44 protein-coding genes and 1 other annotated feature (2 of these 45 only partly in view) are annotated in these 57,671 nt (G+C 51.4%); of the genes, 16 read left to right on the top strand and 28 right to left on the bottom strand.

The window, feature by feature from the left end:
- Together thrB and thrA are read right to left on the bottom strand one after the other, a co-directional pair.
- Positions 1-876, bottom strand: partial view of a homoserine kinase gene (thrB, locus tag JIG40_RS17095; RefSeq protein ID WP_199465739.1) — the 5' portion only. 81 nt of this gene lie to the left of the window's left edge; only the first 876 of its 957 coding nucleotides appear in the window; the start codon lies at positions 874-876; its stop codon lies off the left edge, out of view.
- Positions 877-894: 18 nt separating this feature from the next.
- Positions 895-3,354 (bottom strand): bifunctional aspartate kinase/homoserine dehydrogenase I, encoded by a 2,460-nt coding sequence (gene thrA, locus JIG40_RS17100; protein WP_199465708.1) that lies wholly within the window; start codon positions 3,352-3,354, stop codon positions 895-897.
- A 30-nt stretch (positions 3,355-3,384) separates the two neighbouring features.
- Positions 3,385-3,504: a sequence feature (Thr leader region), on the bottom strand.
- A gap of 299 nt (positions 3,505-3,803) precedes the next feature.
- Here thrA and JIG40_RS17105 point away from each other — a divergent pair.
- Complete coding sequence (locus tag JIG40_RS17105) at positions 3,804-4,265, top strand: hypothetical protein (protein ID WP_199465709.1); 462 nt, start codon at positions 3,804-3,806, stop codon at positions 4,263-4,265.
- On the opposite strand, the gene JIG40_RS17110 is transcribed toward JIG40_RS17105, so the two are convergent.
- Positions 4,262-4,747, bottom strand: a complete 486-nt coding sequence (locus JIG40_RS17110; RefSeq protein WP_024373854.1) for a putative 4-hydroxy-4-methyl-2-oxoglutarate aldolase — start codon at positions 4,745-4,747, stop codon at positions 4,262-4,264. The genes JIG40_RS17105 and JIG40_RS17110 overlap by 4 nt on opposite strands.
- A gap of 28 nt (positions 4,748-4,775) precedes the next feature.
- On the bottom strand, positions 4,776-5,165 hold the full coding sequence (locus JIG40_RS17115; protein ID WP_024373855.1) for a DUF3293 domain-containing protein: 390 nt from the start codon (positions 5,163-5,165) through the stop codon (positions 4,776-4,778).
- Positions 5,166-5,484: 319 nt separating this feature from the next.
- On the opposite strand from JIG40_RS17115, the gene arcA reads away from it, so the two are divergent.
- Entirely contained in the window at positions 5,485-6,201 is a 717-nt protein-coding gene (gene arcA, locus JIG40_RS17120) for a two-component system response regulator ArcA (RefSeq protein WP_004724146.1), read from the top strand.
- A gap of 66 nt (positions 6,202-6,267) precedes the next feature.
- Here arcA and JIG40_RS17125 read toward each other — a convergent pair whose 3' ends face one another.
- The 4 genes from JIG40_RS17125 to JIG40_RS17140 all read right to left on the bottom strand — a co-directional run bounded on the left by JIG40_RS17125 (position 6,268) and on the right by JIG40_RS17140 (position 11,923).
- On the bottom strand, positions 6,268-6,714 hold the full coding sequence (locus JIG40_RS17125; RefSeq protein WP_024373856.1) for a hypothetical protein: 447 nt from the start codon (positions 6,712-6,714) through the stop codon (positions 6,268-6,270).
- Between the two features lies 1 nt (position 6,715).
- Complete coding sequence (gene arcB, locus JIG40_RS17130; RefSeq protein WP_199465710.1) at positions 6,716-9,061, bottom strand: aerobic respiration two-component sensor histidine kinase ArcB; 2,346 nt, start codon at positions 9,059-9,061, stop codon at positions 6,716-6,718.
- A gap of 102 nt (positions 9,062-9,163) precedes the next feature.
- Positions 9,164-10,915, bottom strand: coding sequence for a GGDEF domain-containing protein (locus JIG40_RS17135; protein ID WP_199465711.1), 1,752 nt, complete (start codon positions 10,913-10,915; stop codon positions 9,164-9,166).
- Positions 10,916-10,990: 75 nt separating this feature from the next.
- The gene (locus tag JIG40_RS17140; protein ID WP_199465712.1) at positions 10,991-11,923 is read right to left on the bottom strand and encodes a TIGR01212 family radical SAM protein; all 933 of its coding nucleotides are present in this window, start codon (positions 11,921-11,923) and stop codon (positions 10,991-10,993) included.
- Positions 11,924-12,457: 534 nt separating this feature from the next.
- Here JIG40_RS17140 and gltB (JIG40_RS17145) point away from each other — a divergent pair.
- The 13 genes from gltB (JIG40_RS17145) to JIG40_RS17205 all read left to right on the top strand — a co-directional run bounded on the left by gltB (JIG40_RS17145) (position 12,458) and on the right by JIG40_RS17205 (position 31,052).
- A complete protein-coding gene (gene gltB / locus JIG40_RS17145) occupies positions 12,458-16,993 on the top strand; it encodes a glutamate synthase large subunit (RefSeq protein WP_199465713.1) in 4,536 nt (1,511 codons plus the stop codon).
- Positions 16,993-18,462: a glutamate synthase subunit beta gene (locus JIG40_RS17150; protein WP_020330512.1), complete on the top strand. Its 1,470-nt coding sequence runs from the start codon at positions 16,993-16,995 to the stop codon at positions 18,460-18,462. Before gltB (JIG40_RS17145) ends, JIG40_RS17150 begins: the two co-directional genes overlap by 1 nt.
- Positions 18,463-18,877: 415 nt before the next feature.
- Positions 18,878-23,341, top strand: coding sequence for a glutamate synthase large subunit (gene gltB / locus JIG40_RS17155; protein WP_199465714.1), 4,464 nt, complete (start codon positions 18,878-18,880; stop codon positions 23,339-23,341).
- An 18-nt stretch (positions 23,342-23,359) separates the two neighbouring features.
- Positions 23,360-24,772: an FAD-dependent oxidoreductase gene (locus JIG40_RS17160; protein ID WP_020330510.1), complete on the top strand. Its 1,413-nt coding sequence runs from the start codon at positions 23,360-23,362 to the stop codon at positions 24,770-24,772.
- A 235-nt stretch (positions 24,773-25,007) separates the two neighbouring features.
- Positions 25,008-25,373 carry a DUF1499 domain-containing protein gene (locus tag JIG40_RS17165; RefSeq protein WP_024373862.1) on the top strand — a complete coding sequence of 122 codons (366 nt, stop codon included), beginning with the start codon at positions 25,008-25,010 and terminating at the stop codon, positions 25,371-25,373.
- 81 nt (positions 25,374-25,454) lie between these two features.
- Positions 25,455-26,150 (top strand): 5'-methylthioadenosine/S-adenosylhomocysteine nucleosidase, encoded by a 696-nt coding sequence (gene mtnN, locus JIG40_RS17170; protein WP_032082297.1) that lies wholly within the window; start codon positions 25,455-25,457, stop codon positions 26,148-26,150.
- Positions 26,151-26,163: 13 nt separating this feature from the next.
- Positions 26,164-27,117, top strand: coding sequence for a cobalamin biosynthesis family protein (locus JIG40_RS17175; RefSeq protein WP_199465715.1), 954 nt, complete (start codon positions 26,164-26,166; stop codon positions 27,115-27,117).
- On the top strand, positions 27,118-27,933 hold the full coding sequence (gene btuF, locus JIG40_RS17180) for a vitamin B12 ABC transporter substrate-binding protein BtuF (protein ID WP_199465716.1): 816 nt from the start codon (positions 27,118-27,120) through the stop codon (positions 27,931-27,933). It abuts the gene before it with no gap.
- 77 nt (positions 27,934-28,010) lie between these two features.
- Complete coding sequence (locus JIG40_RS17185) at positions 28,011-28,631, top strand: TRIC cation channel family protein (RefSeq protein ID WP_020330505.1); 621 nt, start codon at positions 28,011-28,013, stop codon at positions 28,629-28,631.
- Between the two features lie 264 nt (positions 28,632-28,895).
- On the top strand, positions 28,896-29,309 hold the full coding sequence (locus JIG40_RS17190) for a VOC family protein (protein WP_044362099.1): 414 nt from the start codon (positions 28,896-28,898) through the stop codon (positions 29,307-29,309).
- Between the two features lie 25 nt (positions 29,310-29,334).
- Positions 29,335-29,892 (top strand): flavodoxin family protein, encoded by a 558-nt coding sequence (locus JIG40_RS17195; protein ID WP_199465717.1) that lies wholly within the window; start codon positions 29,335-29,337, stop codon positions 29,890-29,892.
- Between the two features lie 8 nt (positions 29,893-29,900).
- A complete protein-coding gene (locus JIG40_RS17200) occupies positions 29,901-30,149 on the top strand; it encodes a hypothetical protein (protein WP_020330501.1) in 249 nt (82 codons plus the stop codon).
- Positions 30,150-30,206: 57 nt separating this feature from the next.
- On the top strand, positions 30,207-31,052 hold the full coding sequence (locus tag JIG40_RS17205) for a LysR family transcriptional regulator (RefSeq protein WP_199465740.1): 846 nt from the start codon (positions 30,207-30,209) through the stop codon (positions 31,050-31,052).
- Here the strand turns inward: JIG40_RS17205 and JIG40_RS17210 are convergent.
- From JIG40_RS17210 to secA, 6 genes are all read right to left on the bottom strand, one after another.
- A complete protein-coding gene (locus JIG40_RS17210; protein ID WP_020330498.1) occupies positions 31,003-31,782 on the bottom strand; it encodes a TSUP family transporter in 780 nt (259 codons plus the stop codon). The two genes, JIG40_RS17205 and JIG40_RS17210, sit on opposite strands and share 50 nt — an antisense overlap.
- A 204-nt stretch (positions 31,783-31,986) precedes the next feature.
- Entirely contained in the window at positions 31,987-35,217 is a 3,231-nt protein-coding gene (gene carB, locus JIG40_RS17215) for a carbamoyl-phosphate synthase large subunit (RefSeq protein ID WP_020330496.1), read from the bottom strand.
- 16 nt (positions 35,218-35,233) lie between these two features.
- Positions 35,234-36,373: a glutamine-hydrolyzing carbamoyl-phosphate synthase small subunit gene (carA, locus tag JIG40_RS17220; RefSeq protein ID WP_024373867.1), complete on the bottom strand. Its 1,140-nt coding sequence runs from the start codon at positions 36,371-36,373 to the stop codon at positions 35,234-35,236.
- 481 nt (positions 36,374-36,854) lie between these two features.
- Positions 36,855-37,664 (bottom strand): 4-hydroxy-tetrahydrodipicolinate reductase, encoded by an 810-nt coding sequence (gene dapB, locus JIG40_RS17225; protein ID WP_020330494.1) that lies wholly within the window; start codon positions 37,662-37,664, stop codon positions 36,855-36,857.
- A 94-nt stretch (positions 37,665-37,758) separates the two neighbouring features.
- Positions 37,759-38,157 (bottom strand): 8-oxo-dGTP diphosphatase MutT, encoded by a 399-nt coding sequence (mutT, locus tag JIG40_RS17230; protein ID WP_199465718.1) that lies wholly within the window; start codon positions 38,155-38,157, stop codon positions 37,759-37,761.
- A 114-nt stretch (positions 38,158-38,271) separates the two neighbouring features.
- Entirely contained in the window at positions 38,272-40,983 is a 2,712-nt protein-coding gene (gene secA, locus JIG40_RS17235; protein ID WP_020330491.1) for a preprotein translocase subunit SecA, read from the bottom strand.
- Positions 40,984-41,346: 363 nt separating this feature from the next.
- Here secA and JIG40_RS17240 point away from each other — a divergent pair, with 363 nt between their 5' ends.
- Positions 41,347-41,805 carry a DciA family protein gene (locus JIG40_RS17240; protein WP_047461274.1) on the top strand — a complete coding sequence of 153 codons (459 nt, stop codon included), beginning with the start codon at positions 41,347-41,349 and terminating at the stop codon, positions 41,803-41,805.
- A gap of 48 nt (positions 41,806-41,853) precedes the next feature.
- Here JIG40_RS17240 and lpxC read toward each other — a convergent pair whose 3' ends face one another.
- The 14 genes from lpxC to rsmH all read right to left on the bottom strand — a co-directional run.
- Positions 41,854-42,771: a UDP-3-O-acyl-N-acetylglucosamine deacetylase gene (gene lpxC / locus JIG40_RS17245; protein ID WP_024373934.1), complete on the bottom strand. Its 918-nt coding sequence runs from the start codon at positions 42,769-42,771 to the stop codon at positions 41,854-41,856.
- 97 nt (positions 42,772-42,868) lie between these two features.
- Entirely contained in the window at positions 42,869-44,089 is a 1,221-nt protein-coding gene (ftsZ, locus tag JIG40_RS17250; RefSeq protein WP_020330488.1) for a cell division protein FtsZ, read from the bottom strand.
- 30 nt (positions 44,090-44,119) lie between these two features.
- On the bottom strand, positions 44,120-45,382 hold the full coding sequence (gene ftsA, locus JIG40_RS17255) for a cell division protein FtsA (protein ID WP_020330487.1): 1,263 nt from the start codon (positions 45,380-45,382) through the stop codon (positions 44,120-44,122).
- Entirely contained in the window at positions 45,375-46,157 is a 783-nt protein-coding gene (locus JIG40_RS17260; protein ID WP_024373935.1) for a cell division protein FtsQ/DivIB, read from the bottom strand. Before JIG40_RS17260 ends, ftsA begins: the two co-directional genes overlap by 8 nt.
- Positions 46,158-46,339: 182 nt before the next feature.
- Positions 46,340-47,800, bottom strand: a complete 1,461-nt coding sequence (gene murC / locus JIG40_RS17265; protein ID WP_061056865.1) for a UDP-N-acetylmuramate--L-alanine ligase — start codon at positions 47,798-47,800, stop codon at positions 46,340-46,342.
- Between the two features lie 13 nt (positions 47,801-47,813).
- Positions 47,814-48,890 (bottom strand): undecaprenyldiphospho-muramoylpentapeptide beta-N-acetylglucosaminyltransferase, encoded by a 1,077-nt coding sequence (gene murG, locus JIG40_RS17270; protein WP_158151485.1) that lies wholly within the window; start codon positions 48,888-48,890, stop codon positions 47,814-47,816.
- Positions 48,877-50,070: a cell division protein FtsW gene (ftsW, locus tag JIG40_RS17275; protein ID WP_158151486.1), complete on the bottom strand. Its 1,194-nt coding sequence runs from the start codon at positions 50,068-50,070 to the stop codon at positions 48,877-48,879. Before ftsW ends, murG begins: the two co-directional genes overlap by 14 nt.
- Positions 50,071-50,087: 17 nt before the next feature.
- Complete coding sequence (murD, locus tag JIG40_RS17280) at positions 50,088-51,407, bottom strand: UDP-N-acetylmuramoyl-L-alanine--D-glutamate ligase (RefSeq protein ID WP_047461253.1); 1,320 nt, start codon at positions 51,405-51,407, stop codon at positions 50,088-50,090.
- 23 nt (positions 51,408-51,430) lie between these two features.
- Positions 51,431-52,513, bottom strand: a complete 1,083-nt coding sequence (gene mraY, locus JIG40_RS17285; protein ID WP_020330479.1) for a phospho-N-acetylmuramoyl-pentapeptide-transferase — start codon at positions 52,511-52,513, stop codon at positions 51,431-51,433.
- Positions 52,510-53,871 (bottom strand): UDP-N-acetylmuramoyl-tripeptide--D-alanyl-D-alanine ligase, encoded by a 1,362-nt coding sequence (gene murF, locus JIG40_RS17290; RefSeq protein WP_199465719.1) that lies wholly within the window; start codon positions 53,869-53,871, stop codon positions 52,510-52,512. Before murF ends, mraY begins: the two co-directional genes overlap by 4 nt.
- Entirely contained in the window at positions 53,868-55,355 is a 1,488-nt protein-coding gene (gene murE / locus JIG40_RS17295) for a UDP-N-acetylmuramoyl-L-alanyl-D-glutamate--2,6-diaminopimelate ligase (RefSeq protein WP_199465720.1), read from the bottom strand. Before murE ends, murF begins: the two co-directional genes overlap by 4 nt.
- 51 nt (positions 55,356-55,406) lie before the next feature.
- The gene (locus JIG40_RS17300; RefSeq protein WP_143683000.1) at positions 55,407-57,161 is read right to left on the bottom strand and encodes a penicillin-binding transpeptidase domain-containing protein; all 1,755 of its coding nucleotides are present in this window, start codon (positions 57,159-57,161) and stop codon (positions 55,407-55,409) included.
- Positions 57,158-57,475: a cell division protein FtsL gene (gene ftsL / locus JIG40_RS17305; RefSeq protein WP_024373943.1), complete on the bottom strand. Its 318-nt coding sequence runs from the start codon at positions 57,473-57,475 to the stop codon at positions 57,158-57,160. The genes JIG40_RS17300 and ftsL overlap by 4 nt, the downstream gene beginning before the upstream one ends.
- Before the next feature lie 24 nt (positions 57,476-57,499).
- Positions 57,500-57,671, bottom strand: the 3' portion of a protein-coding gene (rsmH, locus tag JIG40_RS17310; protein WP_199465721.1) for a 16S rRNA (cytosine(1402)-N(4))-methyltransferase RsmH. Its footprint extends 779 nt past the window's final position; 172 of the gene's 951 nt are visible here — the last part of the coding sequence; its start codon lies off the right edge, out of view; its stop codon occupies positions 57,500-57,502.

Consider the following 57,671-nt stretch of genomic DNA (forward strand, 5'->3'; position numbering starts at 1 on the left):
GTTTTGTTCAAGCCAACGAGCGACACGCTCTGCGACATCTTTATCTTTGCATACGCTAAACAGCGTTGGACCACTGCCTGATATCCCGGTCGCCAGTGCTCCTGCAGAGGCCGCGTATTTACGCGCATCGGCAAAGCCAGGCAGCAGTTTCTCACGATACGGCTCCGCGATCACGTCTTTGATCATCTTCGCCGCCAGCTCTGGCAGGTTGGTATGGCAAGCGTGAATAAAGCCCGCCAGATAGCGTCCGTGAGCGATGATATCCTGACGACGATATTGAGAAGGCAGAATCGCACGCGCTTCCGCGGTGGATACTTTGATCCCCGGATACGCCATCACCCAGTACCAGTCATCAAAACACGGCACTTCCTGACTGATGATGCCGAGTTCTTCCAGCATGAGTTGTACGCCGCCCAGATAGCAAGGTGCCACGTTGTCGTAATGCACACCACCGGAGATCTTGCCTTCCATTTCCCCCATCAGTGCCAGCAGCTCAGTTTCATTCAGTGGTTGGCCATGGAAGCGGTTAAGGGCATCGAGTGCCGCCACGATCGAACAGGCACTGGAACCCAGTCCCGAGCCGATCGGCATGTTTTTCTCCAACGTCATTTCCAGCGGTTTGAGCGCAATTTGCTTTTTATCCAGCTCGCGCGCAAACACGGTCCAACAATCGTACACGATGTTTTCTTTCGGATCCGTTGGCAGCTTAGAGACAAAACTGCCCGCGGTTTTCAGTGTGAATGGTTCGCTGCCTGCTTTGACCTGCACGCGGTCACCAAGCAGAGTGCCGTCGATCGGGGACACGGCGGCCCCCAGCACGTCGAACCCGACACTGACGTTACCGATCGATGCCGGTGCATAAACGACGACACTCATATCACTTGAACTCATTGATTAAACCCCTAATTTCCAGCCTAAAGTACGCATCACATCAGAGAATACGCCTGCGGCAGTCACTTCTGTCCCTGCGCCGTAACCGCGCAGAACAAGAGGAATTGGTTGGTAGTAGCGGCTGTAGAACGCCAACGCGTTCTCGCCATCTTTAATTTTGAACATTGGGTCATTTTCATCGACCATGGCAATGCGCACGCGGCACTGACCATCGGCAATCTCGCCCACATAACGTAACACTTTGCCTTCTTGTGCAGCTTTATCGCACAACGACTTAAAGTATTCATCCGCTTGCGGCAGACGCGCCATAAACTCGTCAACACTGCCCGAGGCATCAAAACCCGGTGGCAGAGCTTGCTCGACGATCACGTCATCCAGCTCTAACACCATGCCGGATTCACGCGCCAGGATCAGCAGTTTGCGCGCCACATCCATACCCGACAGATCGTCACGCGGATCCGGCTCAGTAAAGCCTTTGTCTTTCGCGACCGTGGTTGCCTGACTGAACGACAATCCTTCATCCAGTTTGCCGAAGATAAACGACAACGAGCCCGACAAAATGCCGTTGAATTTTTCCAGTTCATCACCTGCCGCAATCAGGTTTTGCAGGTTTTCGATCACCGGCAGGCCAGCACCAACGGTTGTTTCGTACATCAACTTACGACGCGAATGACGCGCAACTTCGCGTAGCTGGTAGTAGTAAGCCATGCTGGCGGTGTTGGCTTTTTTGTTTGGTGTCACGACGTGGAAACCCGCGGCCAGGAAATCTGCATACTGGCTGGCAATTTCATCGCTCGACGTACAGTCAACCAGCACCGGGTTAATGATGTGGTTACGTTGAACAAGGGCAATCAGACGCGCCAGTGAGAATTCTTCGGTCGCAGCGGTCATGCGATCGCGCCAGTGATCCAGCGGCAGACCTTCGCTATCAAGCAGCAACCCTTTACTGTTGGCGAGGCCACACACACGAATCACAATGCCTTTATCGGCCAGTTTGGCTTGCTGACGATGGATCTGATCCACCAACTCACCACCCACGCCACCGATGCCCACCACAAACACATCCAGGAAGTGTTTCGAGTTGAACAGGTTCTCGTGACACGCTTTGATCGCTGAAGACACTTTGTCTTCCGGGATCACTGCAGAGATCGCGCGCTCAGATGAGCCTTGCGCAATCGCGACAATATTAACGTGCGCTTCAGTCAGCGAGGCGAAGAACTGCGACGCGACACCGCGAGATGTGCGCATACCGTCACCCACCAGTGTGATGATCGACAGATCTTCCATAAATTCGACCGGTTCAAGCAGGCCATCTTTCAGCTCCAGCTCAAAGGTTTCCGCCAACGCTTGTTGTGCCAGTTGTTTGTGCTCCGCTTCAATACAGAAGCTGATGCTGTATTCAGAGGACGACTGCGTGATGAGCACAATCGATACGCCCGCGGCAGACATCGCACCAAATACTCGGCTCGCCATGCCAACCATGCCTTTCATGCCCGGGCCGGAAACGTTCACCATGGTCAGGTTATTCAGCGTGGTAATGCCTTTGATTGCCAGCTTATCTTCACCAGTATCCTGGCCGATCAGAGTGCCCGGACCTTGCGGGTTGAAGCTGTTTTTAATCAGGCAAGGAATGTGGAACTGAGCAATCGGTGCGATGGTTTTCGGATGCAAGACGGACGCTCCGAAATAAGAGAGCTCCATCGCTTCCTGATAACTCAGGGATTTCAGCAGACGAGCATCGTCAACCAAGCGCGGGTCACAGTTGTAAACCCCGTCAACGTCAGTCCAGATCTCGCAGCACTCGGCGCGCAGACACGCGGCCAGGACCGCCGCAGAATAGTCCGAACCATTGCGGCCAAGGCAAACCAGTTCACCTTTTTTGTTACTCGCAGTGAAACCCGGCATGATGTTGACATGATTGGCTGGCAGTGGGTTTTGCTTGAAGTGCTGAGTCGACGCTTCAACATCCACCATTGCTTCCAGATAATCACCTTTTGCCAGCAGGTATTTAACTGGATCAATAAGGTTTGCCGCCAGACCTTTGGCTTCCATGACGGCTTTCATCAGTTGGATGGAAACGCGCTCTCCTTTGCTGATAATGCGAGCATTGACATTATCCGGGCACATACCAAGCAGGTTAATGCCGTGGACAAACTGACGCAGCTGAGACATCGATGTGCGAACCTGGTTATCAAACGCGCTGCCATCGATAGCAGGCAGGACCGCTTTGATGTCCTCAAACAGCACTTGGAATGACGTTTCCAGCTCGGTAATTTGTAACTCGGCTTCGCCATTGCGTAGTGCGCTTTCAATCACCGCAACCAGTTTATTGGTTGTTTTTCCAGGAGCAGAAAGAACGACGGCCACTTCTTCCTGTTGTGCATTGTTGGCAATGATATCTGCCGCTCTTAAAAAACGGTCAGCATCTGCTAACGATGAACCTCCAAACTTTAATACTCGCATCCCTTCCTCCAAATTCTCTGAAAATTGGTATAAAAAAAGGCCTGTATCGGTTGGGATACAGGCCTTTTTTGTGAATTTTTTACGCTCAGCAGCCTGCCCCAACATGCGTAATGTCGGTAATAATAATGGTGGTGGTCATTACTACTAGGCTGTTATTAATCATAGAAATCTTGCGTAACTCGTGTGCTTGCGTGCCTCTACGTTTAACTCATTTCTGCGCAAATAGTCAACGAAAAAATTGTTTTTTTTCGCATCTCTTTCAAATCTTGCCGCTAAGTTGCTAAATCATCTGGATTCATATGATAGAGTGGCTATTAAATAATCAAATCATCCGTTAAACAAAACAACTCGTTGCTCAATTTTGCTCAGCAGGCGCGAAATTTTTGTGCTTAACTTAGGGGTACCGCAGTGGAAAGCGTACGCCCAATAATCAATACAAGGAGGGTATCATGAAGCAAATTCTTGGTATGTGTTGCCTGTGTATTGGTTTTGCCGCAAACGCCGTCGAACTTCCCGCGTTACCTTCCGCACAGAACCGTTCCTCTCACAGCGTATTCCTTTACAGTGAACCGGGCAGTCAGGGCTTTGACAGTTGGATTGTGGATGGCGGTTACATGTACAACGTGTTTCGTGATGTAGATTTGTACGTCGGTGCCCGGGTTAATTCATCGTTGAATGGCGGTGAAAATGGCTTTCTCAGTGGTGTCAGCTACAAGATAAGCGATCGTTTCTCGGTTAAAAGTACGCTCTATACTGCGAACAAAAACTTTGAAGATAGCAAGCGCAGCGAAGTGATGGCTGCAGAGCTTTCAAGCCGCTTACACCTGACCGAAAACCTCGACTTGCACGCCACTCTCGATTATCAGGAGTGGCAGCAAGGGATTGAATTGGGGTTAGGCTTCCGCTTTTAACTCAAGTCCAACTCGACCGGTGAAAGCAGCACGCCATTCCAGTCGGCATAGATATAATCGCCCGGTTGAATCATCTGGTTATGAATCGACAGTGTCACATTGACGTCACCCGCGCCGCGTTTCTCAGTTTTGAACGGGCAAGCGCCGAGTGCTTTGATACCCAAATCCATCTGTGACATGGCGACAACATCACGTACGGCGCCATTAATGATCACCCCTTCCCACTCATTTTCAATCGCAGAAATCGCAATCTGATCGCCCATCAGCGCTTTTTGGCAGGAACCATGTCCATCAACAACCAGAACTTTCCCTTTGCCATTCTGACTGAGGATTTCTTTAACCTTTGAGTTATCGTGGTAGCAGCGCACGGTCACAATTTGTCCCCAGAACGCACTGCGCATACCGAAATTTTGTAACGGCAGCTCCAACAAAGTCACTTGCGATTCATATTGATCACAAATATCCGGTGTTATATCTCTCATCATTCCTCCATGATTCTTGTTGTGCTTGTTATGTCAGTTTTTCTTGTAGCGAGCCCAGCGATGTCACCTCATCGTCGACACAAGAGTGCAACATCAGCTCATCATCAATAACGTAATAAATGGCATTCTGGCCAAAGTCTCTGGCCATTTGCAGCGCTGTGTCTAAAGGTATCGACACAGCAAAACTCTCTTCATACCAATCAAAATTGTAGTCACCGACCACCACTTTCGACCAATCATAGTTGATCAACGCTTGCTGTAAACGTTGATTATTTACGCAATTCTCATTATTCGACAACCGTTGGCTTTTCGGGTTCCATGCGGTAATGATCGCGAAAGAACGCTTACGTAGCGGGGATTCAAAGGCAAAACGCACGTTTGCATAGGCTTGCCAGAGTTTTGCATCGATCGTCATCATTCTCGTATTTTTACAACTCGTTATTACTATTCATATCTGTTACATTTCAACTCTTGATGTAAATCAACAAAGTTGTTGGAATTAACAACAGGCCGTTGTTAGCATGCTGTTAACATTATAGAATTCGCTGCAAAGACTAGTAGAACCAATGAGGTGTTGGATCTCAATCGCTAGTGTTATCCATGGATGGCGGGCAACCAAAGACGAGACTTTCTCGAAAAACTTTGGTTTATTATCAACATAAAATTACTTGTATGTTATGTTTTTGCCTAGAATGAGTTCTATTAGCACATTTTTTTCACAAGTTTAGGTACCGCCAATGCAAACCCCGCAGATTCTTATCGTTGAAGACGAGCAGGTTACTCGTAACACTCTAAAGAGTATTTTTGAAGCAGAGGGATACGCTGTTTTTGAGGCCAGTAACGGTGAAGAGATGCACCATGTGCTGTCCGACAACCCAATTAATTTGGTGATCATGGATATCAACCTGCCAGGTAAAAATGGCTTGCTGCTGGCTCGCGAACTTCGCGAACAAGCAGATGTAGCTCTGATGTTCCTGACTGGCCGCGACAATGAAGTCGACAAGATTCTGGGTCTGGAAATCGGTGCAGATGATTACATCACTAAGCCATTTAACCCACGTGAACTGACCATTCGTGCGCGTAACCTGCTAAGTCGTTCAATGAACGCCAGCACCACGCATGAAGAAAAACGTTCGGTTGAGAAATACGAATTCAACGGTTGGGTACTGGATATCAACAGTCGTTCACTGGTCAGCCCTGACGGTGACAGCTACAAGCTGCCGCGTTCAGAGTTTCGTGCCCTGCTGCACTTCTGTGAAAACCCAGGCAAGATCCAGACTCGTGCGGATCTACTGAAGAAAATGACTGGCCGTGAGCTGAAACCTCATGACCGTACTGTTGACGTAACCATTCGTCGCATTCGTAAGCACTTCGAATCAGTGTCTGGTACACCGGAAATCATCGCGACCATTCACGGCGAAGGTTACCGTTTCTGTGGTGATCTGGAAGAGTAATCTTTCATGGTAACGAATACAAAAAAGCCTCTGCATACAGAGGCTTTTTTATTATGCAGCAAACACTCAGTAGACTTTGTCGATCGTGACTTTGTGTTCCACCAGCCAGGTTTCCCCCTGACTATCACTTAAGCCCAGCGCCACACTCACCGGCTTATTCAGATCCACTTCGATGTCGCTTTGAAACACCACTTCCCACATGTTTTCACTCTGGGTACGCAGCTCGACTTCATCACCATCGATGGACCAAACTTTTTCACCTTGTTTGATGACCACGGAACTGACGGTTAAATCGGCGGGTAGCTGCCCGGATGTCTCCAGCGTCAGCGTACCATTAAGGTTCTGGCTATCGACATCCTCGCCCACCTTCGGCATTTGATCGGTCCAGAGGTTACTTTTGAGCTGAATCGCCGTTTCCGAGAACATCGCCAGATTACTGTGCTGCCAGTTGACGGCGTGAGTTGAACAAGCGGTCAATACCGCACTCACCAAGACCAAAAGCCACTTTTTCATGTTATTTCCTCTGAGCTAACCACTGTTTCAACACCAGAATATCATTCTGGTATTCATTTTTAATTTCATCGACCCAGTCGCCGATATTTTCCCACCAAGCCGGTGCATCTGGCGTTTGCGCTTTTTGCGCCACACTTTGAATGTGTTTCAGACCAATAGACCCCGCCGCCCCTTTGATTTTGTGCGCTTCAGAAACGATACCGTCTTGATCTTTCGCAACCATATTGGAATCCAGCACTTCAATATAGCTTGGCATCATATCCGCAAACATGTCTATGCTGTCCAGCACGGGTTTGGGGCCAACGATGTCGATATAGGACTCAAGCATCGGCAGATCGAGCAAGCGCTGATACAACTCATCATTGCTGTCAGACTGTTCAGGCTGCGCCGAGACAACCGACACATTCGGTTTATCGATCTTATGGACCGCTTTGTTGATCACGTCCTGCACCGCCTGTACTGACAACGGTTTGCTGATCACATCGTCCATACCTTGGCGCTGATATTCCCCTTTGTCTTTCAGGACATTGGCTGTCAGCGCGACCAAAGGCGGCAGATGATCGTAGTTTTCTCGGTAGTACTGAGCAATATCAAAACCAGTCATGTCCGGCAGCTGAATATCGAGGAACACCAGATCGTAAAGGTCTGGTGCAAATTTCGCTTTCGCCTCTTCACCCGTCATCGCCACCGATACGCTATGGCCTAAACTCTCCAGCAGCGAACGGGCAACGGTAATATTGAGTTCAATATCTTCCACCATGAAGATGTTGAGACTCTTCTGTTCGACCGGGCTTGGCAGCGTCTGGCTCACTTCGGCCAACGGCACGCAAATGGTTACAGTAAAGGTACTCCCAAAGCCTTCCTCACTGCTGACGCTGATATCGCCGCCCATCAGATTGATCAACTGGCGAGATACCGCGAGACCAATACCGGTACCTACCGCGTGTAAGTTATCTTTGCCCGATTTAACCTGATAATACATGGCGAAGATCTTATCGAGTTCCGATTCTGGAATACCGATCCCGGTATCCTCAATGTCCATCACGATATTGGCAAAGCCATCTTCAATATCCGCACTTACGGTCATGACCACGCCACCTTCTTTGGTGAACTTCATGGCATTACTAATTAGGTTCCACAACACCTGACGCAAGCGGGTGGCATCCACTTCCACCAGCGTAGGTAAATCGGTCAGACGTTCGAGATCAAAACGCAGGCCTTTTTGCTCAGCCATCAACGCCGACAAACTTTCCAGTTCAGCGACAAATTCTTCGAAATTGAGCGGTGCCGGGAAAAGTTCCAGTTTGCGGCGGTCAAACTTATCCATGTCGATAATATCGTTGAAGATGTTACCAAGCGTGACCGCGCTGACGTTGATCGTCTGCATGTGTTTGCGCTGCTCAGGATCGAGTTGCGTGTCGAGCAACATACGGCTCAGACCCACAATGCCGTTGAGCGGCGTACGCAGCTCGTGACTGATGGTCGAAATAAAGGTGGTTTTATCGCGGCTGGCTTTTTCCAGCGACTCTTCATGACGCTTGCGCTCTGTAATATCACGTCCAAAGCCGACCAGTCCGAGATGGCGGCCTTCTTTGCTGTAAAACGGCACTTTGCGCAGTTCGAAGTAGTTTTTACGCCCATCCGGATATTCCAGCCACTGCTCATAGGTGAGAGAACGGTTGTTGTTGAACACCTGCTGGTCTGTTTCCACAATCGACTGCGCAATCTCTTTACGATACACATCCCATGGCGTCAGACCGACCAGCTCACTTTCTCGCTTGCCTGTCAGCTCTTCCATCGCGCGGTTACAGCCGGAGAACTCACCTTTCGCGTTACGGTAATAAATCAAATCCGGCGAGGCATCGATGAAAGAACGCAATAAGGCGGTGCGCTCAGCCAACTCAACCTGGGTTTTTTCACGCTGGTAGACTTCGTTTTCGAGATCCACCATCGCTTCTTCCCGCGCTTCCTCGGCTTTGATCCGCTCTTCAATTTCCTGATTCAGCTTGACGATGTTCTGTTGCAGTTTCTGATTCAGCTCCTGATCGCGCGAGCGCATGTCTTTGAGCTTGGAGACTAGTTTCGACAGACGTTGACGCGATTCTTCCAACTGATCGACGACCACCGACAGGAAATAGACCGCCCACGGGGTGATCAGCAGACCAAAGAAAACGGAGCGAACAATATCGATATCGTCGACAAAGCCCTTCAGTGCCAGCGTAATACCGACCTGAACCACAACGGCCAATGCCACCAGCGCCAGCGCCAGTAAAATGGAAAAACGGAGGATGCCCAGCTTAACCAACAGATCAACATAATACTGGGCGAGATTTTTCATGGGTTTCATTCAAAGCTCCACGGGAAAGCGTTGGCGTTAGTCTAGCGTGTTTGTGGCGTGAACGTCAGCCATTCCAGTCACAAGCCATTGAGAAATCACTAAAGAGTATGCTCACAGCGAGACCGGATGCACACAAGTCTGATTGCGGCCGTTGGCTTTTGCCTGATACAGCGCACTGTCAGCCCACGCCAGCATGATCTCCGGCGAATCGTCGGCCTGAGGCGTACAGGTCACCACCCCAATACTCACCGTAACATAAGGCGATACAGCAGAGCTCTGATGCGGCAGCGCAAGCTCAGCAATCCGGCCATGAATACGTTGCGCCACCAACTGAGCCCCCGCCAGTGCAGTATTGGGCAGGATAATCGCAAACTCTTCTCCCCCATAACGAGCGACACAATCGGACGAGCGATTAATCACGTCATTAAATGCCTGCGCAACCATACGAAGAATATCGTCCCCCTGCAGGTGACCATAGCTGTCGTTGTAGCCTTTAAAATAGTCGACATCGCACAACATCACGCTGAGCGGGCGCTTTTCGCGAGCATGCAGGTGCCACAACGTCTGCAACTGCGCATCAAACCGGCGGCGGTTGGCAACCTGCGTGAGGCTGTCGAGATAGCTGAGGCGCTCCAGCTCTTGGTTGGCCGCTTCCAGCTTCTGTTCACTCAGATAACGTTCGGAGACATCACGTGCCATGATCAGCACACCACGCGTTCCGGATATCGGGTCGCGAAATGGTGATTTGACCACGTCATACCACACCTGACGGCCATTGGAATAGTCCACTTTATCCAGATATCGCAGCGATTGGCCACTTTTCAACACCTGACTGTCACTCTCAGACAGACGGGCGTAAACACTTTCCGGCACCACATCCTGCAGGCGTTTGCCGATCAGTTCACTGACATCGCTCAGCCCCAGCGCGTCAATAAATGGCCGGTTACACGCCTGATAAACCATATTTTCGTTGAAGATCCCAATTGAATCCGGGCTGGCATCAAGAATACTTTGCAGAATCGTATCTCGCTGCGCGAGTGCCACTTCGGTGTCTTTGCGCTTTTCCATCTCATCGCGCAGGTTGCGCTGAATGTTGTGCCAGTCGGTTACATCATGACTGATGCCCAACACGCCCAGATGATCGCCGCGCGGCGACATCAGCACAGACTGATACGTTTCCAGCAGGCAACTGCGGCCATCCGGCGTGGTGGTCCAGCGCTGTTGACTGGCGCGTCCTTTCATGATGCCGGAAAAGACTTCGCTGCCTTCCTCTTCTCTGCCCAGCCAAAACTGGTCGAACGCACGGTTGGTCGCGATGCGTTGACCACTTAAGTCTTTGACGTAAATAAGTTCCGACAGTGAATCGAGGGCGGTCTTGGCAATAGAGAGAGAGTTGAGTTCGTGTTGCTGTTCGAACGCAGAGTGATGATAAACCACCGCGTTCACCAGCCAGACTTTGCGCCCCCGGTAATGGGTCGCGCGTGCGGAAAGTTCGATATGGTGCGAAGCGCTGCCGGGCATCGGCCACTCAATCACAGCGGCAATCCGCTTTTCCGCGCAATTGGCAATCGTGTTGAGCAGTAGCTGCAACTGTTCAGAAGAAAGATGAGGAGGGAAAAAGAAATTTTTCCCAACCCGGCGAATGCCGAACAATGAATACGCTGCCAGGTTGGCGAACATCAGTTCGCCTTTCTGCGCCTGAAACAACAACAGGGCAGCGGGCGAACTTGCCATCAGCAACACCAGATGCCGCTGCTGACGGCGGTACAGATAAAAGAAACCTGCGCTCATCGTCGCAAACAACGCGACAAACCAGCCCCAGTGTTCCATAAATCCAGTCGCAGCCCACTGCAGTTGATCCATGCTGATGAAAACCTTCAATCATTACCGATTATTGAGTGGGCAAAAGATAACAGTTTCTCGGTTTATGGTCTGCAACTATTCGAGCGAGTGATATTGAAACGGCCGTCCGATTAAGGATCCTTGAGCGCCGTCACGATCCAGTCGGCGTCCAATATCGGTCATCGCCAGCCAGCGGTTCTCGCACCATAGCGGCGACAGCAACGTTGGCCGCCTCGCAGCAGATGTCACGCGATGAAAGACCACTTCTGGCGGTGTACGTTGAATCATTTCACTGGCAATCGCGACATAATCTTCTAATGTCGGCGCTTCCAGTTTTCCGGCTCGCCACGCTTTGGCCATGGTACTGCCTTCGACGATATGCAGGCCGTGTAATTTGATCCCGTCGGTACCAATCGTCAGCACCTGTTCCAGCGTGGCGATATTGTCATCCCTGCCCTCTTTCGGTAACCCGACAATCAGATGAGTACAGACTTTGATTCCCAGCGCGCGGGCACGTCGGGTGATGTCGGCGTAACAGGCAAAATCGTGGCCGCGGTTGATGCGTTTAAGCGTACGATCATTTGCGGTCTGCAAACCGAGTTCAAGCCAGATTTCAAACCCTTGTTGCACGTATTCCGCGAGTAATTCCAGCACTGCATCCGGGACGCAGTCCGGGCGCGTCCCGACACACAAGCCGACAATATCGGCGGCTTTGAGTGCTTGTTCATACATGTTTTTCAGCACCTGAACTTCGGCATAGGTACTGGTATAAGCCTGAAAATAGGCCAGATACTTCTTCGCCCGCTGCACTTCACCCGCACGATCTTTCAGTTGGTCTTCAATACTTTTGGCTTGGCTCTGTTCATCGGCAAACGACGCCACATTGCAGAAGGTACAGCCCCCACGGCCGATGGTGCCATCGCGATTAGGGCAACTGAATCCGCCATGTAAGGTCAACTTATGTACACGCTCTCCGTAGCGTCGCTGGAGATCTTGTCCAATCGTATTCACTAGCTCATGTAACTGCATGGCGACATCCCAAATAAATACAAATACTTCTCAATTACAAAATGTAATTAAATTACACAATTACAAAATTTAGTCACAAATTTTAGGTGTATGAAACGCAGACATCTCTAATCAAAATCAATAAACATTCATAAAAACAGCATTTAACCCTTAATGTTTTACAAATGTTAAACAGGTTATGCATTTGCAAACAAAAAAAGCCCATAAAAAACCCAGACTTTTCGTTGCATTTTCGTGCAACAAAATTGTAGGATACTTACAGTTTTACACTGATTTTTGATTGATTTATTACAAAAAACTCTGCGAAACGTCGGTGATATTCCGCTCCTACCTATATAAACCACTAGAAAAGTGGCCTGACAAAAGGGATATCACTAAGGATTGTTTTTCTCACAAAATTTTTCCTGTGAGAGACGGAAAGGAAGCGAACCCGCCACCATTGGCAGGTTTAGATTCATAACAATAAAGGACGGGATACAGAGCTGGGGCTTGCCTTGGCTTAATTGTGTCCGCTTGAACTGGAAGGATGTATCTATGGTAGATAGAGAGCAAAGTTCGCGAGGTCTTTACACTCCGGAACTCGAGCATGATGCTTGTGGTATCGGTTTTGTTGCTCACCTTAAGAACCGCAAATCTCACCAAGTCGTGACTCAGGCACTGGACATGCTGGCACGTATGGAACACCGCGGCGGTCAGGGCTGTGACCCTTGCAGTGGTGACGGTGCGGGTATTCTGCTGCAAAAGCCACACGAATTTCTGTTGGAAGAAGCCGTTAAGCTGGGCATCAAATTGCCAGCGTTCGATAAATACGGCGTCGGCGTAGTGCTGTTTCCTAAAGATGAGCACAAACGCGCGCAATGTCGCGATATTTTGGAACGTAATGCCAAGCGTCTTGATCTGGACGTGATTGGCTACCGCGTATTGCCAACCGACAACAGTATGCTGGGTGCGGATCCGTTAAGCACTGAGCCTCAATTTGAACACGTATTTATTTCCGGCGGTCCGGGCATGAGTGCCGACGAGCTGGAACGTAAACTGTACGTCTTGCGTAATTACACCGTCCGCGTTTGTCTCGAAAGCGTGTCGAACATCGGTGATGACTTCTACATCAACTCGCTGTCGTACAAAACGCTGGTCTATAAAGGCCAGTTGACGACCGAGCAAGTACCGCAATATTTCCTGGATCTGCAGAATCCGACCATGGTGACGGCGCTGGCACTGGTACACTCGCGTTTCTCCACCAACACATTCCCGAAATGGCGTCTTGCCCAGCCTTTCCGTTACATTGCACACAACGGTGAAATCAACACGGTACGCGGCAACCTGAACTGGATGAAGGCGCGCGAGGCGATCCTGCAATCGAATTTATTTACTCAAGCCGAAATCGATATGTTGCTGCCGGTGTGCCAGGAAGGCGCGTCCGACTCCGCCAACTTCGACATGGTGCTTGAGCTTTTGGTGCTCTCTGGCCGCAGCCTGCCACATGCCCTGATGATGATGATTCCGGAAGCGTGGCAAGAAAACAAAGCCATGGATCCGAAACGCCGTGCGTTCTACCAATACCACGCCAGCGTGATGGAACCGTGGGATGGCCCTGCGTCTGTCTGCTTTACCGATGGCGTGCAAGTGGGCGCAACGCTTGACCGCAACGGTCTGCGCCCGTCTCGCTATACGGTGACGAAAGACGATTTCCTCATCATGGCGTCCGAGTCGGGCGTGGTGGAAATTGCTCCGGAAAACGTTGAATACCGTGGCCGTTTGCAACCGGGTCGTATCTTTGTGGCGGATTTGGAACAAGGCCGCATCATTTCTGATGAAGAAGTGAAAGATGGCATTGCCAACGCCCAGCCATATGAAAAATGGGTGGAAGATAACCTGCTGAGCCTGAAGAAACTGCCTGACGCCGATAACGTGCACAGCCAGCCTTCGCCAGAACGCCTGCTGCATCGTCAGCAAGCCTTTGGGGTCAGCAGTGAAGAAGTGAACGACATCATTCTGACACTGGCGCAAACCGGTTATGAACCGCTCGGTTCCATGGGCGCAGACTGGCCTGTGGCCGTGCTGTCGCACCAGTCTCAGCATCTGTCGAATTACTTCAAGCAGCTGTTTGCTCAGGTGACTAACCCACCGATCGACCCGATTCGCGAACGCATGGTGATGTCACTCAACACCTACATCGGCCGCGATCAAAACCTGCTCGCTGAAACGCCTGCGCACTGCCGTAAAGTGGAACTCGAATCGCCCGTGATTTCCAACGCTGAGCTGGAAAAACTGCGTGCGATCGATAACGAACACCTACAAGCCAAAACGCTGGATATCGTATTCCAGGCCAGCGGCGAACCGGGCAAACTCGAACGCGCTCTGAAACGCATCTGCCAATACGCGGAAGATGCGGTCATCGACGGTTACTCGATCATTCTGCTGACCGACCGCGCGGTGAACTCCAACCACGCGGCGATTCCTGCCATGCTGGCTGTAGGCGCGGTACACCATCACCTGATCCGCAAAGGTCTGCGCTCGAAGTGTGGCATTGTGGTTGAGACCGGGGATGCGCGTGAAACGCACCACTTTGCGACACTGGTCGGTTACGGGGCCAACGCGGTCAACCCGTATCTGGTCACGGAAACCATTTTCGATCTGAAACGCCGCAACAAACTGGATGCCGAGATTCCGATCGACAAATACTTCGAAAACTACCGCAAAGGCATCAATGCCGGCCTGCTGAAAATCTTCTCAAAAATGGGGATTTCAACTCTGCAGTCCTACCATGGCGCGCAAATCTTTGAAGCGCTGGGGATCAGCAAAGCGGTGGTCGATAAATACTTTACCGGCACCATCACCCGCATTCAGGGCATGACGCTGGATGACATCGCCAAAGAAGTTGGCGTGCGTCACCGCATCGGTTACCCAACACGTGAAATTCCGCTACAAGTGCTGGATGTCGGCGGTGTGTATCAGTGGAAACAGCGTGGTGAAAAACACCTGTTCAACCCAGAAACCATTCACCTGCTGCAACACTCGACGCGCAACAAGGACTTCCAGGAGTTCAAGAAATACGCCGCCGCGGTGGACAGCCAAGGCGACAAAGCCGTCACTCTGCGCAGTCAGCTCGACTTTGTGAAAAATCCGGCCGGCTCGATTCCAATTGAAGAAGTGGAGTCAATTGACAGCATCGTTAAACGCTTTGCCACAGGCGCAATGTCGTTTGGTTCGATTTCTTACGAAGCGCACTCCACATTGGCGGTCGCAATGAACCGTCTGGGCGCGAAGTCAAACTCGGGCGAAGGCGGCGAAGATCCAATGCGCTTCCTGCCAAAAGAGAATGGTGACTGGGAACGTTCTGCGATCAAACAGGTGGCTTCCGGCCGCTTTGGTGTGACGTCTTACTACCTCACTAACTCGGAAGAGATTCAGATCAAGATGGCTCAGGGCGCGAAGCCGGGCGAAGGGGGTCAGTTGCCGGGCGACAAAGTCGATGACTGGATCGGCGCAACGCGTCACTCCACGCCGGGGGTCGGCCTGATTTCGCCACCACCGCACCACGACATCTACTCCATTGAAGATTTGGCGCAGCTGATCTTTGACCTGAAAAACGCCAACCGCAAAGGCCGCGTGAACGTCAAACTGGTCTCGGAAGCGGGGGTCGGCACCATCGCATCCGGCGTCGCCAAAGCGAAAGCGGATGTGGTACTGATCGCCGGGCACGATGGCGGCACGGGGGCCTCACCAATTTCGTCGATTCGTCACACGGGTCTGCCGTGGGAACTGGGTCTGGCAGAAACGCATCAGACACTGCTGAAAAACGGCCTGCGTAACCGTATCGTCGTGCAAGCGGATGGTCAGATGAAAACCCCACGCGACATCGCGATTGCGACGCTGCTGGGCGCTGAAGAATGGGGCGTGGCTACCGCTGCCCTGGTAGTTGAAGGTTGTATCATGATGCGTAAGTGTCATAAGAACACCTGCCCGGTCGGCATCGCAACACAAAACAAAACGCTACGTGAACGCTTTGACGGCCGCGTGGATGACGTGGTGACCTTCTTCCAGTACATGGCGCAAGGTCTGCGTGAAATTATGGCGGAACTGGGTTTCCGTACCATCAATGAGATGGTTGGTCAGGCGCACAAACTGAAACTGCGCGACGATGTCGGTCATTGGAAATACAAGAATCTGGATCTGTCTCCGGTACTGTTCCTTGAGCCTCCTCGTGAAGCCGATGGTATCTACTGTCAGACACAGCAGAACCATAATCTGGAAAGCGTGCTGGATCGCCAATTGATCGAAGTCGCCAAACCAGCGCTGGAGAAAGGCGAAGCAGTGAATGCACAATTCCCGATCATCAACACCGACCGCAGTACCGGCACTATGCTGTCGAACGAGATCTCCAAAGTCTACCAAGACCAAGGTCTGCCGCAGCCAATGCAGGTCAAGTTCAACGGCAGCGCCGGACAATCGTTTGGGGCGTTCCTGGCAAAAGGCGTGAAGTTTGAAGTCGAAGGCGATGCGAACGACTACTGGGGTAAAGGGTTGTCCGGCGGTACGCTGGTACTCTACCCGAACCGCAATTCCAGCCTGATTGCCGAAGACAACATCGTCGTCGGCAACGTCTGTTTCTACGGTGCAACGTCTGGTGAGTCTTACATTCGTGGTCTGGCGGGCGAGCGTTTCTGTGTACGTAACTCCGGTGCCAAAGTCGTGGTAGAAGGCGTGGGCGACCACGGCTGTGAATACATGACGGGCGGCGTTGCCGTGATCCTTGGCGCAACCGGTCGCAACTTTGCGGCGGGCATGAGCGGCGGTACAGCCTACGTCTGGAACAAGTCGGGTGACTTCGAATCGAAACTCAACCCTGAACTGGTGGATCTCGATCCAATTGAAGCAGAGGACAAAACTCTGCTCAAAGAGATGCTCACCAAACACGTTCAGTTCACAGGAAGTGAAGTGGCACAGTCTTTCCTCGACAACTTTGAAGCCAGCCTTGCCGATATGGTGAAGGTGATGCCGCGTGATTACAAAGCGGTACTTCAGAAGCGTCAGGAAGCAGCAGCGGCAGAAGCGGAGGCAGTGTAATGGGTAAGCCTACTGGATTTTTAGAATTTGGTCGTGAACTACCGAAGAAGATCGACCCGAAAGAGCGCATCAAGAACAACAAAGAGTTTGTTCTCAACGCCGAGTTTGGTAACAAAATCAACCAACAAGCGTCGCGTTGCATGGATTGTGGCGTACCGTTTTGTCATAACGGCTGCCCGATTGGCAACATCATTCCAGAGTTCAACGATGCGGTGTATCGTGAGAGCTGGGAAGAAGCGTGGCACATCCTGAGTTCGACCAACAACTTCCCGGAGTTTACCGGTCGTGTTTGTCCGGCGCCGTGTGAAAGCGCGTGTGTGCTGGGTATCAATCAGGATCCGATCACCATTTGTAATATCGAAAAAACCATCGTTGAGCGCGCGTACCAAGACGGCTACGCCAAGCCGAAAACGCCGCGCACTCGCACCGGTAAATCGATCGCCATCATCGGCTCTGGCCCGGCAGGGTTAGCTGCCGCGGAACAGCTCAACAGCGCGGGTCACACTGTGACCGTGTTTGAGCGCGATGAGAAAGTCGGCGGCCTGCTGCGTTTTGGTATTCCGGATTTCAAACTGAGCATGGATGTGATTGATCGCAAGATCAACCTGATGGCCGAAGCGGGCGTGAAATTTGAAGTCAATGCGCATGTCGGCGTCGACATCAACGCCCAGCAACTGCGTCAGGAGTTCGATGCCGTGCTGCTGACCGGTGGATCCACCGTACCACGCAACCTGCCGATTCCGGGCCGCGAGCTAAGTGGTGTGTATTTTGCGATGCAGTTCCTGGCGCAAAACAACCGCCGTGCCAACAACATGGATCTCAAAACCGACGAGATCCATGCCAAAGGCAAACACGTGGTGGTGATTGGCGGTGGCGACACCGGGTCTGACTGTGTCGGCACCTCAAACCGCCACGGCGCGGCGAGCATCACTCAGGTGGAAATCATGCCCATGCCGGCGGACAAACGCCCGGCGAACATGCCTTGGCCGCAATACCCCATGATTCTGCGCACGTCGACCTCCCACGAAGAAGGCTGCGAGCGTCACTGGAACATTCTGACCAAAGAGTTTATTGGCAACGACAAAGGTGAGGTCACCGGTCTGCGCATTGCCGATATCGTCTGGAAAGAAGCAGCGGCGGGTGAACGTCCGAGTTTCGAGGAAGTGGCGGGCAGCGAGCGAGTCATTCCGTGTGACATGGCATTTCTGGCGATGGGCTTCCTGCATCCTGAACCACATGGTGTCTTGGCTCAGCTCGACATCAAACTGGATGAGCGCGGTAATGTGGCCACACAAAACTTTGCGACCAACCAAAAAGGGGTGTTTGCCGCAGGTGATATGCGCACAGGTCAATCACTGGTGGTACGCTGCATCAACGAAGGCCGCGAGTCCGCGCGAGCCGTGGATGAATACCTGATGGGCAATACCCATCTCGAAGCAAAAGCCGACTCTTTAATGCTTTCAGCATAAAGGTCTATACAACAAGGTTCCTAGAGAGCATATCCCTAGGAACTTTGGTGTAGACACAACAAATTCCTTCCAAACTGTTCCTATTTGGCTAGCGCTCCCGCTAGCCTTTTTTCTCTGTTTCTCATCTGACGAGAGTTAAATGTTAAAAAGCTGTAACATTTAAAAACGTATCATATTGAATTTATTGATATTATTCAGAGTAATGCTTGGTAAATCGCTGACACACATGATTAATCACCAAAAACTTGACCTTTTTCACAATAAGCTATAGGTTGTGAATTCAGTGCAAATTAAACTGTCCAGAATTGTTAAATTTTTAATCAGTTTTAATTAATAAATATCTATATAATAACAATATAAACGAATAGTTAGTCATTTACTGTCTGGATGACAGAGAAGCAAAGGGAGAATTGCAATGGCTCTATATGATCCAAGTCTTGAGAAAGACAACTGTGGATTCGGCTTGATCGCGCACATGGAAGGTCAGGCCAGTCATAAATTGGTTCGCACCGCGATTTCTGCTCTCGACCGCATGACCCACCGCGGCGGTATTGCCGCCGATGGTAAAACCGGTGATGGCTGTGGTCTTCTACTGCAAAAGCCCGATTCTTATCTGCGACTGATCGCTGAAGAACAGCACTGGAAGCTGGGTAAGCAATACGCGGTTGGTATGATTTTCCTTAGCCGGGATCCGGTCAAAGCGCAGTCCGCGCGCGACATCATCAATAAAGAGCTAGCGCAAGAAACACTCACGGTCTCCGGCTGGCGTACCGTGCCAACCAATCCGAAAGTGCTGGGACCGATTGCTGCGGCCTCACTGCCGGATATTCAACAAGTCTTCATTTCTGCACCGGCTGGCTGGCGTGAGCGCGATATTGAGCGCCGCCTGTATATCGCTCGTCGTCGCATCGAAAAGCAAATCACCGAAGACAAAGATTTCTACATCTGTTCGCTGTCCACTCAGGTTATCGTCTACAAAGGCCTGTGCATGCCAGCGGACTTACCACGTTTCTATCTCGACCTGGCCGACCTACGTATGGAATCGGCTATCTGTCTGTTCCACCAGCGTTTTTCAACTAACACGCAACCACGTTGGCCATTGGCTCAGCCGTTCCGCTATCTGGCGCACAACGGTGAGATCAACACCATCGAAGGTAACCGTCAGTGGGCGCGTGCGCGTGCCTACAAGTTCTCATCCCCGTTGCTGCCTGACTTGCAAACGGCCGCACCTTTTGTGAACGAAACCGGTTCTGACTCTTCCAGCCTAGACAACATGCTGGATCTGTTCCTCGCGGGTGGCATGGATATCTTCCGCGCCATGCGCATGCTGGTTCCGCCAGCGTGGCAAAATCACCCGGATATGGATGACGATCTGCGCGCCTTCTACGACTTTAACTCCAAACACATGGAGCCGTGGGATGGCCCGGCGGGTATCGTATTATCCGATGGCCGCTACGCCGCGTGTAACCTTGACCGCAACGGTCTGCGCCCTGCACGCTATGTGATCACCAAAGATAAGCTGATCACGCTGGCTTCTGAGGTCGGTATTTGGGATTACGCGCCGGATGAAGTGGCGGAAAAAGGCCGCGTTGGTCCGGGCGAACTGCTGGTAATCGATACCCGCAAAGGTAAGCTGTGGCAATCTGCCGAGATCGACAACGATCTTAAGAGCCGCCACCCCTACCGCGAGTGGATGCAAAACAACGTTTACCAGTTAACATCGTTTTCCGAGTTGCCAGACGATCAGGTTGGCGAGCGCAGCTTCGATGAAGATCTGCTTAAGACCTATCAGAAGCAGTTTGCGATGACTAACGAAGAAGTGGATCAGGTACTGCGCGTCATGGCCGACATGGGTCAGGAAGCGGTCGGCTCGATGGGCGATGATACGCCGATGGCCGTCCTCTCTTCGAAAGAGCGTCTGATCACCGACTACTTCCGTCAGAAATTTGCTCAGGTGACCAACCCGCCTATCGATCCGCTGCGTGAAAAACACGTGATGTCGCTGGCCACCAGTATCGGCCAGGAGATGAACGTCTTCTGCGAAACCGATGGTCACGCACACCGAGTCACGTTTGAATCGCCGGTTCTGCTTTACTCTGATATGCAGCAGTTACTGACCCTAAGCGATCAGCATTACCGCAATACGATCCTCGACATCAACTACGATCCGCAGGAAAAAGATCTTAAACAAGCGGTATTGGAGTTGTGTGATCAAGCCGAACAGGTGGTGCGCGAAGGCACCGTACTGATCGTGCTGTCGGATCGCGCTCTGACCAAAGGCAAACTGCCGATCCCCGCGGCGATGGCCGTCGGCGCAGTGCAAACTCGCCTAGTGGAATCCAACCTGCGCTGTGATGCGAACATCATTGTGGAAACCGCCACCGCGCGCGATCCGCATCAGTTCGCCGTGCTGATTGGCTTTGGTGCCACCGCCGTTTATCCGTACCTCGCTTATGAAGTGGTCGGCAAAATGGTCGACGACGGCGTGCTGGATAAGAGCTATCGTGATGCGATGCAAAACTACCAGTACGGCATCAATAAAGGCCTGTACAAAATCATGTCCAAAATGGGCATCTCGACAGTGGCCTCTTACCGCTGTTCACAGCTGTTTGAAGCGGTGGGCCTACACAGCGACATCGTCGAGCTGTGCTTTAAAGGGGTCACCACCCGTATTCAGGGCGCCAACTTTGAAGACTTCCAGCAGGATTTATTTAACCTGTCGCGTAAAGCATGGACGAAACGTAAGTCGATGGAACACGGTGGTCTGCTGAAATACGTGCACGGCGGTGAATACCACGCCTACAACCCAGATGTGGTTGGCACCTTGCAAACGGCGGTGAAATCCGGTGAAACATCAGACTACGCTGAGTTTGCCAAACAGGTTAACGAGCGTCCGGTGGCGATGCTGCGTGATTTGCTGAAACTGAAAAAATCAGACAACCCGCTGGCACTGGAACAAATTGAGCCGACCACTGAGCTGTTCAAACGTTTTGACTCGGCGGCAATGTCTATCGGCGCACTGAGCCCGGAAGCGCACGAAGCTCTGGCGACCGCGATGAACCGAATTGGTGGTCACTCGAACTCCGGTGAAGGTGGTGAAGATCCACGCCGCTTTGGCACCGAACGTAACTCGCGCATCAAACAGGTCGCTTCGGGCCGTTTCGGTGTGACGCCACACTACCTGACCAACGCTGACGTGCTGCAAATTAAAGTCGCACAAGGTGCAAAACCCGGTGAAGGTGGTCAGCTTCCTGGTCACAAAGTGACGGCGGAAATCGCTAAGTTACGTTACTCCGTACAGGGTGTGACGTTGATTTCGCCGCCTCCGCACCACGATATTTACTCAATTGAAGACTTAGCCCAGCTGATCTTCGACTTGAAGCAGGTCAACCCGAAAGCGCTGGTGTCGGTCAAACTGGTTTCTGAACCGGGCGTCGGCACGATCGCGACGGGTGTGGCCAAAGCTTACGCCGACCTCATCACCATTTCCGGTTACGACGGCGGCACAGCGGCGAGCCCACTGACCTCAGTGAAATACGCGGGCAGCCCTTGGGAACTTGGCCTGGCTGAAACTCAGCAAGCCTTGGTGGCGAACGGTCTGCGACATAAGATTCGTTTGCAGGTCGATGGCGGTCTGAAAACCGGTCTGGATGTCATCAAAGGTGCCATTCTGGGTGCGGAAAGCTTTGGTTTTGGTACCGCGCCAATGGTAGCAATGGGCTGTAAATTCCTGCGTATCTGTCACCTCAACAACTGTGCAACCGGGGTGGCGACTCAGGATGAAACCCTGCGCCGCGAATACTTCAAAGGTCTGCCAGAGATGGTGATCAATTACTTCACTGGCCTTGCCGAAGAAGTACGTGGTTATCTGGCCGAACTGGGCGTAGAGAAACTCACCGACCTGATTGGCCGTACCGATCTGCTGGAAACCGTGCAAGGCATGACAGCGAAACAGAGCAAACTGGATCTGTCTGGCATACTGGAAGCACCCGTGTCACCGGAAGGTTTACCACTGTACTGCACCCAGCCGAATACCCCGTTTGACAAAGGGGCGCTCAACCAGAAAATCGTTGATGACGCACTGGAAGCGATCGAAAACCAGCAGTCAGCTGAACTCTACTACGACGTGATCAATACCGACCGTTCGGTAGGTGCGCGTGTGTCCGGTGAAATTGCCAAACGCTACGGCAATGCGGGCATGTCGGCGAACCCGATCAAAGTGGTTCTGCAAGGCACTGCAGGTCAGTCGTTTGGTGTGTGGAATGCGGGCGGCGTCGAGCTGTACTTGACTGGCGATGCCAACGACTACGTCGGTAAAGGCATGGCGGGCGGTAAGATTGTCATCAAACCGCATCTGGGGACTGCTTTTACCTGTAACGAGGCCACCATCATTGGTAACACCTGTCTGTACGGTGCCACTGGCGGTAAGCTGTTTGCAGCCGGTAAGGCGGGCGAGCGTTTTGGCGTGCGAAACTCTGGCACCATTTCAGTGATTGAAGGTGCAGGCGACAACGCGTGTGAATACATGACGGGCGGCATCGTGGCGATTCTGGGTGCAACGGGCGTCAACTTCGGCGCGGGTATGACGGGCGGTTTTGCTTACGTCCTTGACGAAAATGGCGACTTCCAGGGCCGCGTGAACGAAGAGTCCGTCGAAGCGATTGCGCTGAACGATCTCTACATCCATCAGGAACACCTGCGTGGCTTGATTGCAGAACATCTGGAAGAGACTGGCTCTGTTCATGCAGAAAATATCTTAGCGAACTTTGATGAATGGATTCCGAAGTTCTACCTTGTTAAACCACAGGCAGCGGACCTGCAGACTCTATTGGGTCACCAAAGCCGCAGCGCTGCTGAACTGCGCGTTCAAGCACAATAATTGGAAGGAGCCGAAGTAATGAGCCAGAACGTATACCAATTTATTGATGTCAACCGAGTGGATCCGGCAAAGAAGCCGCTCACCATTCGTAAGATTGAATTCGTAGAGATTTACGAACCGTTTACCAAACAGCAAGCGACCGCTCAGGCGGATCGCTGTCTGGATTGTGGTAACCCGTACTGTGAATGGAAATGTCCGGTACACAACTACATTCCTCAGTGGCTGAAACTGGCCAATGAGGGCCGCATTCTCGAGGCGGTTGAATTATCACACCAGACCAACAGCCTGCCAGAAGTGTGCGGTCGCGTGTGCCCGCAGGATCGTTTGTGTGAAGGGTCGTGTACGCTTAACGCCGATTTCGGCGCCGTGACCATTGGTAACATTGAAAAATATATCACCGATACGGCCTTTGAGATGGGCTGGAAACCGGACATGTCCAAAGTGGAATGGACGGATAAGAAAGTCGCCATTATCGGTGCTGGCCCGGCGGGTCTGGCCGCGGCTGACGTCCTCGTTCGCAACGGTGTGAAACCCGTGGTTTACGATCGTTATCCTGAAATCGGTGGCCTGCTGACGTTCGGTATCCCTTCGTTCAAACTGGAAAAAGGCGTGATGGAAAACCGCCGCCGCGTGTTTAGCGAAATGGGCGTCGAATTCCGTCTCAACGTCGAAGTGGGCAAAGACGTTCAGTTGCAACAGCTGGTTGACGAGTACGATGCGGTGTTCCTGGGCGTTGGCACCTACAAATACATGCGTGCGGGTCTGGAAAATGAAGATGCGCAAGGCGTGTACGATGCTCTGCCATTCCTGATCTCCAACACTTACAAAGTGATGGAACTGCCGTCGGAAGAGAACTTCATCGACATGGCAGGTCAGAAAGTCGTGGTACTCGGTGGTGGTGACACTGCGATGGACTGTGTGCGCACGTCGATTCGTCAGGGGGCATCACGCGTGATTTGTGCTTACCGCCGCGACGAAGAGAACATGCCCGGTTCACGCCGCGAAGTGAAGAACGCCAAAGAAGAAGGCGTTGAGTTCATGTTCAACTTGCAACCGCTGGGTATTGAAGTCGATGCATCCGGTAAAGTGACGGGCGTGAAAGTGGTGCAAACCGCATTGGGTGAACCGGATGACGCCGGTCGCCGTCGCCCGGAACCGGTCGCAGGCAGTGAACACGTGCTGGAAGCCGATGCCGTGATCATGGCGTTTGGTTTCCAACCGCATCAGATGAGCTGGCTGGAACCGTTTGGTGTCGAGCTGGATCAATGGGGCCGCATTAAGGCGCCGCTCAATCAGGAATTTAAGTTCCAGACCAGCAATGAGAAAATCTTTGCTGGTGGCGATGCGGTACGTGGCTCAGATCTGGTGGTGACCGCCATCGATGAAGGACGCAAAGCGGCAGAAGGCATCATGGATTACCTAGAAGTGTAAAATCCGTGACCTGACTTCACTGTTTGGCAAAAGGATTCATCATTGATGAATCCTTTTTTCATTTTCGGCCTATAATTGTCACCAGTTGTAACGTGTTGACATTTCAGAGGATTAAACCGATATGCTGACCACCTCTGCTCAATCTGACGCCAACAAGGCAGCACGGATGTTAAGAACTGTAACCCTATCGATGGCTGTGGTGCTGCTCAGCGGCTGCAGCCAGGGAATTGCCCCTATGACCGACCGCACCAACACACTTTGTGGCGAAAAGCCCAACTGCGTATCAACTCAGGAGAGCCGCGAAAAATTCACTCTCGCTCCCTTTATTCTGCGCCCGGGCGTGACATTAGAGCAGGTTGAGCGCGTCGCACTCACTCTGCCCGGAGCGAAAACCGCCGATAAAGACGGTAATTATCTGCGCATCGAATGCACCACGCGCATCATGCGTTTTGTCGATGATCTGGAACTAAAACTAACCGATGACCATCTGATCGTTCGCTCGGAATCACGTGTCGGGTACAGTGACTTTGGCGTTAACCGCCGCCGCGCAGAATCGCTGCGTGAAAAACTGGCCGAAGCAGGCATGCTGCGCCAACCATAACGTCAGCCTGACCTCGCGCAGGCGGCGCGGATCGTGGTAAACTCCGCGCTGTTTTTTCGTAATTCATAAAAGAGATACTGCATGAAAATTGGCATCATCGGCGCAATGCAACAAGAAGTCGCCATTCTGAAAGACGCTCTCGACAACTGTCAGGAAGTCAGCAAAGGCGGCTGTACTTACTATTCCGGTCAGCTGCATGGCGTTGACGTGGTATTGCTGCAATCGGGCATCGGTAAAGTCGCTGCAGCCATCGGCACGGCAATCCTGCTGGATGAATACCAGCCAGATGTCGTCATCAACACGGGCTCCGCGGGCGGTTTCGATGCGACTCTGAATGTCGGTGATGTTGTGATTTCTACCGAAGTCCGCCATCATGATGCCGATGTGACCGCCTTTGGTTACGAGATTGGTCAAATGGCTGGCCAGCCAGCTGCCTTCAAAGCCGATGAACAGCTGATGGCGGTGGCGGAAAAAGCGCTGGAAGCGATGGCGGACAAACACGCGGTTCGCGGCCTGATTTGTACTGGCGATGCATTTGTCTGCACCGCTGAACGTCAAGCGTTTATCCGCGCTCACTTCCCATCTGTGATTGCGGTAGAGATGGAAGCATCAGCCATTGCACAGGCTTGTCACCAGTTCCAGGTACCGTTTGTGGTCGTGCGTGCGATCTCTGACGTTGCCGATAAAGAATCCCCAATGTCGTTCGACGAGTTTCTGCCGCTGGCAGCGAAAAGCTCATCAGAAATGGTGAGCAAGATGGTTGAACTGCTGAAATAACCGACACTTCCTCATGGACGAGATCTTTCATACTTTCTATGCCAACGGTGCGCTCCTCGTTATGTGGGGCGCGCTGCTGTTTCATCTGATTCTGCCGATCCCACGCAGCGCGCATCCTGTCACGTTATGGCATAAGTTTGCCGAAATACTGGCGGACAAGGTCAATACCAACGCCAGCTATGCGCAAAGTCAGCTATCCGGCACGCTCGCGTGGCTGCTGATGATTTTGCCGACGGTTGTGGTGTGCGTGGCGCTCAAGCCTTTGGTGTGGCAACCGCAATTGTTTGAACTGGCGCTGCTGCTGCTGGCACTCGATTGGCGCAGTCAGGAACAGTTGGCCAATCGTATGGCCTCTGCACTCGCCAAAGACGATAAGAAACTCGCGCGCAGCCTGTTAATGCCGTACGTCAACCGCGACACCTCTACCCTCTCGCCGCTGGGCCTTGGTAAAGCAGGGGCTGAAACCGTGATTATGGGCTTTGGCCGCAATGTTGTCTGTGTGCTGTTTTGGTACGCCCTGCTCGGCGGAATTGGCGCATTCATCTATCGCCTTATGGTGGAGTTGGCCCGCGCTTGGTCACCATCGCGCGCTCGTTTTCAACCGTTTGGTCTGCCTGTAGTGCGAGCGGTCGCGGTGCTTGAATTCGTTCCGCTGCGCCTATTCAGTCTTTTGATCATCGTGGGCAACCAAGCCGCACACACCCTGCAAAACACACTGCAGCAAAGCCGTTCGTGGCCACTACCCGGCCCGGGATGGCTGCTGTGCGCAGTTGGCAACAAGCTCGAATTATCACTGGGTGGGCCAGCGATTTACGGTGAACAAAAGGCCGTTCGCGTCAAAATCGGCGGCCGTATTGCACCGTCTGCTATTCATTTGTCACAAGTTCATACCCTGCTGGCTTGGCGAATCTTCGCTTGGATCATTTTACAAAGCCTGCTGTTGCTGGTTATTCATCGAGGAGTTTAAATGCGCCTTTGGCTGCTCACTCTGCTTTGCTGCAGTTCTTTTTCTTATGCCGCCGCCCCGGTACAACGCGTCATCAGTCTTGCACCACACGCTACTGAGCTGGCTTTTGCTGCCGGTCTTGGTGACAAACTGGTCGCGGTCAGTGAGTACAGCGACTATCCGCCACAAGCGCGTAACATCGAAAAGGTGTCCAATTATCAGGGCGTAAAAGTCGAACGTATTGTCGCCCTTAAACCTGACCTGGTAATAGCCTGGCCCGCAGGTAATCCTGCACGCGAACTGGACAAGCTTAAACAGCTTGGCCTGCCGATTTACTATTCCAACACACGCATACTGGACGACATTGCGACCAATATTGAGCAACTCAGCCAGTACGCTGACGATCCATCTGTCGGGCAACAGGCGGCAGAGGCATTTCGCCATCAACTCAGCACACTGCGTAAGCAATACGCTACAGCCAAGCCTGTGCGTTACTTTTACCAGTTGAGTGAAAAACCGATTATTACGCTCGCGCAAAACAGTTGGCCCAGCGAAGTCTTTCGCTTTTGTGGCGGAGAAAACGTGTTTGAGCACAGCCCAACACCTTATCCGCAAGTCGGCCTGGAGCAAGTTCTGCTGGCACAACCAGAGGTGATCTTCACCTCCGAACATGCGATTGAAAACGGCAACATGTGGCAACGTTGGCAAGAGCAACTGCCCGCCGTCAGACAGAACCATGTGTGGGCGCTGACTTCAGATTGGCTCAACCGCCCGACACCACGTACGCTGAAAGCGATTGAGCAAGTGTGTCATTACTTCGATCAAGTGCGAAAATAAGTAACAGATTTAACAAAAATCCCGTACAATTTGCGGCCAATTTTGCCTCTGACTGACTTAACTGAGCGATACACACTTTGGATACTTCACTGCTCTATCTGATCGATATGTTCGGTACTGCTATTTTTGCCATCTCCGGCGTTTTGCTGGCTGGCCGTTTGAAAATGGACCCGTTTGGCGTGATTGTACTGGCCAGCGTGACGGCCATCGGCGGCGGAACCATTCGCGATATGTCACTCGGTGCCACACCAGTATTCTGGATAAAAGATCCCACCTATTTGTGGGTGATTTTCATCACTTGTATCCTGACCATGCTGATCGTACGTCGTCCAAAACGACTGGCTTGGTGGATCTTACCGGTGTGTGATGCAATAGGTCTGGCGGTATTTGTTGGCATTGGTGTTGAAAAAGCGCTCATCTATCAGGAATCATCGCTGATCGCGATCATTATGGGTGTCATTACCGGTTGTGGCGGCGGGATCATTCGTGATGTATTGGCTCGTGAAATTCCAATGGTGCTGCGCAGCGAAGTTTACGCAACGGCCTGCATCATCGGCGGCGTGTTCCACACGACGGCACTGATGATGGGGTATGACAGTTCAACCGCTTTTATTTCCGGCGTGTTATCCACCCTGATCATTCGCCTTGGCGCGATACGCTGGCATTTATCACTGCCCACCTTTGCCATTACCCGCTAAGTTTTAATCAGGCCGCTCAATGCGGCCTTTTTTATATCTACCCACTCATTCCTTTCCTGTTTTCAGTTGCTCCCAGCCTTTCTTTCTCTGGTTGGCACTTTGTCGGCGATCTTCGCCCTGTTGCACAAAAACTACACCACAATGAGATCATCGATCACATAAATACGATCACTGAGCAATTAAATAAAGTTTTATGTTTACTTAGTCGATATTTGAACTAGTTTAATAAGCAAATAACTTTACTTAATAGCCATGGAGGCATCTATGCAAGCTTATGTCGAACACGCCAACATTACGGTCGCCGATATCGATCAGGCGATTACGTTTCTACAAACCGCACTGCCAGATTTCAAGATTCGCCATCAGGGGAAGCAGGACTATCGCTGGTGCCATATTGGCACTGAGCAGACTTACATCGCGCTACAGGAAGTGCTGAACCGTACTGAAGTGGATCGTATTCCTTACCGGGATGTGGGGATCAATCACGTCGGTATCGTGGTCGACGATGCCGAAGCGGTAAAGCAGCGCCTGTTGGCAGCGGGGTATCAGCTCAATGAACTATCCGAGAACAACGAGTATCGCCATCGGGTTTATTTTTTTGACCCGAGCGGGACGGAGTGGGAATTCATTGAGTACTTTTCTGACGATCCAGCCAAACGAAACCATTATCCCGCGTAATCACTCATCAATATCAGGACCAACTATGAAACGCATTGCGATTGTTTATTTTTCTCAAGATGGTGCGACTCACCTGCTGGCTCAACATGTCGCGGAAGGCGCTCAACACCAGGGCGTAGAAAGCATCACGTTAGAGATCAAGGCCGCTGACATCGTTACCGGCCGTTACCAGAATGACGCGTTGTTCCGCCGGTTGCAGACATGTGACGCCATCGTCTTCGCTAGCCCAACCTATATGGGCGGACCCGCCGCTCAGTTCAAAGCATTTATGGATACCAGCAGTGACGGTTACGCCAACAAGTTATGGCGCAACAAACTGGCGGGCGGTTTGACCATGGGTGGCAGCGTCAATGGTGAGCAGCAGCAGACGCTGTACAGTTTCGTCACGCTTGCCTGCCAACACGGCATGATTTGGGTCGGGCTGGATGTCTCCAAACACACCGATTCCCGTGGTTTGAATCATACAGGCTCAAGTATTGGTGTGGTGGCGAGCTACCTTGATAACACCTCTCAGGTGAACCCGAACGATCTGGCCACTGCATTTTATTATGGTGAACGCATGGCCTCACTGCTCAATCAATAGGAGGGCCTATGTTACAAACCCTGATTTATCGTCTGGTGCTGGCGCTGCTGGCACTCAACCAACGTCAGCAACATCAGCTCTGCCAGCGCAAGTTTCATCACTGGCTCAGCACCCGCGATCACCTGCCCGCGTATCTGCAGCATGATGTAGCGCTGAATGCGGCCAGTGCTCTCGATGAGTGTCAGCAGCAAAGCACAGCGCGCCATCGCCGGCAGTTACGAGCCGTGATTCGAAGCCTCAAACCGTGTGGCTGTTAAATTGGCAGGACTTAAGTACAATGACTGTCATCTATTCCCATTTGTCATTGGATGAGTATGCTACTGGAAGGCATTGAGACCCTGTTGGTTCTCAGCAAAGAAAAAACCATGAGCCGCACAGGCAGCCAGCTGTACATCAGTCAGTCGGCGGTGAGCAAGCGGATTGCCAATCTTGAGCAGAAACTGGGCAAGAAACTGATCGTTCCAGCAGGGCGCCACATTAAGCTCACCGCGGAAGCTGAGCAGTTAATTGCCAACATCGGACCGACATTCAATGAACTACGCGGCCTGATCTTTGAGCAGCAAACGCTGGAGGATGATACGCTGATTCGCCTCGACTGCTCAGAGACTCTGGTCGCTGGTTATCTGACTCAGGTGATGGGTGACTATCGCCAGCGCGATCCCCATTTCACCATCACCACTCACCATACGCCGCGTATTGTGGAACACGTTCAATCGGGCAAAGCCACGCTGGGATTTTGCGCAGGCTATCTGCCGGGCAACCATGGGTTGATGACGCTGCATCTGTTCGATGAACCGTTTTATATTGTCAGTCGCCAGCCACTGTCCAGCTTGCCCGACGAAGTGGTGACCAACGACTTGGCCAACCCGGCTAACACCTATCAGGCCGCTATCCTCGCCAGGCTTGGCATCAATCCGGTGATGGAAATGGACTCCTATACGGCATCCGCGCAGTTGGCATTGGGTGGTATGGCCCCGGCCCTCGTGCCCCTCTCCATCGTTAATGCGCTCAAAATCGAACCGCAATATTGCTTTGACTTTGCCGAATTAGCGCCGCTGTTTCGCCCGATCCACATTTGTGTCCGGGCTACCAGCTACCGCTCACCGCGTGTCAGAACATTGATAGAAACGATTGTGAATGCTGTTCCCACAGCAGTTTAAGTGCCATCAGCATCGACATGGTGATCACCAGCGGACGAATCCATTTGTGGCCTTTGGTGACCACGACTTTCGCGCCCATGCGAGCACCGATAAAACCACCGACCGCCATCGTCAGACCAATTTGCCAGATAGGCAGGCCAGCAATCAAAAAGAAAGTCAGTGCAGCGATATTGGAGGTGAAGTTCAACACTTTGGTACGCGCGGTCGCATCCACCAGACTGAAATGGCCTAACACCACAAAACAGACCGTAAAAATGGAGCCGGTCCCCGGACCAAAGAAGCCATCATAAAAACCGATACCGCCACCAATACATAACGCGAACAGCGCTTCCGGCAGTGGCTTTTTACCCGAATCTGCGCGAGTCTGCGGGGCCAGCAAAAAATAGAGAGAAATCGCGATCAGCAGCAACGGAATCAAGCTGGTCAGCAGCGACGCATCAAACTGTTGCACCAACTCAGCACCGATTGCTGAACCAATAAAGGTGCACACGATCGCCAGTCGCATCTCTTTAAGGCTGACAATACCGTTGCGCACAAAATACCAGCTGGCTGAGAAACTACCGAATGAGCTTTGTAGCTTATTGGTGGCAAGAGCCTGAGTAGGAGGCACTCCCGCCGCTAACAATGCTGGTAAGGTCAGCAAGCCACCACCACCCGCCATTGCATCAATAAACCCGGCCACACCTGCGACCAAAAACAACAACCCTAAAACTTCTAACGAGACTTCCATGAACTTCCGAATCAACTACTGAGTAAAACGACAAAGTAGCACTGACGGCGAGGTTGCAACAGCGAAACAAGCGACAACAACCTATTCCAAATTTTCATCAATATAATATTGAGTTCTCAGTGCTGCTGGCATAAAAAAGCCCGCTCGAATGAGCGGGCAATGAGGTTGTCAGATAAGTCTGAGACTTACCGATATAGTTATCCGTTAAGCCAGACTTGCTTTCACTTGCGCGTGCAGTTCTTGCACTGAAGTCACGCTCGCTTTTGCATCTGCGGTGTGCGACATACAGGTTGCAAACGCCGCGTTCAGCGTAGTGGTGTAGTTCACTTTCTCAGCCAGTGCGCCGCGGCGCAGAACTTTCGAGTCTTCAATCGCCTGACGGCCAGCTGCCGTGTTGACGATGTAGGTGTACTCGTTGTTCTTGATGCGGTCGAGAATGTGCGGACGGCCTTCGTGTACCTTGTTAACCAGACGTGGGTTGATACCCGCTTCGCCCAGAATCACTGCGGTACCGTGAGTCGCATCCAGTTTGTAACCTAGTTTCACCAGTTTAGAAGCCAGGTCAACCACACGCTCTTTGTCACCTTCGCGAACCGACAGCAGTGCACGGCCACCTTCAGGGTATACGTTGCCACAGCCCAGTTCCGCTTTCGCGTAAGCTTCCGCAAACGTTGCGCCGACACCCATCACTTCACCAGTTGAGCGCATTTCAGGGCCAAGCAGCGGGTCAACACCCGGGAACTTGTTGAATGGTAACACCACTTCTTTAACAGAGTAGTATGGTGGAATGATTTCTTTGGTAAAGCCTTGCTGTTCCAGCGATTGACCGGCCATCACACGCGCAGCGATTTTCGCCAGCGGAGCACCCGTCGCTTTCGATACGAACGGAACCGTACGTGCCGCACGAGGGTTCACTTCAATCAGGTAAACTTCGTTGTCTTTGACGGCAAACTGCGTGTTCATCAAACCACGAACGCCCAGTTCCATCGCCAGTTTCTCAACCTGCTCACGCATCTTGTCCTGAATTTCCTGACTTAGCGTGTAAGCGGGTAGCGAACATGCTGAGTCTCCAGAGTGAACACCCGCTTGTTCGATGTGTTCCATGATACCGCCAATCACGACGCGTTCGCCGTCACAGATAGCATCAACGTCCACTTCGGTTGCGTCATCAAGGAAACGATCCAGCAGAACCGGAGATTCGTTCGATACGCTCACCGCTTCGTTAAAGTAACGGCGCAGGTCAGACTCATCGTAAACGATTTCCATCGCGCGGCCGCCCAGCACGTATGAAGGACGAACCACCAGCGGGAAGCCGATTTCACGCGACTTCTCAATCGCTTGTTCAATCGCAGTCACTGTTGCGTTTTGTGGCTGAAGCAGACCCAGACGGTCTACCGCTTGTTGGAAACGCTCACGGTCTTCTGCACGGTCGATAGCATCAGGGCTGGTACCAATGATTGGCACACCTGCCGCTTCCAGCGCACGCGCCAGTTTCAGTGGCGTTTGACCACCGTACTGAACGATAACGCCTTTTGGCTTTTCAACACGTACGATTGCTAGTACGTCTTCCAGTGTTACTGGTTCGAAATACAGACGGTCTGAAGTGTCGTAGTCGGTCGAAACTGTCTCAGGGTTACAGTTCACCATGATGGTTTCGTAGCCATCTTCGCGCAGCGCTAGTGAAGCGTGTACACAACAGTAGTCGAATTCGATACCCTGACCGATACGGTTTGGACCACCGCCCAGAACCATGATCTTGTCTTTATCTGTTGGGTTCGCTTCACACTCTTCATCGTAAGATGAGTACATGTACGCCGTGTCAGAAGAAAACTCAGCCGCACAGGTATCTACACGCTTGTAAACAGGATGGATATCGTACTGGTCACGTAGACGACGAATTTCGCTTTCAGCAACACCGAGTAGCTTAGACAGACGTGCATCAGAGAAGCCTTTACGCTTCATATTTTTCAGAACATCTTTAGTCAGACCAGCAAAACCGCCTGCTTTCACTTCAGCTTCCAGTTTCACTAGCTCTTCAATTTGAACCAGGAACCAACGGTCAACGTTTGTCAGGTTGAATACACCATCAACAGACATACCGGCACGGAATGCATCCGCGATGTACCAAATGCGCTCAGCGCCCGCTTCTTTCAGCTCGTGACGAATCTTGGTCAGTGCATCCGGAGCGTCCAGATCAACCATTTCGTCAAAACCGGTGGCACCCACTTCTAGGCCGCGCAGGGCTTTTTGCAGGGATTCTTGTTGGTTACGGCCAATCGCCATCACCTCACCCACTGACTTCATCTGAGTTGTCAGACGGTCGTTGGCACCAGCAAATTTCTCGAAGTTAAAGCGAGGAATTTTAGTCACAACGTAGTCGATGGTTGGTTCGAATGATGCTGGCGTTGCGCCGCCAGTGATGTCGTTCATCAGTTCATCAAGGGTAAAACCAACCGCCAGTTTCGCTGCCACTTTTGCAATAGGGAAGCCGGTTGCTTTAGAAGCCAGAGCAGAAGAGCGAGATACACGTGGGTTCATCTCGATGATAACCATACGGCCATCTTTCGGGTTGATACCGAACTGAACGTTCGAGCCGCCCGTTTCTACGCCGATTTCACGCAGTACCGCCAGAGAGGCGTTACGCATCAGCTGATATTCTTTGTCGGTCAGAGTCTGTGCTGGCGCCACTGTGATGGAGTCACCCGTGTGGATGCCCATTGGATCGAAGTTCTCAATCGCACATACGATGATACAGTTGTCCGCTTTATCGCGAACCACTTCCATTTCGTACTCTTTCCAGCCGATCAGAGATTCGTCGATCAGCAGCTCATTGGTTGGCGACAAGTCCAGACCACGACGACAGATTTCTTCAAACTCTTCTTTGTTGTACGCGATACCACCGCCAGTACCACCCATAGTAAAAGAAGGGCGGATGATACAAGGGAAGCCGACCATATCCAGCACGCGGTACGCGTCTTCCATGGTTTTCGCCGTATCAGCACGTGGACACTCCAGGCCGATAGATTTCATCGCTTTATCAAAACGTGAACGGTCTTCTGCTTTATCAATCGCGTCAGCTGTTGCGCCGATCATTTCCACGCCGAATTCAGCCAGTACGCCATGTTTTTCCAGCGCCAGCGCACAGTTCAGTGCAGTCTGTCCACCCATGGTTGGCAGGATAGCATCCGGACGCTCTTTTTCGATGATCTTGCGTACCACTTCCCAGTGAATCGGCTCGATGTAGGTCGCATCCGCCATTTCTGGGTCAGTCATGATCGTCGCTGGGTTAGAGTTGACCAGAATAACGCGGTAACCCTCTTCACGCAGCGCTTTACATGCTTGCGCACCTGAGTAGTCAAACTCACAAGCCTGGCCGATAACAATCGGACCCGCACCCAGGATAAGAATGCTTTTAATGTCAGTACGTTTTGGCATTGTTTACTACTCCAAATTAAGCGCGGTGTTGTTTAATCAGTTCAATGAAGTGGTCGAATAGCGGTGCCGCATCGTGAGGACCCGGGCTCGCTTCAGGGTGTCCCTGGAAGCTGAATGCCGGCTTGTCCGTGCGGTGAATACCTTGCAGCGAACCATCAAACAGAGATTTGTGCGTTGCACGCAGGTTCTCTGGCAGTGTCGCTTCATCAGCCGCGAAACCGTGGTTCTGCGAGGTAATCATCACAACATTACGATCCAGGTCTTTCACCGGGTGGTTAGCACCGTGGTGACCAAACTTCATCTTCACTGTCTTCGCGCCAGACGCTAGTGCCAGAATTTGGTGGCCAAGACAGATACCGAAGACTGGCAGACCTTTATCCAGGAATACCTGTGTCGCTTCGATAGCATAAGTACATGGCTCAGGGTCGCCTGGGCCGTTTGACAGGAACACGCCATCTGGATTCATTGCCAGCACTTCTTCAGCAGACGTTTGCGCAGGGACGACGGTCAGTCGGCAACCACGGTCCACCAGCATACGCAGGATGTTACGCTTCGCACCGAAATCGTAAGCCACGACGTGGTATGGCAGTTCGCTATCGTCTTTTGCTTCAGGCAGTCCACCTTCCAGTGTCCATGAACCTTGTTTCCATTCGTACGCTTCTTTGGTCGTTACTACTTTCGCCAGATCCATCCCTTTCAGACCAGGGAATTCTTTCGCTTTTGCCAGAGCCAACGCTTCATCCAGATTGTCGCCGGCCATGATGCAGCCATTTTGCGCACCTTTTTCACGCAGAATACGAGTCAGCTTACGCGTATCGATATCGGCGATGCCGACAATGTTCTGCGACTTAAGGTAATCAGAAAGAGAACGTTCACTGCGGAAGTTAGAAGCGATAAGAGGAAGATCGCGAATCACAAGGCCTTGAGCATGAATCGATGCTGATTCTTCGTCTTCGGCGTTGGTGCCGGTATTGCCAATGTGAGGGTAAGTAAGGGTAACGATTTGCTGTGAATAGGAAGGATCAGTGAGGATTTCTTGGTACCCCGTCATCGAGGTATTAAAAACGACTTCACCAACGGAAGAACCATCTGCACCAATGGATACTCCGCGGAACACTGTCCCATCTTCTAGGACTAACAGTGCTGATTTACTCAAGACAACCTCCAGAATAAAAATGCATAAATTTTAAATTAAACTGCAAATTTGCCTTCCTTTTCGCGTTTAAAGTTTGCTCTAGGGGGTTTTAGACAAATTGGCGGTATTCTAATGATCGCCGTGACCTCTGTCAACATTCGTTCAGAAATAAAATTAATTTTTGGTAGGTTACAATTAAAAAACCACCCAAAGGCACTAAAACTGCATGTTTTAGGCAGTTTCAAACGATAGTTATGAACAAGCGAATAAAAAATAGGCGCTTTAGTATTTTTTTTTCCTGCTTTTTATTATCAAAAATCAGGCAAACGATAATCTACGCAATTTAACTTAAAAAATAACGATTACATTTAAAAGAAACAATCAAACCGCAAAAAGAACAACAAAAGTAGGATTAGATTGCGAAATTGTGCAGAGTAAATTTTGAGGGACTTTGAAGAGAAAAAGAGGATGCGCCGGAACAAGCCGGCGCATAATTATGTATTTAGAGTTCGTTAAGACCCAGCACGTCGGTCATAGTATAAAAACCTGCAGGTTTTTCAGACAACCAGATCGCGGCTCTTACCGCGCCATTGGCGAAAGTCATGCGATCAGTGGCTTTGTGGGTGATCTCCACACGTTCACCAATGTCCGCAAACATCGCCGTGTGCTCACCAACAATGTCGCCAGCTCGAATGGTGGCAAACCCAATTTCATCACGCGTACGCTCACCAGTAATGCCTTCACGAGCATAAACCGCGACGTCACTCAGCTTGTTACCCATCGCGTGCGCGATGGCTTCGCCCATACCAATTGCGGTACCTGACGGTGCATCGACTTTATGACGATGGTGCGCTTCAACGATTTCGATATCGCAGTAGTCACCCATCACTTTGGCCGCTTTTTCAAGCAACTTAAATACCAGGTTCACGCCAACACTATAGTTTGGAGCCATGACGATGGGCATCTCTTTAGCCGCTTCGTCGATCAACGCGCGTTCTTCATCACTGAAGCCTGTGGTGCCAATGACCAATTTCTTAGCGTATTTTTTACACAGTTCGATATTGGCCAGCGTGCTGACTGGTGCCGTAAAATCAATGATGACGTCGAACTCATGGATCGCTTGTTCCAGGTTATCCACCAATGCCACATCAAAGCGGCCTTCTCCACACAGTTCACCAATATCCACACCGACCAGTGATGACTCAGGACGTTCAGAACCTGCGCCGACAGTGGCTTTAGGGTTATGATGGGCAGCTTTAACCAAATTGCGGCCCATTCGGCCAGCCGCGCCTGCAATCGCAATTCTTACCATTGCGTCTTCTCCATTTTCTTCTCGCACATGCTCTCGCACGGTGTTTCCAACTTGTGACTTTAAACTACCAACTATAGCGGCTTGTGGCTAGCACTTACGCGAACTCTTTCAGTACACGCTCCAACACCGGAACATTCGCTTCAGGGAAGGTGTAGTTCGTCAGCTCTGCGACATTAACCCATTCACCCTGTTGTCCCTCACGTCCATAAGGCTGGCGATTGAATGCTGTCACCAACATAAAATCAAATTTGAGTGATTTTTCTGGGTAGTCGTACTCCAGATGCTCAAACGGCGCCTGCTGTGTTACTTCGATACCAATTTCTTCATCCAGCTCACGAGTCAGAGCCTGTTCAATAGACTCCCCCGCTTCCACTTTGCCACCGGGAAATTCCCAGAATCCACCTTTATGCAAATTATCGGGACGTTTGGTGATAAAGATTTGCGACTTGTCCTGATTGAAGATAATGCCCGCCACAATGTGAATTCGTTTCATATTTCTATCCTGTTCGCTGAAATCTGTTTGTTTCTAATCGCAAGATGAAGCAATGTCCAGACGCTGCGATAAAAAAAGAGCCGCCAATGGCGACTCTTGTTCAAGGTGACGGGATCAGTCGATCTTACCGTGACACTGTTTGTACTTCTTACCACTGCCACACGGACAAGGCTCATTACGGCCGACTTTACGTTCTTCACGTACCATCGGCTGATGATCGTCTTGTTCTGGTGAACCGTCGGCGTTAGCGTGTTGCGCCTGCGCATGACGTGCAGCTTCTTCCGCTTGTGCACGGCGTTGAGCTTCCATACGCTCTACTTCTTCCTGCTGCTGTACGCGGACTTTAGACAGGATAGTGATCACGTCAGATTTCAATGACTCCAGAAGACCTTCAAACAGTTCAAACGATTCGCGCTTGTACTCCTGTTTCGGGTTCTTCTGCGCGTAACCACGCAGGTGAATACCCTGACGCAGGTGATCCATCGCCGCCAGATGTTCTTTCCACAAAGTATCAAGAGTCTGCAGCATGACGGATTTTTCAAAGTTACGCATCACGGTTTCGCCCACCGCTTCTTCTTTCGCTTTGTAGACAGTCACAGCCTGCTCAAGAATGCGGTCGCGTAATGCTTCTTCGTAAAGCTTGTCATCTTCATCCAACCAAGACTGGATTGGCAACGGAAGGTCGAAATCGTTCTTCAGGCGCTCTTCCAGCCCCTGCACATCCCACATATCTTCCAGCGATTGCGGCGGAATGTACTCGTCGATAACGGCGGTCATAACATCAACACGATTTTGTTCAATCATGTCGCTGATATCTTCCGCGCCCATCAGTTCATCACGCAGTTCATATACGACTTTACGCTGATCGTTCGCTACATCATCGTATTCCAGCAGCTGCTTACGAATATCGAAGTTACGGCCTTCGACTTTGCGTTGTGCTTTTTCAATCGAGCGCGACAGCATTTTACTTTCGATCGCTTCGCCTTCGTCCATACCGCTTTGGATCAGGCTTGCCATACGGTCTGACGTAAAGATACGCAGCAGCGTATCTTCCATCGACAGGTAGAAACGCGAAGAACCCGCATCACCCTGACGACCCGCACGACCACGCAACTGGTTGTCGATACGGCGTGATTCGTGACGCTCAGTACCAATGATGTGCAGACCACCAGATGCGAGTACCGCGTCATGAACTTCTTTCCACTCGGCTTTAATCGCATCGATTTGCTCTTGAGTCGGATTGTCCAGAGTCTCAACTTTAGACTGCCAGCTACCACCCAGTACAATATCGGTACCGCGACCAGCCATGTTGGTTGCGATCGTGACCGCGCCTGGTTTACCGGCTTCTGCAACGATTTCCGCTTCTTTCTCGTGGAACTTGGCGTTCAGAACGTTATGTTTGATCTTAGCTTGCTTCAGCGCATTAGACAGCAGTTCCGATTTTTCAATCGATACCGTACCCACCAACACTGGCTGGCCTTTCACGACGCGCTCTTTGATGTCTTCAATGATCGCTGCGAATTTCTCCGCTTCAGTACGGTAAACCACATCCGGCATATCGTTACGGATCATTGGTTTGTTGGTTGGAATTACCACCGTTTCCAGACCGTAAATAGACTGGAATTCAAACGCTTCGGTATCGGCAGTACCAGTCATACCCGACAGCTTCTCATACAAACGGAAGTAGTTCTGGAAGGTAATCGATGCCAGCGTCTGGTTTTCGTTTTGGATCTTCACGCCTTCTTTGGCTTCCACCGCTTGGTGCAAACCGTCAGACCAGCGACGACCCGGCATAGTACGGCCAGTATGTTCGTCAACGATGACCACTTCACCATCATCAGTGACGATGTAGTCAACGTTCTTCTCAAACAGCACGTGCGCACGCAGCGCTGCATTCACATGGTGCAGCAGACTGATGTTGGTTGGCGAATACAGTGTATCGCCGTCCTGCATCATGCCGTTTTTCACCAACAGCTCTTCCACGTATTCCTGACCTGTTTCGGTCAGATAAACTTGTTTGGATTTTTCGTCGACAGTGTAGTGACCATCACCGCGGTACTCTTCTGAATCCTCTTTGTCCTGCTTTTGCAGATGCGGGATCAGAGTATTAATACGGGTGTACAACTCAGAACTGTCTTCTGCCGGGCCTGAAATGATCAGCGGCGTACGCGCTTCATCGATCAAAATCGAGTCCACTTCATCGACAACGGCAAAGAAACGCGCACGCTGCACACGATCTTCAGTGCGGAACGCCATATTGTCACGTAGGTAATCGAAACCAAACTCGTTGTTGGTTCCGTAAAGAATATCGGCGCGGTAGGCCTCTTTTTTCTCTTGTGGCGGCATGTTTGGCACATTGACACCAACAGTCATACCAAGGAATTCAAACAGCGCGCGGTTAGTTTCAGCGTCACGCTTTGCCAGGTAGTCGTTCACCGTAACGATGTGAACTCCTTTACCAGGAAGGGCATTCAGGTAGGCAGGCAGAGTTGCGGTCAGGGTTTTACCTTCACCAGTGCGCATTTCCGCGATTTGGCCAGCGTTCAGAACCATACCACCAATCAGCTGAACGTCGAAGTGGCGCATACCAAAGACACGTTTAGAAGCTTCACGTACGGTCGCAAAGGCTTCTGGAAGAAGTTGATCGAGTGTCTCGCCTTGCTCAATACGTTGACGGAATTCAACGGTTTTGGCTTTCAGTTCTTCGTCGGAAAGCGCTTCAAATGCCGGCTCGTAGTTATTGATCTCTTTTACAATCTTTCTTAAGCGGCGCAGTGTGCGGTCATTGCGACTGCCAATCACTTTTGTCAGTAGCTTAGTTATCATCTGTTGTGAATCTCTCTTTACTTAGATCTTCCCGATCTACTTTTACTGCCTTAAGTCTCTACCTAATTTCAACTAAGGATACTGAGGTAAGTCATGCATCTACAGATATTGTGATGGTGATGTTTATTTTCAAGGCACTAATTGAATTAAGTGGCGCCTAGTTTAAGGAATTTTTGATGGAACAACCAATAACAATCCGGTTTGTTTGCATTCGGCTTAACATTTTGTGCACTCTGCCGGATGTTGGGTGGTTAAATTCGCATCATTGGCTGGCATTTCTGTCCGCCAGAGCTTCATCTTGTGCGTTTTCGTTGCTGCCATTTGTGTATAGAATAAGGAAAGAACACACAGCGGATGAGCACCATGCGAGATCACCGACCTACAAATACTGAAGAACTGATTGAAGCTTCGCGCCTCAGTCAACTGCAGGAGCATGCTAAAGAAATTCTTCAGCTCAATCAGTTACTCAAAACGCTGTTACCCCGCGGAACCGAGCAGCACGTGCGTGCCGCCAATATTCGCGGCGGGCATCTGGTCCTGGAAGCCGCCAGCGCAGCGATCAAAATGAAGATCGATTATGATCGACTCTCGCTGCTCAACCAGTTACGCGCCCACGGATTTGGCCGTTTGATCAGCATTGACATTAAGATCAACCCGGATCTTTATCGTAATCAATCCCGTTCAACGGCAAAGCCGGAAGAGGCAAAACCTCGCCCTCCCCTGACAGAACATGCCGCTCAGGTACTGATGACCATCGCTGAAAATGCCTCGCCTAAAGTGCGTCAACGGCTGGAAAATCTGGCTAAGCTGGCGAAAAAATGACACAAAAAAAGCCAGACCTTAGTCTGGCTTTTTTCATTAATCTTTTGCTTATGCGATAACCATATTTGGTTCTGCGAAGGCAACTGGCGAACCAACTTCTTCTTCGAACGTTGCCCATTCCCAAGCTTCCTGATCTGCCAGTACTGCACGCAGCAGCTGGTTGTTCAAACCATGACCTGATTTATAAGCACGGAATTCACCGACAATCGCGTGACCACACATGTACAGATCACCAATCGCGTCCAGTACTTTATGTGTCACAAATTCGTTGGCGAAACGAAGGCCTTCTTCGTTCAGGATGCGATAATCATCCAGCACGATTGCACAATCAAAGCTACCGCCCAGACACAGATTCTGTGACTGAAGGTATTCAATGTCACGCATGAAACCAAAAGTACGAGCACGCGAAATTTCTTTCACAAAACCTTGTGAAGAAAAATCAAACACTAAGTGTTGCTCATCGCCATCGATAGCCGGGTGGTTGAATTCAATTTCGAAATCCATTTTGAAGCCGTTATGCGGGCGCAGTTCAGCCCACTTGTCACCATCTTCAAAACGAACGGGTTTCTTAATACGAATAAAACGTTTAGGAGTATTCAGCGTTTCGATGCCTGCTTGTTGCAGCAGGTATACAAATGGACTTGCACTGCCATCCATAATTGGAATTTCAGGTGCATCCACTTCAACGATAACGTTGTCGATCCCCATACCCGCCAGTGCCGCATTCAGGTGTTCAACCGTTGAGATGCGAATACCTTCATCGTTCACCAGAGCAGTACACAACATAGTGTCGCGCACAGATTCTGGGTCTGCTGGGAAGTCCACAGGTGGGTTTACGTCAGTACGACGGTAAATGATGCCTGTGTTTGCAGCAGCTGGGCGAAGAGTTAACGTGACCTTACGACCAGAGTGTAGGCCCACTCCAGTTGTTTTCACTATTTCTTTCAGTGTACGTTGTCTGATCATCTACTTGCCTCTAAATCGATGCCACAAAGCTCGGCCGGTATGGTTACCGACCGACATCCTACCAGAATTTTGAACAGTGTCAAATTGTGGCGAGATCTTAATCAGCCTGACGACGTAGGAAAGCAGGGATATCCAGATATCCGCTCTCTTTCTCTTGCTTAGGCGCAGTGCTTTGGCTTGCAGAAGAAGAGACGCTGCTCGACGCGGCCGTTGCCGGCTGGGTTTTCACTTCAACTCTTTCTTGCAAAGGCTGTGCCGCTTTCTCTTCCACTTTTGCCGCCGGAACGATCACTTGTTGTGGTTGAGAAGCTTGTACTGGTTTCGCTTTACCGCCTGCCACTAACGTAATGTCTGGTTTGCGTTCGTTACCAATACCCGTTGCAACGACTGTTACGCGAATTTCATCTGCCATATCTGGATCCAGAGATGTACCGATAACTACGGTTGCATTGTCAGAAGCGAACGCTTTAACAGTATTACCCACAGTTTCAAATTCATCCAGACGCATATCCAAACCAGCAGTGATGTTCACCAGTACGCCACGAGCGCCAGCGAGGTCGATATCTTCCAATAGTGGACTTGAAATCGCCATCTCGGCCGCTTCTTCAGCACGGTCTTCACCTTTTGCAACACCGCTACCCATCATGGCGTGACCCATTTCCGACATGACAGTGCGTACGTCTGCAAAGTCGACGTTGATCATACCCGGACGAGTAATCAGTTCTGCGATACCTTGTACTGCATTCTTAAGTACGTCGTTCGCGCTGGCAAAGGCTTCAAGCAAGGTGATACCACGACCCAGAACTTTCAGCAGTTTTTCGTTCGGAATAGTAATTAAAGAGTCCACGTGCTTAGACAGCTCTTCAATACCTTGTTCCGCAAACGAAAGACGTTTCTTACCTTCGAAGCTGAATGGCTTAGTCACTACAGCAACTGTTAGGATGCCCAGCTCTTTAGCCACTTCCGCAATCACAGGAGCAGCACCAGTACCGGTACCACCACCCATACCAGCGGCGACAAATACCATATCGGCACCCATCAGCACTTCTTTAATTCGATCTCTATCTTCGAGAGCTGCGTCACGTCCAACTTGCGGATTCGCACCCGCCCCCAAACCTTTAGTAATATCACCGCCGATTTGAATGACTGTGCTCACGCTGGTTTTACGAAGTGCTTGCGCATCTGTATTGATACTGATGAATTCCACGCCTTCGATGGATTCACGCACCATGTGTTCTACGGCGTTACCGCCGCCACCACCAACCCCAACGACTTTAATTACAGCATCGTCAGACATTTCCATCATCGGTTCAAACATGTGTTATCTCCGTTTTTCCTGCAACTCAGGTTAAAACTCTTTTTGTATCCAGTTACGCAAACGACCCAATAAGCCCGACATTGATTGGCGCTTAGGCTCTTGATATTCAGTATCGTCGTTAATTTGACTGTCTCTTGCGTAATGAAGTAAACCAACTGCCGTAGAATGATACGGCTCTTTTACGTAATCTGTCAGGCCACTCACCTCAAGAGGTTTGCCGACTCTGACTTGGTTGCGGAACACGCGCTCCGCACACTCAACTAATCCTTCAATCTGCGCTGCGCCGCCTGTTAGAACAACGCCGGCAGCCAAGTGATGCTTGATGCCGTCTTCACGCAGTTTTTCCTGAACCGAGTCAATCGTCTGATTTACCAGGCCCATTAACTCAGTGTAGCGAGGCTCAATCACTTCCGACAAGGTTTGTCGTTGTAAACTGCGTGACGGACGACCACCTACACTCGGAACATTAACCGTATCATCCTTGCTTACTAACTCACTCAGCGCGCAGCCATATTTCACTTTGATCTCTTCGGCATCGCTTACGGGAGTTCCGAAAGCAAATGCGATATCACTGGTGACAGCATTGCCCGCATAAGAGAACACTTCGGTATGTCGTAGCGCGCCACCGGTCCAAACGGAAACATCCATGGTTCCTGCACCAATATCGATCACGCACACACCAAGTTCGCGCTCATCTTCAGTGATCACGGCATTACTTGCCGCCAATCCTGAATACACTAACTGTTCAACTTTTAAACCGCAACGTTCTACGGCTTTAATGATGTTTCTTGCCATATCATTGTGACAAGTAATCAAGTGCACGCTGACTTCCATGCGCACACCGGATAATCCTAATGGATTTTTGATGCCTTCTTGATAATCGATCGTAAATTCTTGAGGAATGACATGCAAAATTCGCTGCTCTTCACCAATTTTGATCGATTTCGCGGTATGAATTGCCCGATCCATGTCGTCCTGCGACACTTCTTCATCGGAAATAGTGCCCATACCTTTTTCAATTCGGCTAGCAATGTGACGGCCAGAAATCGACAGAAACACATTACTGATTTGGCATTCCGCCATTAATTCTGCTTGGTCAATGGCACGCTGAACCGATTTTACCACCGATTCCAGATCGTTGACGCCACCTTTATCCATGCCTCGGGAAGGGCTACTTCCCGCACCGATAATGTTTATCTGACCATCCGGGAGAATTTCTCCCACTAAAGCTGATACGGTGGCGGTGCCGATATCCAGACCAACAATGATGTTGTCATTAGCAGTTTTAGTCATCTGTATTCTCTTGTGCTAACTCTTGTTCTGAGATCCAACCTACTGCGGCGCCTGTATCGTATCTGAGGTCAATGTAGCTGACTTTATCCACTTCATTGCCCAACTGCTTATACAGTAGAAAAAACCGTGCTATACGTTCGTCCAGCGACTCTTTTCCCAATTCCAAGCGAATGCCATTATCCAGAATTATCTGCCAGGCTCGGCGCTCATTAAGTAACAACGAAGAGATGTTACGGCCTATTGCCTGAAACTGAGAATTATACTGCCGCCAAACTTTTAATACTTCCGGAGCACTGCCATCCGGCCCGTACAATTTTACATGTTCTTCTTTAACCAGTCCGATATCACCATCAAAAACGATGCCATCATCATCCAGCAAAGCATTACCGTTCCAGATAGCCTGTACTTGGTGCTCCGTTAAGAAGACTTTTATAGTGTCGGGCCACTGTTTCCGGATTGATGCATGAGAAACCCAGGGAATGGACTGCACGCTGGTCTGAAGAACATCAATGTCCTGGGACATAAAGGTTCCGATATGATCCAACCGGGCAAATGCTCGCTGAACATCAAGAGTAGAAACGTATTGTAAATTACCTTGCAGAACGATTTTAGAGAGCGGAAGACGTTGTTCATCCCACATCCAACTGATCGTTGAATACAACAAAAAACCAATCAACAACACCACCACCAGAAAAAAGCTGCCTCCGACGGCATGCTGTTTCACTAGTGGTGAACCGGATATTTTACGGCCTTCGGCTAACACGCTGTTTATCAAAGTCCGATGATCCTGTTGACGACTGGCAAATTGTTTCCCTATTTCGTTACGCAATAGAGGCAAAAGCACTGACTTTAACCTTGGGATTATACTGAGGTGTTAAAAAGTATCAAATACTCAAATACAGAAATTCCATATCGGTAGCGACTTAATTCACCATAAAACACAGATATGCAACTGCGTTACGCTTTTTGCATACGCTCGACGTTTAACTCTAACGCGGCCAATTCTCTTGCTACTTTGCCCACATCACCAGCGCCTTGCGTCAGCACCAGGTCACCATCTTGTAGAACATTGGCCAAAACCGACGGTAACGTCTTGCTATCCGGAACAAAAATCGGATCCAGCTTGCCACGACTACGAATCGTACGACACAGTGAGCGACCATCCGCGCCAGCAATCGGCTTTTCACCCGCCGAATACACATCCAGCATCAGCAGAATATCGACCTGCTCCAGCACATTTGCAAAGTCATCGTACAAATCACGAGTACGCGTATAACGGTGCGGCTGGAAAATCATCACCAGACGCTTGTCTGCCCACCCATTGCGGGCAGCAGCAATCGTCACACCGACTTCGGTTGGGTGATGACCGTAGTCATCCACCAGCATCGCTTTACCGCGACCAGTTTCAAATTCGCCCAGATGATCGAAACGACGTCCAGTACCCTGGGTATTCGCCATCGCACGCAGAATCGCTTCATCACTGATATCGTCTTCAGTCGCGACCGCAATCGCAGCCGACGCATTGAGCGCGTTATGACGCCCCGGAATGTTGAGCGTGATATCCAGATTGGCGCGACCTTGGCGCACCACGGTAAATTTACCCTGCTGGCCATCCTGACGGTAATTCTCAATACGCACGTCGGCATCTTCTGAGAAACCGTAAGTGATCACCTGGCGGCTGATGCGTGGAATCAACTCACGCACCACCGGATCATCGATACACAGAATCGCCTGACCGTAAAATGGCAGGTTATGCAGAAAATCGACAAAAGTTTGCTTCAACGTTTCAAAGTCACCGCCATAAGTATCCATATGATCCGCTTCGATGTTGGTCACAATCGTCACCATCGGCTGCAGATGCAGGAACGAGGCGTCACTCTCATCAGCTTCCGCTATCAGGATACGGCTTGACCCCAAGCGAGCATTAGTCCCCGCGCTTTTCACCAGGCCACCGTTGACGAACGTTGGATCCATGCCCGCTTCCGAGTAAATTTGCGTCACCAGTGCGGTGGTGGTGGTTTTACCGTGAGTCCCCGCGACTGCAATCCCGTGACGAAAACGCATCAGCTCGGCCAGCATCTCGGCGCGACGGACGACCGGAATACGTTTCTCGCGTGCAGCTTTGATTTCAGGGTTCTGTTCGTTGATGGCCGTCGAAACAACAACCACACTCGCCTGCGCAACGTTAGACGCCGCATGGCCAATATAAACTGTCGCGCCTTTCTCCGTCAGACGTTCAGTGACCGCATTCGACGCGATATCTGATCCCGTGATTTGGTAGCCTTCGTTGAGCAGGACTTCCGCGATCCCGCTCATGCCTGCGCCACCAATACCGATAAAGTGAATACATTTCACACGGCGCATTTCCGGTACCATGGCGCGAATCTGCGCTAAGTCTTGTGTATGTTTGATCGTCATAAAGCGGTTCTCATTATTTGTCGACACTGGACTGCGTCACGGCAATGATGGCATCCGCCACCACTTTATCCGCATCCAGTTTGGCTGCATGGCGGGCTTTTTGCGCCATGTTCAGCAGAGCCGGGCGATCCAACTGCGCAATGGCAGCGGCCAATTTATCTGCCGTCAGCTCAGGTTGTTCAATCATTTGGGCAGCGCCACACGCCACCAAGTGGTCAGCGTTCAAGGCTTGCTGGCGATCTTTGTGCATGAAAGGAACAAAGATTGCAGCCACACCCGCCGCTGAAATTTCAGATACCGTCAAGGCTCCAGAGCGGCAAACCAGAAGATCGGCCCAGGCATACGCCTCAGCCACATCATCAATAAATTCAGTCACGTCGGCATTGTGCACACCCAGTTCCGCATACGCTTGCTGAACTTCTTGCTGGCTGTTTTTTCCAGCCTGATGACGAACTTGGTAGCCCTCACCCAACTGGGCCAAGGTTGCAGGCAAAGTCTGATTGAGAATCCGCGCGCCTTGGCTGCCCCCCATGATCAGAATGCGCAGCGGCCCCGTACGCTGAGTCAATCTTTCACTCGGATCCGGCAGCGCAACGACATCATCACGCACCGGGTTTCCGACCACAGGTACGCCAGCAAATGCGCCTTCGAATGCCTGAAAGACTTTGGTAGCGATTTTAGACAGCCATTGGTTAGTCAGGCCAGCAACCGCATTCTGCTCGTGCAAAATTACCGGAATACCCAATGTCCATGCGGCAATACCGCCCGGACCACTGACATAACCGCCCATCCCGAGTACCGCATCCGGTTGCCACGCTTTCATGTGGCGACGCGCCTGCAAAATTGCATTCACGATTTGAAATGGCGCCTTCAGCAGACGGGCAATGCCCTGACCACGCAGGCCTTTAACACGAATAAAGTCGATCTCGATACCGTGTTTGGGCACCAGGTCCGCTTCCATTCGATCAGCCGTCCCCAACCAGCGAATTTCCCAGCCTTGTTGCTGCAACTGTTTTGCCACGGCTAAACCAGGAAAGACATGACCACCGGTTCCCCCGGCCATCACCATTAATCGTTTAGTTTTCTTCATTGGTTATTTCTTTTGTTCTGCGACTGTCTGTCATACGGCATTCATGATCGATGCGCAGCAGTATCGATACCGCCACCGACATAATGATTAAACTCGAACCACCATAACTGATGAGTGGTAACGTCAGACCTTTAGTTGGCACCATACCTGCTGCAGCGCCGACGTTGACCAAGGTCTGGAACGCAAACCAGATCCCGATGCCAAACGCCAGATAACCGCCAAACTGCTGATCGTGTTCAAACGCTTTCTTACCGATCAGAATGGCTTTAAACACCAAACTGAAAATCAGCATCAATACCAGCGTAACGCCAACAAAGCCGAGCTCTTCCGCCATGACCGCGAACACAAAGTCGGTGTGCGCTTCAGGCAGGTACTCCAGTTTCTGAATCGAGTTCCCCAGCCCTTGACCAAACCATTCACCGCGGCCAAAGGCCATCAGTGATTGCGTGAGCTGATAACCGCTGCCGAATGGGTCTTCCCAAGGGTCGAGGAACGAAGTAACACGACGAATCCGGTAAGGTTCGGCGGCGATCAGCGCCACCACCGCGAGAATACCGGCCACCATCAAGGCGAGAAATTGTGACAACTTCGCCCCGGCGATAAACAGCATGCCAAACAGCGTCACCAGCATCACGATCACGGTTCCCAAGTCTGGCTGACCGAGCAGTAATACCGCCAGCGTACCAAACACCATGATCGGCTTGAGGAAGCCACCAAAGAACGTTTGGCGCACTTCATCGTGTTTACGTACCAGATAACCGGACATAAAAATAAACAGCGATAATTTGGCCACTTCAGCAGGCTGAAGGTTAAACAGGCCGAGCGGGATCCAGCGCGATGCACCGTTGACCGATTTACCAGCCAGCAACACGATAATCAGCAACACAAAGGAGATCGCAAGCAACACCGAACTGTATTGCATCCAGCGCTGCAGCGGTACCTGAAGCACCACCGCAGAGGTGATGAGAGCCAGCATCAGGAAGATGGCATGGCGAAACATAAAGTGAAACGGTTGATCAGTCAGACGTGAGCTGATGGGAAACGACGCCGACGTCACCATCACCAAACCAATCAACATCAACCCCAGCGCGATCCAGACCAACTGACGATCGAACAGAGCGTCAGGAGAAGCAGTACGCAGCCAGCGGTTAAGCGATTGAAATGGTTTGGAGAGTAACAAAATCGTTCCCTTTGTCCCTAAGCGTAGCGCTGAGCCAGTTCAGCAAACACATCGCCACGGGCCATAAAGTTTTTAAATTGGTCGAAGCTGGCGCAAGCCGGAGACAACAGCACCATATCCCCCGCTTTCAGTTGCGGGCGAATCGATACAATAACGTCTTCCATCGTATCAAAACGCTGAGCGGAGGCATGCAACGGCATGAACTGATCGCCATCGCGACCAAAACAGCACAGCGTGAGTGGTAGCGTCTCCAACACAGGTTTTAATGGTGTGAAGTCAGCGCCTTTACCAACTCCGCCTACCAGCAGATACAAGGTGCCATTCAAGGTCAGGCCAGACAGCGCCGCCAATGTGCTCGCCACATTGGTTGCTTTCGAATCATTGACCCATTTTATACCCTGATTATCGGCAACCACCTGACAGCGGTGTGTCAGTCCCGTGTAAGACTTCAATGCAGGCAGCGCGTTTGTATAATTCACGCCCGCTGCATCGAGTAAAGCCAGCACGGTCAGCACGTTAGCCACGTTGTGACGACCAACCAGACTCAGATCCGAGATTGGTAGCACCGTCTCACCATTGGCGATCAACACTTCCTTACCGTCATGTTGCGCCGTGGTAAATTCAGCAGGTTGCTCCAGACCAAAACGCACCGTGCGGCCCGAGTAGGCATCAGGATAGGTTTGGGTATCGTCAGCATTCACAACCGCCGTTTGTGCATGTTCAAAAATGCGCAGCTTAGCCTGACGATATCCTGCCATGCCGTCATAACGGTCCATGTGGTCTTCCGACAGATTAAGAAATGCCGCGGCTTTTAGCGCCAGAGACGAAGTGGTTTCCAGTTGAAAACTCGATAGCTCCAGCACGTAGAGTTCAGCGTGTTGCGACAGTAGATCGAGCGCCGGCACACCAATATTGCCTCCGACTGCAGTAGCAATTCCAGCCGCGTTGGCCATCACGCCAGTCAGGTCGGTCACGGTGCTTTTGCCGTTCGAACCGGTAATCGCAATTACAGGTTTATTCACGTGCCAGGCAAACAGCTCAATATCGCCGACCACCGGAATGTTCGCCGCCAGTGCCTGCTGAATTTCTGGCGTGGCGAGCGCAATACCCGGGTTAGCAACAATTAAATCGGCCGCCAACAACCACTCAACATTCCAGCTGCCGCTGTGCAGATCAACACCGGTTGGCAGTTGTTCCTGCCCCGGTGGCGCTTCACGAGTATCAATAACCCGCACCGTCACTGTCGGGTGATATTTTTGCAGATAATTAACGACAGAGAGCCCGGTAATACCGAGCCCTACGACCACTACATGCTGAATGCCTTGCCAACGGTCCATTTATTTCTTTTCCACGTAAAGGATTAACGCACTTTCAGTGTCGCTAAACCAATCAAAACCAAAACAATAGAGATGATCCAGAAACGCACGATCACGCGTGGTTCCGGCCAACCTTTCAGTTCATAGTGATGGTGAATCGGGGCCATGCGGAAGATGCGCTGACCGCGCAGCTTGTATGAACCCACCTGCAGGATCACCGACAGGGTTTCCATCACGAACACACCGCCCATGATCACCAAGACAAATTCCTGACGAACCAGCACCGCGATAGTGCCCAGAGCACCGCCCAGTGCCAGAGAACCCACATCGCCCATGAAAACTTGTGCTGGATAGGTGTTAAACCAAAGGAAACCAAGGCCAGCACCGACAATCGCGGTACACACCACCACCAGTTCAGACGTGTAAGGAATGTAGGGAATATGCAGGTAGTTGGCAAAGTTGACGTTACCTGTTGCCCAGGCGATCACACCAAAGCCAGCCGCGACCAACACCGTTGGCATGATCGCCAAGCCATCCAAGCCATCGGTCAGGTTGACTGCGTTACTGGTACCTACAATCACAAAGTAAGTCAGAATAATGTAGAACAGTCCCAGTTGGGGCATCACTTCTTTAAAGAAAGGCACCACCAGCTGAGTCGCGGCGGTATCGTGACCATGTGCATACAGTGCAAATGCGACCACCAGCGCAATCGCTGACTGCCAGAAGTATTTCCAGCGCGCAATCAGACCATCGGTGTTTTTGCGCACCACTTTACGATAGTCATCGACAAAGCCGACTGCACCGTAACCCATTAGCACGGCCAGAACCGCCCAGACGTACGGGTTCGACAAATCTGTCCACAACAACACGGTGATAATAATCGAGGCCAGAATCATGATACCGCCCATCGTTGGGGTACCACGTTTACTGAAATGCGATTCCGGGCCGTCGTTACGCACCACCTGACCAATCTGCAACAATTGCAGACGTTTGATCAGACGCGGGCCCATCCATAATGAAATGCCCAGAGCCGTCAGAATGCTGACAATCGCTCGAAATGAAAGGTATTCGAACAAACGGAAAAACGAAAAATATGGCTGGAGTAACTCCGCAAGCCAAATAATCATGAGTATTTCTCCTTAAGAGCAGCGGCAATCTTACTCATACCCGCACTGTTGGCGCCTTTGACGATCAGTACGTGAGCGCGATCCTGTTGTTGTTCTAGTTGCTGCTCGATAAACATAATCATGTCCTGATGGGACGCAAAATGGCGACCGTGACAGACATCGCTGATCACCTTCGCATCGTGGCCATACGTCAGGACATATTCAAACTGGAATGGTGCAGCATGTTCACCGACTTGTTGGTGAAGTGCAAGGCTTTCCTCACCTAACTCGGCCATATTGCCCAAAATTAGCCACCGGGTGGCAGAAAAACCGCCAAGCAGGTCCACGGCGGCTTTCATCGCCGGAACACTGGCATTGTAACTGTCGTCGATCAACGTAATGTTGTCGTTCAGCGCTGTCACATCCACGCGGCCTTTCACTTTCGACAGATGCGCTAAACCATGCTGAATGTCAGCGAGAGTCGCGCCCATCTCAATCGCAAGTGCACTTGCTGCAAGTGCATTACCCACATTGTGCTTGCCGATGATGCCCAGTTTCACGGCCACTTCACCGATAGGCGTCACCAGAACAAAGCTGGCTTCCCCTGCAGCATTCAACACGATGTCACGCGGGTAAAAGTCAGCGCTGTGCTCTGTGACAGAAAAAGTTTTCACACATTTGTCAGCCAGCACGGCTTGCCACAGTTCACCGCCCTGGCTGTCGAGGTTAACGACCGCCGTTTTGCCCGCACTCAGGCCTTGGTAAATTTCACCTTTGGCACGTTTTACGCCATCGATCGAGCCAAAGCCTTCTAAGTGTGCCGCAGCCACGTTGTTCACCAGCGCTACATCCGGTTTCACCAGCGCCGTGGTGTAAGCAATTTCGCCAATATGGTTGGCGCCGAGTTCAATTACAGCGTAATCATCTTGTGGCGTCGAACGCAGCAGCGTCAGCGGCACACCGATGTCATTATTAAAGTTACCCGCAGTGAACAGCACCTGGCCTTTCGCCGCTAAGATACTGGCCACCATCTCTTTCACCGTGGTTTTGCCGCAGCTGCCCGTGATGGCAACCGTCGGCGTATGACACTGCTGATGAACCCAACTGCCGAGCAAGCCCAGCGCAATTTTGCTATTGGCGACCACCAACTGGGGCACGTTGATATCCAGCACTCTTTCTACCAACAGCGCTTTGGCGCCCGCTGCCACCGCTTGTGCGGCAAATTCATGGGCGTCAAAACGCTCTCCGACCAAGGCAAGAAACAGCGCGTCTTGTGGAATTGAACGAGTGTCCGTCGACACTGCGGCGATCTCGGTATCTTCACCCACTAATTGCGCATCAAGAACCGCAGTTAACTGCGTCAGAGAAGTTCCAATCATGCTGACAGCTCCAATAAAGTTTGCGCGGATTCGCGATCCGAGTAATGAATCGTCTCGTTGGTCAGCACCTGGTAGTCTTCGTGACCTTTACCCGCGAGCAGAATAATGTCTTGTTCACCCGCTTGCGACAGGGCTAAACGCAGCGCTTCAAAACGGTTGTGCTCCACTCTAGCCTCTTGCGGCGCTTTAAGTCCGGCCAGCATATCGTTGACAATCGCCTGCGGATCTTCACTGCGCGGGTTGTCGTCAGTCAGGATCACGCGATCAGCAAACGCTTCAGCAATCGCAGCCATCATCGGGCGCTTACCGGTGTCACGATCACCGCCGCACCCAAAAATCGCCCACAATTGCCCCTGACAATGCACGCGCAGTGCGCGTAGCGCTTTTTCTAACGCGTCCGGCGTATGGGCGTAATCGACGACGACTTTCGCTTTGCCAGGCGCCTGAAACAGTTCCATGCGACCTAATACCGGTTTAAGTTTAGGTGCCGCTGCCAACAGAGCGCCGAGCTCAAAGCCCAGGCTCAGCAGCGTGGCCAGCGCCAGCATTAGATTCGATGCGTTAAATTCGCCAATCAGCGGCGCACGCAGTTGACCCGCGCCCCAACTGCCATCGAAATCGAGCGTAATGCCGCTTTCAGCGTAACTCACCTTCACTGCCCACAGCGCTTGCTCGGTTTCCGGTTTTCCTTGCAGAGAAACGCCCACGGCATGCTTAAGCTGCTGCGCCCAACGCGCGCCGACTTCGTCGTCCACATTGATGATGGCATGACGCGTGTCATGTTCAGTAAACAGCGACAGCTTTGCCTCCGCGTAGGCGTCCATGGTGCCGTGGTAATCCAGATGGTCACGACTGAGGTTGGAAAAAACGCCGGCATCAAATTGCAGACACTTCACCCGTCCTTGTACCAAACCATGCGAGGAGACTTCCATCGCGGTATATTCCGCGCCTTGCTGAGCAAGCTCAAACAGTGTTGACTGCACTTCGATCGCGTTACCCGTGGTGTTGGCCGCGGGCTGCAAGTTGGCAAGAAAACCATTGCCCGTCGTCCCCATTACGGCAGCACGATGGCCCAGCAGGTCAATCCATTGCGCAATCAGTTGAGAAATGGTGGTTTTACCGTTGGTCCCCGTCACAGCAATGACGTGATTCTGATGTCCGCCATACAGGCGACCTGCCAGTTGCGACAGATGTTTGTCCAGATGTTCGATATAGAGAATAGGAACCGATTGGCGCTCTGCGACGCTGCCATGTGAGTGTTGTGAGCACGCTTGAGCCAGCACCAGATTCGCCCCTTGGGCGATGGCTTTGTCGATGAACTGACGTCCATCAATGGCATGACCAATAATGGCGACAAAGGTCTCACCCGGTTCAATTTTTCGGCTGTCGAGTTCCAGATGCGTGACGGGCAGCGCCGCCAACTCAGACTCGCTGATCGTCAGCCATGGAGAGATTAGTTGTTGTAAAGCCTTGCTAGTGTTCATGGAGTTCTCACACTATGTTTGTCCGCCGCACCTTGGCGTCAGCGGACTTTGTTATTTTTGAAATCGGTTCTCATCCGGCGCGATGTTCAGGATCTGCAGTGCCCCTTTCATGATTTCAGAGAACACCGGTCCTGCTACGGCGCCGCCGTAGTAAGAATCACCCTGAGGTTCGTTCACCATCACCACCAGTGAAATACGTGGATCGCTCACTGGCGCCACGCCGGCTGTGTAGGCAAAATATTCGTCGCTATAACCGCCTGCTATCGCTTTGCGCGAGGTCCCGGATTTCGCCGCAATCCGATATCCTGGTACCGCCGCTTTCACGGCCGTACCACCCGGCTGGGTTACAGTTTCCAGCATATCCAGCACTTGCTTGGCATATTTGGCATCCACCACCTGATGAGACAGATCCTGCTGATTACTTTCAATCAAATGTACTGGCTGATATTTACCCAGATTGCCCAGCGTGGCATAAGCGTGCGCAAGCTGAATCGGCGTGATAGACAAGCCATAACCAAAGGCCAGTGTCGCGATTTCAAACTGTGACCAACGGCGGCGGTTGGGGAAAATCCCGGTGGTTTCACCCACCAGGTTGAGGCCGGAAACTTCACCCAGCCCCACAGAGTTGTACATGCCGAGCATCGCTTCGAGCGGCATTCCCAGCGCTAAGTGCGCCACACCAACGTTGCTCGATTTTTTCAGAATCATTTGCAGCGTGGCTTTGCCCACTTTTGAGGTGTCACGTACCCGGCTGCCACCAATGCGCATGACCCCATCGCCAGTATCAATGATGGTATGTTCATCTGCGGTGCCGTTGGCGAGCGCGGCCAGCACCACAAATGGTTTCACGGTTGAACCTGGCTCAAATGCATCAGTAATGACGCGGTTACGCATCTTGAAGCTTTGCCAGTCAGAGCGGTTATTCGGGTTATAAGAAGGCGCGTTAACCATTGCCAGCACTGCGCCGGTTTTAACATCCAGCATCACCGCCGATGCCGACGTCGCACGGTAATCAGCCATCGCCTGCTTAACGGCGCGAAAAGCGATCGCTTGCAGACGCTGATCGATAGTCAGCTGCAGCGGCTTACCCTCTTCACGCTCTTCCAGCGAGATATTTTCCACCACGCGGCCGTAGCGATCTTTACGGATAATGCTCTTACCGGCTTCACCGGTCAGCCATTTGTCATAGCTACGCTCGACACCTTCCAGACCATGGCCGTCGATGCCGGTCACACCAATCAAATGAGCGCTGACTTCCCCCGCCGGATAGTAGCGGCGAGATTCCGATTTAAGCCCAACACCAGACAGCTTCAGCTCGCGAATGTATTTCGCCATTGCCGGGCTGACCTGACGTTGCAGGTAGATGAAGCGACGAGTACGGTTATCCTCAAGCTTTTTCATCATTTCCTGACGATCTAAGCTCAGCACATCCGCCAGTGCGTACCAACGATCTTTTTCGACCAATCCGCCTTGCTTGAAAATGGTCACCGGATCGGCCCACACGGCATCCACAGGCACACTCACTGCCAGCGCTTCACCATTACGATCGGAGATAATCCCGCGCGCGGATTGCAGCGTTTTAGCACGAATAGAGCGCATGTCGCCTTCGCGAATCAGGTTATCCGGTTCGATAATTTGAATAAAAGCAAGTCGCCCCACCAACATGGCAAAGGCGAGCAGGACAAAAAAGACGATGAGATAAAAACGCCAGCGGATAAAAACCGGGCTGTTCTGCTCGGCAACTTTGGCGCTCGTTTTCGGTTTGGCTGTGGCTTTTTCTTTGGCTTTCGCTGGCTTTTTCGTCATTTGATTTCAATCACTACTTCTTTGTCAGCATCCGGACGTTTCATGTCCAGCTCGTTCTTTGCCATTTCTTGCACTCGGCTATGCTCGGCCAGCGCCGTCTCTTCCAGGATCAGGTTACGCCACTCATTGTCGAGATGATCGCGCTCTTCCAGCGCCTGATCTTTTTGCGTGATCGCCTGACGGGTATGGTGTGTGGTAAACACAACTCCCATCGCGGAAGTAAAGATCAGAATCAACATGATGAGAGGTACCCGACCTACCGTAAGTAGGTCGGCTGCAATCAGTTTGGCGAGATTTAGCTTGGTTTGAGACATAATCGCTATCGAGTTTCAGAGCGCTCAGAGTTTTTCGGCGATACGCAGAACAGAGCTGCGAGAACGTGGATTCATCTCCACTTCTTGCTCAGAAGGTTTGATGGCTTTACCGACTGTTTTCAGGTCAGCACTACCCAACGCACGAATTTGTTCCTGAGTCAGCGGAATACCATGCGGCACTTCCGGCCCTTTACTC

It is taken from the genome of Vibrio sp. bablab_jr001 (genome assembly GCF_016464285.1).
Taxonomy (GTDB): Bacteria; Pseudomonadota; Gammaproteobacteria; order Enterobacterales; family Vibrionaceae; genus Vibrio; species Vibrio fluvialis.

What these genes read in the sequence shown, in the direction of transcription:
- thrA (WP_199465708.1), bottom strand. Translation starts at nt 3,354, where the DNA reads ATGCGAGTATTAAAGTTTGGAGGTTCATCGTTAGCAGATGCTGACCGT.
- JIG40_RS17105 (WP_199465709.1), top strand. Translation starts at nt 3,804, where the DNA reads ATGAAGCAAATTCTTGGTATGTGTTGCCTGTGTATTGGTTTTGCCGCA.
- JIG40_RS17110 (WP_024373854.1), bottom strand. Translation starts at nt 4,747, where the DNA reads ATGAGAGATATAACACCGGATATTTGTGATCAATATGAATCGCAAGTG.
- JIG40_RS17115 (WP_024373855.1), bottom strand. Translation starts at nt 5,165, where the DNA reads ATGATGACGATCGATGCAAAACTCTGGCAAGCCTATGCAAACGTGCGT.
- arcA (WP_004724146.1), top strand. Translation starts at nt 5,485, where the DNA reads ATGCAAACCCCGCAGATTCTTATCGTTGAAGACGAGCAGGTTACTCGT.
- JIG40_RS17125 (WP_024373856.1), bottom strand. Translation starts at nt 6,714, where the DNA reads ATGAAAAAGTGGCTTTTGGTCTTGGTGAGTGCGGTATTGACCGCTTGT.
- arcB (WP_199465710.1), bottom strand. Translation starts at nt 9,061, where the DNA reads ATGAAACCCATGAAAAATCTCGCCCAGTATTATGTTGATCTGTTGGTT.
- JIG40_RS17135 (WP_199465711.1), bottom strand. Translation starts at nt 10,915, where the DNA reads ATGGATCAACTGCAGTGGGCTGCGACTGGATTTATGGAACACTGGGGC.
- JIG40_RS17140 (WP_199465712.1), bottom strand. Translation starts at nt 11,923, where the DNA reads ATGCAGTTACATGAGCTAGTGAATACGATTGGACAAGATCTCCAGCGA.
- gltB (WP_199465713.1), top strand. Translation starts at nt 12,458, where the DNA reads ATGGTAGATAGAGAGCAAAGTTCGCGAGGTCTTTACACTCCGGAACTC.
- JIG40_RS17150 (WP_020330512.1), top strand. Translation starts at nt 16,993, where the DNA reads ATGGGTAAGCCTACTGGATTTTTAGAATTTGGTCGTGAACTACCGAAG.
- gltB (WP_199465714.1), top strand. Translation starts at nt 18,878, where the DNA reads ATGGCTCTATATGATCCAAGTCTTGAGAAAGACAACTGTGGATTCGGC.
- JIG40_RS17160 (WP_020330510.1), top strand. Translation starts at nt 23,360, where the DNA reads ATGAGCCAGAACGTATACCAATTTATTGATGTCAACCGAGTGGATCCG.
- JIG40_RS17165 (WP_024373862.1), top strand. Translation starts at nt 25,008, where the DNA reads ATGACCGACCGCACCAACACACTTTGTGGCGAAAAGCCCAACTGCGTA.
- mtnN (WP_032082297.1), top strand. Translation starts at nt 25,455, where the DNA reads ATGAAAATTGGCATCATCGGCGCAATGCAACAAGAAGTCGCCATTCTG.
- JIG40_RS17175 (WP_199465715.1), top strand. Translation starts at nt 26,164, where the DNA reads ATGGACGAGATCTTTCATACTTTCTATGCCAACGGTGCGCTCCTCGTT.
- btuF (WP_199465716.1), top strand. Translation starts at nt 27,118, where the DNA reads ATGCGCCTTTGGCTGCTCACTCTGCTTTGCTGCAGTTCTTTTTCTTAT.
- JIG40_RS17190 (WP_044362099.1), top strand. Translation starts at nt 28,896, where the DNA reads ATGCAAGCTTATGTCGAACACGCCAACATTACGGTCGCCGATATCGAT.
- JIG40_RS17195 (WP_199465717.1), top strand. Translation starts at nt 29,335, where the DNA reads ATGAAACGCATTGCGATTGTTTATTTTTCTCAAGATGGTGCGACTCAC.
- JIG40_RS17200 (WP_020330501.1), top strand. Translation starts at nt 29,901, where the DNA reads ATGTTACAAACCCTGATTTATCGTCTGGTGCTGGCGCTGCTGGCACTC.
- JIG40_RS17205 (WP_199465740.1), top strand. Translation starts at nt 30,207, where the DNA reads ATGCTACTGGAAGGCATTGAGACCCTGTTGGTTCTCAGCAAAGAAAAA.
- JIG40_RS17210 (WP_020330498.1), bottom strand. Translation starts at nt 31,782, where the DNA reads ATGGAAGTCTCGTTAGAAGTTTTAGGGTTGTTGTTTTTGGTCGCAGGT.
- carB (WP_020330496.1), bottom strand. Translation starts at nt 35,217, where the DNA reads ATGCCAAAACGTACTGACATTAAAAGCATTCTTATCCTGGGTGCGGGT.
- dapB (WP_020330494.1), bottom strand. Translation starts at nt 37,664, where the DNA reads ATGGTAAGAATTGCGATTGCAGGCGCGGCTGGCCGAATGGGCCGCAAT.
- mutT (WP_199465718.1), bottom strand. Translation starts at nt 38,157, where the DNA reads ATGAAACGAATTCACATTGTGGCGGGCATTATCTTCAATCAGGACAAG.
- secA (WP_020330491.1), bottom strand. Translation starts at nt 40,983, where the DNA reads ATGATAACTAAGCTACTGACAAAAGTGATTGGCAGTCGCAATGACCGC.
- JIG40_RS17240 (WP_047461274.1), top strand. Translation starts at nt 41,347, where the DNA reads ATGCGAGATCACCGACCTACAAATACTGAAGAACTGATTGAAGCTTCG.
- lpxC (WP_024373934.1), bottom strand. Translation starts at nt 42,771, where the DNA reads ATGATCAGACAACGTACACTGAAAGAAATAGTGAAAACAACTGGAGTG.
- ftsZ (WP_020330488.1), bottom strand. Translation starts at nt 44,089, where the DNA reads ATGTTTGAACCGATGATGGAAATGTCTGACGATGCTGTAATTAAAGTC.
- ftsA (WP_020330487.1), bottom strand. Translation starts at nt 45,382, where the DNA reads ATGACTAAAACTGCTAATGACAACATCATTGTTGGTCTGGATATCGGC.
- murC (WP_061056865.1), bottom strand. Translation starts at nt 47,800, where the DNA reads ATGACGATCAAACATACACAAGACTTAGCGCAGATTCGCGCCATGGTA.
- murG (WP_158151485.1), bottom strand. Translation starts at nt 48,890, where the DNA reads ATGAAGAAAACTAAACGATTAATGGTGATGGCCGGGGGAACCGGTGGT.
- murD (WP_047461253.1), bottom strand. Translation starts at nt 51,407, where the DNA reads ATGGACCGTTGGCAAGGCATTCAGCATGTAGTGGTCGTAGGGCTCGGT.
- mraY (WP_020330479.1), bottom strand. Translation starts at nt 52,513, where the DNA reads ATGATTATTTGGCTTGCGGAGTTACTCCAGCCATATTTTTCGTTTTTC.
- murF (WP_199465719.1), bottom strand. Translation starts at nt 53,871, where the DNA reads ATGATTGGAACTTCTCTGACGCAGTTAACTGCGGTTCTTGATGCGCAA.
- murE (WP_199465720.1), bottom strand. Translation starts at nt 55,355, where the DNA reads ATGAACACTAGCAAGGCTTTACAACAACTAATCTCTCCATGGCTGACG.
- JIG40_RS17300 (WP_143683000.1), bottom strand. Translation starts at nt 57,161, where the DNA reads ATGACGAAAAAGCCAGCGAAAGCCAAAGAAAAAGCCACAGCCAAACCG.
- ftsL (WP_024373943.1), bottom strand. Translation starts at nt 57,475, where the DNA reads ATGTCTCAAACCAAGCTAAATCTCGCCAAACTGATTGCAGCCGACCTA.